General features: G+C 69.4%; 56 protein-coding genes. 16 read left to right on the forward strand and 40 right to left on the reverse strand.

Annotated elements, in window-relative coordinates:
* Positions 1 to 326: 326 nt before the first annotated feature.
* The 11 genes from FPZ12_RS30255 to FPZ12_RS30305 all read right to left on the reverse strand — a co-directional run bounded on the left by FPZ12_RS30255 (position 327) and on the right by FPZ12_RS30305 (position 14,420).
* Positions 327 to 995 carry a sirohydrochlorin chelatase gene (locus tag FPZ12_RS30255; RefSeq protein WP_144760694.1) on the reverse strand — a complete coding sequence of 223 codons (669 nt, stop codon included), beginning with the start codon at positions 993 to 995 and terminating at the stop codon, positions 327 to 329.
* Positions 992 to 2,095 (reverse strand): uroporphyrinogen-III synthase, encoded by a 1,104-nt coding sequence (locus FPZ12_RS30260; protein WP_144760691.1) that lies wholly within the window; start codon positions 2,093 to 2,095, stop codon positions 992 to 994. The genes FPZ12_RS30255 and FPZ12_RS30260 overlap by 4 nt, the downstream gene beginning before the upstream one ends.
* Before the next feature lie 88 nt (positions 2,096 to 2,183).
* Positions 2,184 to 2,519 carry a nitrite reductase small subunit NirD gene (gene nirD / locus FPZ12_RS30265; RefSeq protein WP_144760688.1) on the reverse strand — a complete coding sequence of 112 codons (336 nt, stop codon included), beginning with the start codon at positions 2,517 to 2,519 and terminating at the stop codon, positions 2,184 to 2,186.
* Positions 2,516 to 5,044, reverse strand: coding sequence for a nitrite reductase large subunit NirB (gene nirB, locus FPZ12_RS30270; protein WP_144760684.1), 2,529 nt, complete (start codon positions 5,042 to 5,044; stop codon positions 2,516 to 2,518). Before nirB ends, nirD begins: the two co-directional genes overlap by 4 nt.
* Before the next feature lie 26 nt (positions 5,045 to 5,070).
* Positions 5,071 to 6,435 (reverse strand): nitrate/nitrite transporter, encoded by a 1,365-nt coding sequence (locus FPZ12_RS30275; RefSeq protein WP_144760681.1) that lies wholly within the window; start codon positions 6,433 to 6,435, stop codon positions 5,071 to 5,073.
* A 14-nt stretch (positions 6,436 to 6,449) separates the two neighbouring features.
* Positions 6,450 to 7,895, reverse strand: coding sequence for an FAD-dependent oxidoreductase (locus tag FPZ12_RS30280; protein ID WP_144760678.1), 1,446 nt, complete (start codon positions 7,893 to 7,895; stop codon positions 6,450 to 6,452).
* Positions 7,892 to 9,964: a molybdopterin oxidoreductase family protein gene (locus FPZ12_RS30285; protein ID WP_144760675.1), complete on the reverse strand. Its 2,073-nt coding sequence runs from the start codon at positions 9,962 to 9,964 to the stop codon at positions 7,892 to 7,894. Before FPZ12_RS30285 ends, FPZ12_RS30280 begins: the two co-directional genes overlap by 4 nt.
* A 124-nt stretch (positions 9,965 to 10,088) precedes the next feature.
* Entirely contained in the window at positions 10,089 to 10,880 is a 792-nt protein-coding gene (locus tag FPZ12_RS30290; RefSeq protein WP_166462960.1) for a TIGR02569 family protein, read from the reverse strand.
* 82 nt (positions 10,881 to 10,962) lie between these two features.
* Positions 10,963 to 12,141, reverse strand: a complete 1,179-nt coding sequence (gene moeZ, locus FPZ12_RS30295; protein WP_150980562.1) for an adenylyltransferase/sulfurtransferase MoeZ — start codon at positions 12,139 to 12,141, stop codon at positions 10,963 to 10,965.
* 107 nt (positions 12,142 to 12,248) lie between these two features.
* Positions 12,249 to 13,325: a DUF3152 domain-containing protein gene (locus FPZ12_RS30300; RefSeq protein ID WP_243770103.1), complete on the reverse strand. Its 1,077-nt coding sequence runs from the start codon at positions 13,323 to 13,325 to the stop codon at positions 12,249 to 12,251.
* Between the two features lie 90 nt (positions 13,326 to 13,415).
* Positions 13,416 to 14,420 (reverse strand): alpha/beta fold hydrolase, encoded by a 1,005-nt coding sequence (locus tag FPZ12_RS30305; protein ID WP_144759933.1) that lies wholly within the window; start codon positions 14,418 to 14,420, stop codon positions 13,416 to 13,418.
* Between the two features lie 88 nt (positions 14,421 to 14,508).
* Here FPZ12_RS30305 and FPZ12_RS30310 point away from each other — a divergent pair, with 88 nt between their 5' ends.
* Positions 14,509 to 15,141 (forward strand): TetR/AcrR family transcriptional regulator, encoded by a 633-nt coding sequence (locus FPZ12_RS30310; protein ID WP_144759930.1) that lies wholly within the window; start codon positions 14,509 to 14,511, stop codon positions 15,139 to 15,141.
* 508 nt (positions 15,142 to 15,649) lie between these two features.
* Here FPZ12_RS30310 and FPZ12_RS30315 read toward each other — a convergent pair.
* Together FPZ12_RS30315 and FPZ12_RS30320 are read right to left on the reverse strand one after the other, a co-directional pair.
* Positions 15,650 to 16,531 carry an alpha/beta fold hydrolase gene (locus tag FPZ12_RS30315; RefSeq protein ID WP_144759927.1) on the reverse strand — a complete coding sequence of 294 codons (882 nt, stop codon included), beginning with the start codon at positions 16,529 to 16,531 and terminating at the stop codon, positions 15,650 to 15,652.
* A complete protein-coding gene (locus FPZ12_RS30320; protein ID WP_144759924.1) occupies positions 16,528 to 17,427 on the reverse strand; it encodes an AurF N-oxygenase family protein in 900 nt (299 codons plus the stop codon). Before FPZ12_RS30320 ends, FPZ12_RS30315 begins: the two co-directional genes overlap by 4 nt.
* Positions 17,428 to 17,475: 48 nt before the next feature.
* Here FPZ12_RS30320 and FPZ12_RS30325 point away from each other — a divergent pair, with 48 nt between their 5' ends.
* Positions 17,476 to 18,243: a TetR/AcrR family transcriptional regulator gene (locus FPZ12_RS30325; protein WP_144759921.1), complete on the forward strand. Its 768-nt coding sequence runs from the start codon at positions 17,476 to 17,478 to the stop codon at positions 18,241 to 18,243.
* Positions 18,233 to 18,550: a DUF4873 domain-containing protein gene (locus tag FPZ12_RS30330; RefSeq protein ID WP_144759919.1), complete on the forward strand. Its 318-nt coding sequence runs from the start codon at positions 18,233 to 18,235 to the stop codon at positions 18,548 to 18,550. The genes FPZ12_RS30325 and FPZ12_RS30330 overlap by 11 nt, the downstream gene beginning before the upstream one ends.
* Positions 18,551 to 18,657: 107 nt before the next feature.
* On the opposite strand, the gene FPZ12_RS30335 is transcribed toward FPZ12_RS30330, so the two are convergent.
* Together FPZ12_RS30335 and FPZ12_RS30340 are read right to left on the reverse strand one after the other, a co-directional pair.
* A complete protein-coding gene (locus FPZ12_RS30335) occupies positions 18,658 to 18,888 on the reverse strand; it encodes a DUF3107 domain-containing protein (protein ID WP_144759917.1) in 231 nt (76 codons plus the stop codon).
* Positions 18,889 to 18,934: 46 nt separating this feature from the next.
* Entirely contained in the window at positions 18,935 to 19,582 is a 648-nt protein-coding gene (locus tag FPZ12_RS30340) for a ferritin-like fold-containing protein (protein ID WP_144759914.1), read from the reverse strand.
* A gap of 368 nt (positions 19,583 to 19,950) precedes the next feature.
* Here FPZ12_RS30340 and FPZ12_RS30345 point away from each other — a divergent pair, with 368 nt between their 5' ends.
* From FPZ12_RS30345 to FPZ12_RS30355, 3 genes are read left to right on the forward strand one after another with little or no spacing between them, the layout of a single operon-like run.
* Positions 19,951 to 21,567: a DEAD/DEAH box helicase gene (locus FPZ12_RS30345; RefSeq protein ID WP_243770100.1), complete on the forward strand. Its 1,617-nt coding sequence runs from the start codon at positions 19,951 to 19,953 to the stop codon at positions 21,565 to 21,567.
* A 36-nt stretch (positions 21,568 to 21,603) separates the two neighbouring features.
* The gene (locus FPZ12_RS30350; RefSeq protein ID WP_144759911.1) at positions 21,604 to 23,007 is read left to right on the forward strand and encodes an Rv3212 family protein; all 1,404 of its coding nucleotides are present in this window, start codon (positions 21,604 to 21,606) and stop codon (positions 23,005 to 23,007) included.
* Positions 23,004 to 23,846, forward strand: coding sequence for an alpha/beta fold hydrolase (locus tag FPZ12_RS30355; RefSeq protein ID WP_144759908.1), 843 nt, complete (start codon positions 23,004 to 23,006; stop codon positions 23,844 to 23,846). The genes FPZ12_RS30350 and FPZ12_RS30355 overlap by 4 nt, the downstream gene beginning before the upstream one ends.
* Before the next feature lie 329 nt (positions 23,847 to 24,175).
* On the opposite strand, the gene FPZ12_RS30360 is transcribed toward FPZ12_RS30355, so the two are convergent.
* The 6 genes from FPZ12_RS30360 to FPZ12_RS30385 form a co-directional block, all read right to left on the reverse strand.
* Positions 24,176 to 24,502 carry a hypothetical protein gene (locus tag FPZ12_RS30360; protein ID WP_144754733.1) on the reverse strand — a complete coding sequence of 109 codons (327 nt, stop codon included), beginning with the start codon at positions 24,500 to 24,502 and terminating at the stop codon, positions 24,176 to 24,178.
* On the reverse strand, positions 24,499 to 25,356 hold the full coding sequence (locus FPZ12_RS30365; RefSeq protein WP_166462963.1) for a RecB family exonuclease: 858 nt from the start codon (positions 25,354 to 25,356) through the stop codon (positions 24,499 to 24,501). The genes FPZ12_RS30360 and FPZ12_RS30365 overlap by 4 nt, the downstream gene beginning before the upstream one ends.
* 17 nt (positions 25,357 to 25,373) lie before the next feature.
* Entirely contained in the window at positions 25,374 to 25,994 is a 621-nt protein-coding gene (locus tag FPZ12_RS30370) for a MarC family protein (protein ID WP_144754739.1), read from the reverse strand.
* A gap of 5 nt (positions 25,995 to 25,999) precedes the next feature.
* A complete protein-coding gene (locus tag FPZ12_RS30375) occupies positions 26,000 to 26,869 on the reverse strand; it encodes a PHP domain-containing protein (protein ID WP_144754742.1) in 870 nt (289 codons plus the stop codon).
* A gap of 73 nt (positions 26,870 to 26,942) precedes the next feature.
* Positions 26,943 to 27,503, reverse strand: coding sequence for a PH domain-containing protein (locus FPZ12_RS30380; RefSeq protein ID WP_144754745.1), 561 nt, complete (start codon positions 27,501 to 27,503; stop codon positions 26,943 to 26,945).
* 10 nt (positions 27,504 to 27,513) lie between these two features.
* The gene (locus FPZ12_RS30385) at positions 27,514 to 27,708 is read right to left on the reverse strand and encodes a hypothetical protein (RefSeq protein ID WP_166462959.1); all 195 of its coding nucleotides are present in this window, start codon (positions 27,706 to 27,708) and stop codon (positions 27,514 to 27,516) included.
* A 138-nt stretch (positions 27,709 to 27,846) separates the two neighbouring features.
* Here FPZ12_RS30385 and FPZ12_RS30390 point away from each other — a divergent pair, with 138 nt between their 5' ends.
* Both FPZ12_RS30390 and FPZ12_RS30395 read left to right on the forward strand, forming a co-directional pair.
* Positions 27,847 to 28,233 carry an NUDIX hydrolase gene (locus FPZ12_RS30390; protein WP_144754748.1) on the forward strand — a complete coding sequence of 129 codons (387 nt, stop codon included), beginning with the start codon at positions 27,847 to 27,849 and terminating at the stop codon, positions 28,231 to 28,233.
* An 87-nt stretch (positions 28,234 to 28,320) separates the two neighbouring features.
* Positions 28,321 to 28,704 carry a DUF8021 domain-containing protein gene (locus tag FPZ12_RS30395; RefSeq protein WP_208026079.1) on the forward strand — a complete coding sequence of 128 codons (384 nt, stop codon included), beginning with the start codon at positions 28,321 to 28,323 and terminating at the stop codon, positions 28,702 to 28,704.
* Positions 28,705 to 28,848: 144 nt separating this feature from the next.
* Here FPZ12_RS30395 and FPZ12_RS30400 read toward each other — a convergent pair whose 3' ends face one another.
* Genes FPZ12_RS30400 through FPZ12_RS30410 form a run of 3 tightly spaced genes read right to left on the reverse strand, consistent with a single transcriptional unit; the run spans position 28,849 to position 32,117 of the window.
* Positions 28,849 to 30,459 (reverse strand): acyl--CoA ligase family protein, encoded by a 1,611-nt coding sequence (locus FPZ12_RS30400; RefSeq protein ID WP_144754751.1) that lies wholly within the window; start codon positions 30,457 to 30,459, stop codon positions 28,849 to 28,851.
* Positions 30,460 to 30,497: 38 nt separating this feature from the next.
* Positions 30,498 to 31,604 (reverse strand): DUF2332 domain-containing protein, encoded by a 1,107-nt coding sequence (locus FPZ12_RS30405; RefSeq protein WP_144754755.1) that lies wholly within the window; start codon positions 31,602 to 31,604, stop codon positions 30,498 to 30,500.
* 9 nt (positions 31,605 to 31,613) lie between these two features.
* Positions 31,614 to 32,117, reverse strand: coding sequence for a MaoC family dehydratase (locus tag FPZ12_RS30410; RefSeq protein WP_144754757.1), 504 nt, complete (start codon positions 32,115 to 32,117; stop codon positions 31,614 to 31,616).
* A gap of 308 nt (positions 32,118 to 32,425) precedes the next feature.
* Here FPZ12_RS30410 and corA point away from each other — a divergent pair, with 308 nt between their 5' ends.
* The 3 genes from corA (at position 32,426) to FPZ12_RS30425 (ending at position 35,488) form a co-directional block, all read left to right on the forward strand.
* Positions 32,426 to 33,508: a magnesium/cobalt transporter CorA gene (gene corA / locus FPZ12_RS30415; protein ID WP_144754760.1), complete on the forward strand. Its 1,083-nt coding sequence runs from the start codon at positions 32,426 to 32,428 to the stop codon at positions 33,506 to 33,508.
* Positions 33,509 to 33,992: 484 nt separating this feature from the next.
* Positions 33,993 to 34,649: a metallophosphoesterase family protein gene (locus tag FPZ12_RS30420; RefSeq protein ID WP_144754763.1), complete on the forward strand. Its 657-nt coding sequence runs from the start codon at positions 33,993 to 33,995 to the stop codon at positions 34,647 to 34,649.
* Positions 34,646 to 35,488 carry a ParB N-terminal domain-containing protein gene (locus FPZ12_RS30425; protein WP_144754766.1) on the forward strand — a complete coding sequence of 281 codons (843 nt, stop codon included), beginning with the start codon at positions 34,646 to 34,648 and terminating at the stop codon, positions 35,486 to 35,488. Before FPZ12_RS30420 ends, FPZ12_RS30425 begins: the two co-directional genes overlap by 4 nt.
* A gap of 3 nt (positions 35,489 to 35,491) precedes the next feature.
* Here FPZ12_RS30425 and FPZ12_RS30430 read toward each other — a convergent pair whose 3' ends face one another.
* Positions 35,492 to 36,991 carry an MFS transporter gene (locus FPZ12_RS30430; protein ID WP_144754769.1) on the reverse strand — a complete coding sequence of 500 codons (1,500 nt, stop codon included), beginning with the start codon at positions 36,989 to 36,991 and terminating at the stop codon, positions 35,492 to 35,494.
* Positions 36,992 to 37,095: 104 nt separating this feature from the next.
* On the opposite strand from FPZ12_RS30430, the gene FPZ12_RS30435 reads away from it, so the two are divergent.
* Positions 37,096 to 37,761, forward strand: a complete 666-nt coding sequence (locus tag FPZ12_RS30435; RefSeq protein WP_144754772.1) for a TetR/AcrR family transcriptional regulator — start codon at positions 37,096 to 37,098, stop codon at positions 37,759 to 37,761.
* Here FPZ12_RS30435 and FPZ12_RS30440 read toward each other — a convergent pair.
* From FPZ12_RS30440 to FPZ12_RS30450, 3 genes are read right to left on the reverse strand one after another with little or no spacing between them, the layout of a single operon-like run.
* Positions 37,644 to 38,588, reverse strand: a complete 945-nt coding sequence (locus tag FPZ12_RS30440) for a hypothetical protein (protein WP_144754775.1) — start codon at positions 38,586 to 38,588, stop codon at positions 37,644 to 37,646. The genes FPZ12_RS30435 and FPZ12_RS30440 overlap by 118 nt on opposite strands.
* Before the next feature lie 53 nt (positions 38,589 to 38,641).
* Positions 38,642 to 39,520: an alpha/beta fold hydrolase gene (locus FPZ12_RS30445; protein WP_144754778.1), complete on the reverse strand. Its 879-nt coding sequence runs from the start codon at positions 39,518 to 39,520 to the stop codon at positions 38,642 to 38,644.
* A 35-nt stretch (positions 39,521 to 39,555) separates the two neighbouring features.
* On the reverse strand, positions 39,556 to 40,980 hold the full coding sequence (locus tag FPZ12_RS30450; protein ID WP_243770102.1) for a DHA2 family efflux MFS transporter permease subunit: 1,425 nt from the start codon (positions 40,978 to 40,980) through the stop codon (positions 39,556 to 39,558).
* An 86-nt stretch (positions 40,981 to 41,066) separates the two neighbouring features.
* On the opposite strand from FPZ12_RS30450, the gene FPZ12_RS30455 reads away from it, so the two are divergent.
* Entirely contained in the window at positions 41,067 to 41,816 is a 750-nt protein-coding gene (locus FPZ12_RS30455; protein ID WP_144754781.1) for a TetR/AcrR family transcriptional regulator, read from the forward strand.
* On the opposite strand, the gene FPZ12_RS30460 is transcribed toward FPZ12_RS30455, so the two are convergent.
* The 12 genes from FPZ12_RS30460 to FPZ12_RS30515 form a co-directional block, all read right to left on the reverse strand.
* Positions 41,804 to 42,973 carry an ABC transporter ATP-binding protein gene (locus tag FPZ12_RS30460; RefSeq protein ID WP_144754784.1) on the reverse strand — a complete coding sequence of 390 codons (1,170 nt, stop codon included), beginning with the start codon at positions 42,971 to 42,973 and terminating at the stop codon, positions 41,804 to 41,806. The genes FPZ12_RS30455 and FPZ12_RS30460 overlap by 13 nt on opposite strands.
* A 4-nt stretch (positions 42,974 to 42,977) precedes the next feature.
* On the reverse strand, positions 42,978 to 43,820 hold the full coding sequence (locus FPZ12_RS30465; protein WP_144754787.1) for a carbohydrate ABC transporter permease: 843 nt from the start codon (positions 43,818 to 43,820) through the stop codon (positions 42,978 to 42,980).
* Positions 43,820 to 44,770: a carbohydrate ABC transporter permease gene (locus FPZ12_RS30470; RefSeq protein WP_144754790.1), complete on the reverse strand. Its 951-nt coding sequence runs from the start codon at positions 44,768 to 44,770 to the stop codon at positions 43,820 to 43,822. The genes FPZ12_RS30465 and FPZ12_RS30470 overlap by 1 nt, the downstream gene beginning before the upstream one ends.
* A complete protein-coding gene (locus FPZ12_RS30475) occupies positions 44,767 to 46,068 on the reverse strand; it encodes an ABC transporter substrate-binding protein (RefSeq protein WP_144754793.1) in 1,302 nt (433 codons plus the stop codon). Before FPZ12_RS30475 ends, FPZ12_RS30470 begins: the two co-directional genes overlap by 4 nt.
* A 125-nt stretch (positions 46,069 to 46,193) precedes the next feature.
* Positions 46,194 to 46,727: a general stress protein gene (locus FPZ12_RS30480; protein ID WP_144754796.1), complete on the reverse strand. Its 534-nt coding sequence runs from the start codon at positions 46,725 to 46,727 to the stop codon at positions 46,194 to 46,196.
* Positions 46,728 to 46,827: 100 nt separating this feature from the next.
* Positions 46,828 to 48,024 (reverse strand): acyl-CoA dehydrogenase family protein, encoded by a 1,197-nt coding sequence (locus tag FPZ12_RS30485; RefSeq protein WP_144754799.1) that lies wholly within the window; start codon positions 48,022 to 48,024, stop codon positions 46,828 to 46,830.
* A gap of 78 nt (positions 48,025 to 48,102) precedes the next feature.
* Positions 48,103 to 48,609 carry a hypothetical protein gene (locus FPZ12_RS30490; protein WP_144754803.1) on the reverse strand — a complete coding sequence of 169 codons (507 nt, stop codon included), beginning with the start codon at positions 48,607 to 48,609 and terminating at the stop codon, positions 48,103 to 48,105.
* 1 nt (position 48,610) lies between these two features.
* Entirely contained in the window at positions 48,611 to 49,099 is a 489-nt protein-coding gene (locus FPZ12_RS30495; protein WP_144754806.1) for a DUF3558 family protein, read from the reverse strand.
* Entirely contained in the window at positions 49,099 to 49,578 is a 480-nt protein-coding gene (locus FPZ12_RS30500; protein ID WP_144754809.1) for a hypothetical protein, read from the reverse strand. The genes FPZ12_RS30495 and FPZ12_RS30500 overlap by 1 nt, the downstream gene beginning before the upstream one ends.
* Positions 49,568 to 50,425: a hypothetical protein gene (locus FPZ12_RS30505; RefSeq protein ID WP_144754812.1), complete on the reverse strand. Its 858-nt coding sequence runs from the start codon at positions 50,423 to 50,425 to the stop codon at positions 49,568 to 49,570. The genes FPZ12_RS30500 and FPZ12_RS30505 overlap by 11 nt, the downstream gene beginning before the upstream one ends.
* 11 nt (positions 50,426 to 50,436) lie before the next feature.
* Positions 50,437 to 50,754, reverse strand: a complete 318-nt coding sequence (locus tag FPZ12_RS30510) for a hypothetical protein (protein WP_144754815.1) — start codon at positions 50,752 to 50,754, stop codon at positions 50,437 to 50,439.
* Between the two features lie 107 nt (positions 50,755 to 50,861).
* The gene (locus FPZ12_RS30515; protein WP_144754818.1) at positions 50,862 to 51,728 is read right to left on the reverse strand and encodes an SPFH domain-containing protein; all 867 of its coding nucleotides are present in this window, start codon (positions 51,726 to 51,728) and stop codon (positions 50,862 to 50,864) included.
* A gap of 150 nt (positions 51,729 to 51,878) precedes the next feature.
* Here FPZ12_RS30515 and FPZ12_RS30520 point away from each other — a divergent pair, with 150 nt between their 5' ends.
* From FPZ12_RS30520 to FPZ12_RS30530, 3 genes are read left to right on the forward strand one after another with little or no spacing between them, the layout of a single operon-like run.
* The gene (locus FPZ12_RS30520) at positions 51,879 to 53,171 is read left to right on the forward strand and encodes a magnesium transporter MgtE N-terminal domain-containing protein (protein WP_144754821.1); all 1,293 of its coding nucleotides are present in this window, start codon (positions 51,879 to 51,881) and stop codon (positions 53,169 to 53,171) included.
* Positions 53,164 to 53,685 carry a DUF1003 domain-containing protein gene (locus FPZ12_RS30525; protein ID WP_144754824.1) on the forward strand — a complete coding sequence of 174 codons (522 nt, stop codon included), beginning with the start codon at positions 53,164 to 53,166 and terminating at the stop codon, positions 53,683 to 53,685. The genes FPZ12_RS30520 and FPZ12_RS30525 overlap by 8 nt, the downstream gene beginning before the upstream one ends.
* A 9-nt stretch (positions 53,686 to 53,694) precedes the next feature.
* Positions 53,695 to 54,840, forward strand: a complete 1,146-nt coding sequence (locus FPZ12_RS30530; protein WP_144754828.1) for an Mrp/NBP35 family ATP-binding protein — start codon at positions 53,695 to 53,697, stop codon at positions 54,838 to 54,840.
* The last annotated feature ends 108 nt before the right edge of the window (positions 54,841 to 54,948 follow it).

A 54,948-nucleotide genomic window follows, 5' to 3' on the forward strand; every position in this document is an offset into this window, starting at 1 on the left:
GGCGGGCGGCGCCGTGGGGGCTGCGGTGGCCGTGGCCGCCCCACCCTGCCCGGCCGGCTGCTGGGTAGCCGGCCCGCTGGGGGTCACGAAACTCTCGGTCGGTGCATTCGCTTCACGCGGATCGCGCTGCGCCGGTTCGAACGTCATCGGGATCTTCCTCTGGGCGTCTGAGTCGCTGACGTCTACGACTTTCGTCCCGCTGCCTGGGAAGCCCGTGTGGGGAACCTACGAGCCAGCTGTGAGTCGTGAAGATCGGGTGAGGAACGGGCGTCTCCAGCCTCCGGCAAGAGGCTGAGGCACCGCGCCGACTCGTCCGGGGCTTAGGGCTAAGCCGCCACCAGCTGAGCCAGCGCTTCCTGGTATCGCCGCAGCACCAGGTCCACCACGCCGGGGTGCATGCCCAGCGGCTCCGCGACGACGTCGGCTCCCGCGTCGTCCAGTCGGCGCTGGAAGAGGCCTGGCGCGAGCAGCCAAGAAGCGACGGCCACGCGTCCGCGCGTTCCCGCCACTGCCTCGGCCACCGAAGGCCGGGCCGTGGCGGCGTACCCGATGCGCACGGGGCTGCCCACGCGCGTCGCCAAGGCGTGGGCCGCCGCGCGGACCTCCGCCAGGGCGCGCGGGTCGCTCGAGCCCGCCGCGGCCAGGACCACCGAGTCACCATCGCGGTAACCCGCCGATCGAAGCCTGTCCCACATCGCGTCCACCAGCTCCGGCGCCGGGCCGAACGCGCGGGCGAGCACGACGTCCGGGTGCCCGGCGGCCGCGATCTGCGCCGGGATGTCCGTGCGCACGTGGTACCCCGACGCCAGGAACGCCGGAATGACCACGGCCTGGCGCCCCGGCACCGAACGAAGCACGCTCGTCAGATCCGGCTGCCGCACATCGGCATACGCGACCCGCACGGGCACGCCCGAAGCGCGGACAAGCGAGGCCAGCCCCTCGATCACCCGCGGACCCGCCGGATCGCGGGTGCCGTGCGCGGTCAGGATGATCATCGTTCCACCGCCAGCCGGTACCCGCGCTTCACCACGGTCTGCACGAACTTCCCTTCCCCCAGGGAAGTCCGCAGCCGCCCGATCGCCGTCTCCACCGCGTGCTCCTCCCCTCCGCTCGGCAGCGCCGCCCTCAGCTCACGCCGCGACACCACGCGCCCCGGCTCGACCGCGAGCGCGCGCAGCACCGCCATCGGCGCGGGCGCGACCTCGCACAGCTGACCGTCCACAATGGCCGCTTGGCCGCGCAGCTCGACCTCCCGCCCGGCCACCCGCAACCGTGGTGAGCGCTCCATCAGCTCCTCCGCCACCGTCCGCGCCAGCGCCCCGATCCGCGCCCGGGCGGGCTGCACCGTGGGAATGCCGAGCGCGGCGAGGGGGGCCGCCGTGATCGGACCGACGCAGGCCACCAGCACGCGCCGAGTGAGCGCGTCGACGAGCGCCGCCTGCCGTCCGGTTCGCCTCGCCATCGCGAGCATGCTCGCCGCCGCGGGCGCGCTGGTGAACGGCAACGCGTCGATCGCCCCGTCCAGTACCGCGTCCACCAGCTTGTCCAGCGGCCCCGGATCGGCGGGACCGACCCAGCGGTACACCGGCACCTCGATCACCTCGGCACCGGCGTCCCGCAACGAATCCACGAAGTACGGCAGCGGTTCGCCGTGCAGTTGCACCGCGATCCGCTGCCCCTCCACTCCGGACTCCAGCAGATGCTGCAACAGCTCCGCGTTGGACTCCGAGGCAGGCGAGTACCGTTCCGCCAGCCCGGCCGCGCGGATCGCGCCGCGTGCCTTCGGGCCACGGGCGAGCAGGGTCGCTTTTTCCAGTCCTGTCAGGAGTTCCTCGCCAAGGCCCCACCCCTCGGCCGCTTCGATCCAGCCACGGAAGCCGATGCCGGTGGTGGCCACCACGGCATCCACCGGTTCCTCGAGCAGTCTCGCGGTGGCGGCATGCAGCTCCGTGTCGTCGGACAGCGGCACGATCCGGATCGCCGGACCGTACCGCACCGTCGCACCCTTGCGCACCAGCAGCGCGCCGAGCTCGTCGGCGCGCCGGGCGGCGGTGATGCCGACAGCGAAGCCGGCCAGGGGCGGGATGTCTGTCATGCGGCCTCCTCAACGGACGCGGCAAGCCGCGACAGCGCCCCCACGTCGGCCGACATGGTGCTGGATGATTCGGACCTGCAAGCAGTCCTCATGGGCGAACGTGCACCACACCGTCGATAACCGTGACCTCATAGGTGCGGATGCGCACCGACTCGTCGTCGAGGCAGATGCCCGTGCGCAGGTCGAACCGCTGTTTGAGCAACGGCGAAGCCACGGTGGGCACACCGCCGCTGTCCCCGACGATTCCCCGCGACAGCACCGCCGCGCGCGCGAACGGATCCACATTGGACAACCCGTAGTACTCGTCGTCCGTGGTCCGGAACACCGCCACCTGCCTGCCGTCCGGCAACAGCACCGCGACCCCGCGGCCGGGGATGAGCCGGTCCGCCGCGCACACCATCAGCTGCTCCTCCACCGTCGTCATCGCGCAACCACCTCCGGAACACCCAGCAGGACGGGCACTTTCTGCTCCCGCTCCGTCCGGAACGAGATCGTCGGGTCGGGCGCGCCGGGAGCGTTCACGAAGGACGTGAACCGCGCCAGCTTCTCCGGGTCCTCCAGCACGCCGCGCCATTCGTCGGCGTAGTTCTCCACGTGCTTGGCCATCGCGGCGTCCAGTTCGTCGCAGATGCCGAGCTTGTCCTCCACGACAACCGCACGCAAATGGTCGAGCCCGCCTTCCATCTCCTCGATCCACGGCGCCGTGCGCTGCAGCCGGTCGGCCGTGCGCACGTAGAACATCAGGAACCGGTCGATGTAACGGATCAGCGTTTCGGAGTCCACATCGGACGCCAGCAGCTCCGCGTGCCGCGGCAGCGCGCCACCGTTCCCGCCGACGTAGAGGTTCCAGCCCTTTTCGGTCGCGATCACGCCGAAGTCCTTGCTGCGCGCCTCGGCGCATTCCCTGGCACAGCCGGAAACCCCGGACTTGAGCTTGTGCGGCGACCGCAGCCCGCGGTACCGCAGCTCCAGTTCGACGGCCATCCCGACGCTGTCCTGCACCCCGTAACGGCACCACGTGGAACCGACGCACGACTTGACCGTGCGCAACGCCTTCCCGTACGCGTGCCCGGATTCCATCCCCGCATCCACCAGCCGCTTCCAGATGAACGGCAGCTGGTCGACCGTGGCGCCGAACATGTCGATCCGCTGCGCGCCGGTGATCTTGGTGTACAGGCCGAACTCGTCGGCCACCTCCGCGATCACCTTCAGCTTCGCCGGGGTGATCTCCCCGCCCGGCACGCGCGGCACGATCGAGTAGGTCCCGTTGCGCTGCATGTTCGCCAGGAAGTGGTCGTTGGTGTCCTGCAGCGAAGCCTGCTCGCCGTCGAGGATGTGCCCGCCCTCGCCGTCCGTGGTGCCGATCGTGGCCAGGATCGACGCGACCGCCGGTTTGCACAGCGCGCAGCCGGATCCGGTGCCGTGCTTGGCGATCAGCTCGCCGAACGTGGTGATCCGGGTCGCCTTGATGATCTGGAACAACTCCGCCCGCGAGTACGAGAAGTGCTCGCAGACCGCCTTCGACTGCTCCACGCCGCACGCGTCGAGCAGCTTCGACAGCATCGGCACGCAGGACCCGCACGTGGTGCCCGCCTTGGTGCAGCCCTTGATCGCCGCCACGCTGTCGCAGCCCTGTTCGGTGATCGCGCAGGTGATCGCGCCCTTGGTGACGTTGTTGCAGGAACACACCTGCGCCTCGTCGGGCAGCGCGTCGACGCCCACCGACGCGCCGCCTTCGGGCGCCAGCATCGCCGCCGGGTCGGCGGGCAGCTTGCTGCCGACCAAGGGCCGCAACAGGTTGTAGGCGCTGGCATCCCCGACCAGGATCCCGCCGAGCAGCGTGCCGTCGTCGGAGACCACGAGCTTCTTGTAGTACCCCGAAACCGCGTCGGCGAGCACGACCTCCAGCGAACCCTCGGTCGCGGCGTGCGCGTCGCCGAAGCTGGCCACGTCCACGCCCATCAGCTTGAGCTTCGTGGACATGTCGGCGCCGGGGAACTCGCCCGCCTTGCCGAGCAGCTGCGCGGCCACGATCTCGGCCATCGTGTAGCCCGGGGCGACGAGCCCGTAGCAGCGGCCTTCCACCGCCGCGCACTCACCGATCGCGTACACGTCGGGATCGCTGGTACGGCAGGAAAGATCGACCAAGATCCCGCCGCGCTCGCCGACGTCCAAACCGGACTGGCGCGCCAGATCGTCGCGCGGCCGGACTCCGGCGGAGAACACGATCAGGTCCAGGTCCAGCTCGGTGCCGTTGGTGAGCTTCGTGAACAGCCGCCCGCGATCCCGCTCGATCTTCTCCGAGGACGTTCCCGTGTGGACGGTCAGATCCAGCTCGGTCACCAGCTTGCGCAACAGGTTGCCACCGCCGTCGTCCACCTGGATCGGCATCAGCCGCGGGGCCATCTCGACCACGTGCGGCGAGAGCCCCATGTCCCGCAACGCCTTCGCGGCTTCCAGCCCGAGCAGGCCACCACCGACGACCATGGCGGCGGCACGCCCCCGCTTGGTCTCCTTCGCGTGTTCGACGGCTGCGCGGATCGCGTCCAGGTCCTCGATCGTGCGGTAGACGAAGCAGCCCGGCAGGTCGTGCCCCGGAACGGGAGGAACGAAGGGCCGCGAGCCGGTCGCGAGCACCAGCGCGTCGTAGGACACGCTGTGCCCGGACGCAGTGGTCACCTTCTTGGCGGCGCGGTCGATGCCGGTGACCGGGTCGTTCAACCGGAGTTCCACCTGCGGGTCACCGGTGTACGCCGAGCCTTCCAGCGAAAGCGCGTCCGCGTCCCATCCGTCCACATAGGACGTCAGGGCGACGCGGTCGTACGCGGCGCGGGGTTCCTCGCCGAGGACGACCACCCGCCAGGTGTTCCCGCTGTCCTCGGCCCGCAGTGCCTCCACGAGCCGGTGGCCCACCATGCCGTGCCCGACGACGACCAGCGTGCGCGTCATCTTCGTTCCTCCTCGGGGTTTTACACTCAGACCTGGGCGCCGGCCAGCGCGAGCCCGCGTTCGCTCACCGGAGCGGCGGACTTGCGCAGGTACACGGCCCAGGTGACGACGAAGCACAGCCCGTAGAAGACGAGGAAGCCGACGAACGCCGGAACCCCGCTCTTCGCGACGCTGAACGCCTGCCGGAAGGCGATGTTGATCAGCACACCGCCGAACGCGCCGATCGCACCGGCCAGCCCGATCAGCGCGCCGGAGAGCTTGCGGGCCCGCAGCAGCTCGGTCGCCTCGTCCGCGCCGCTCGCGATCGCGGCCTTCGCCTTGGCCTTGAAGATCGCCGGGATCATCTTGTACGTCGAGCCGTTGCCGATCCCGGTGAGCACGAACAGCACCACGAACGCGGCGGTGAACAAGCCCAGGGACTTCACGTTCGACGCCACGATCAGCAGGACGGTCAGCGCCGCCATGCCGAAGAAGTTCCAGAACGTCACGCGGCCGCCGCCGAGCCGGTCGGCGAGCCACCCGCCCACCGGCCGCGAAAGCGAACCCAGCAGCGGGCCGAGGAACGTGACCGCGGCCGCCTGCAGCGGGGTGCGGCCGAACTGGTTCTGCAGCACCAGCCCGAAGGCGAAGCTGTAGCCGATGAACGAGCCGAAGGTGCCGATGTAGAGGAACGACATGACCCAGCAGTGCGCGTCCTTCATCACCTCGCGCATGCCCTTGCGGTCGTTGCGCACCGAGGACAGGTTGTCCATGAACAGCGCGGCGCAGACGGCGGCGATCACGATCAGCGGGATGTAGACGGCGAGGATGAGGCGCGGCGCCGAAGTGCCAGCCGTCGCGATGATCAGCAGGCCGACCAGCTGGATCACGGCGACGCCGAGGTTCCCGCCGCCGGCGTTGAGGCCGAGCGCCATCCCCTTCGCCTTCTCCGGGAAGAACGTGTTGATGTTCGTCATCGAGGACGCGAAGTTCCCGCCGCCGAACCCGCACAGCACGGCCAGCAGCAGGAACACCCCGAACGACGTGCCGGGTTTCATCACGAACGCGGCGGTCACGGTCGGGATCAGCAACAGCAAGGCGCTGATGACCGTCCAGTTGCGGCCGCCGAACTTGGCCACCGCGAAGTTGTAGGGGATCCGCGCGAACGAGCCGACGAGCGTCGCGGCGGAGGTGAGCAGGAACTTGTCCCCTGCCGAGATGCCGTACGGGGTGCCCATGAACAGCACCAGCACGGACATCAGGGACCACATGGAGAACCCGATGTGCTCGGTGAGGATCGAGAACCACAGGTTGCGGTTCGCGATCTTCTTCCCGGTCGAAGCCCAGAAGGACTCGTCCTCGGGATCCCAGTGCTCGATCCAGTGTCGGCGTGCGGTCGTGGTCGTGGTCATCAGCTGCTCCTCGTTCAGGCAGTCGTCGCGAGCCAGTCCGCGATGCCGCAAACGGCATCACGGCAGCTGCCACAGCCGGTCGTCGCTCTGGTCACGGAGGCCAGTTCGGTCACCTCGGTCGCCCCGGCCCGGAACGCCTCGACCAGCCGCCCCTTGGTGACGGAGTTGCACCGGCACACGACGGTGGCGGCGGGCAGGTCGGCCGGGCTGGCAGCGGTGGGCGCCCCGCCGGGCATCGACCGTCCCAAGAGGACGGCCAGCCGGTCGGTGGGTACGGGGACGCCACGGTCGTAGAGCTGGGTGATGGTCGCGGCCGCGTCGGGTGCGCCGAGGAGGATCGCTCCGGTGACGCGGTCTTCGCGGATGACGAGCTTCGTGTAGCGGCCGCGGGTCGGGTCGGTCAGGCACAGGACTTCGGCGTCCGGGTCGTTCACTTCGGTGTGCGCCTCGCCCAGCGCGGTGAGGTCGATCCCGCGCGCCTTGAGCTTGGTCACCACCTGGGTGCCGTGGTAGCGCGCCGACACGTCGGTGCCGGTGAGCAGGTCGGCGAGCACGGCGGCCTGCTGCCACGCGGGTTCGACGAGCCCGGACACGGTGCCGGGGTGCTGCGCGCAGTCGCCGATCGCGTGGATGCGGCCGTCGCTGGTGCGCAGCTTGTCGTCGATCAGCACGCCGCGGTCGGTCTCCAGCCCGGCACCGGCGGCGAGCGCCGTTTCCGCGCGCACCCCGGCGGACACCACGACGAGGTCGGCGTGCACGTGGCTGCCGTCGTCCAGCTTCAGCCCGTCACCGGGCAGGTAGCGGGCGGCGCTGGTGCCGAGCCGGAAGTCGATCCCGTGCGTGCCAAGGGCTTTCGCGAGCACGCCACCGGCGCCGGGGTCGAGCTGGCGCTCCATGACGTGCGTCCCGGGGTGCACGACGGTGACCAGGTTTCCGCGCCCGGCAAGGCCTCGCGCGGCTTCCAGGCCGAGGAGACCACCACCGACAACGGCGACGGGCGCGCCCACCTTCGCGGCGTCGAGGATGCGGTCGCAGTCGTCGAGCGTGCGGAAGGTGACGACCCCTTCGGCGGGGGTGCCGTCGTCGCGGGTGAGTCCTTCGATCGGCGGGAGCCAAGGCTTGCTGCCGGTGGCCAGCACGAGCGCGTCATAGTCCACAGTGGACCCGTCGCTCAGCCCGACGCACCGCTTCGCGCGGTCGATGGAGACCGCCGTGACACCGGCGCGCAGGTCGATGCCGCGTTGCGCGGCCCAGTCTTCTTCGTGCAGGCGCACCATTTCCGGCGACATCGTGCCCGCCACGACCGCGGACAGCAGCACGCGGTTGTAGGCGTGGTGCGGTTCCTCGCCGACGATGGTCAGCTTCACCCTGGCGGATCCGGGATCCCGCCGGTGGATCTCGTCGGCGAGCCGCGCGCCGGCCATGCCATAGCCGAGCACGACCACTTCGCGGGCGCTCATGACTGTTCCTTCGCGAGGTTGACGGCACAGACCTTGAACTCGGGCATCCGGCTGGACGGGTCCAGCGCGGGATTCGTGAGCAGGTTGGCGCGCTGCTTGCCGCCGAAATGGAAGGGCAGGAACACGACGTCGGGCCGCATCGAAGCCAGGCAGCGGACGCGCACGCTCGCACTCCCCCGGCGTGAGCTCACCCGCGCCCAATCCCCTTCCGCCAGGCCGTATCGCGCCGCGGTGTCCGGGTGGACTTCGACGTACGCCTCCGGCACGACGTCGTTCAGCTCCTTGACCCGCCGGGTCTGCGCCCCGGATTGGTAGTGCTGGAGCACGCGGCCCGTGGTGGCCTGCAAGGGAAACTCGGCGTCGGTCGGCTCGGCCGGGCCCCGGTGGTCGACCGGCATGAAGCGGGCGCGGCCGTCGGCGTGCGCGAAGCGGTCCAGGAAAACCCTTGGCGTACCGGGGTGATCGGCTTCGGGCACCGGCCAGTACAGCGCCTCGCCCGCGCGCAGCCGGTCGTAGCTGATCCCGGAGTAGTCGGCGAGGCCGCCCTTCGACGCCGCCCGCAGTTCGGCGAACACGGTCTCGGCGTCGTCCGGGAACCGGTGCGCGGGCTGCCCGAGCCGCGTCGCCAGTCCATTGAGGACGAACAGGTCGGTGCGCACCCCGGCCGGCGGGTCGACCGCGCGGCGGCGCAGCAGCACCCGGCCTTCGAGGTTGGTCATCGTGCCGTCCTCCTCGGCCCACTGCGTGACCGGCAGCACGACGTCCGCCATCGCCGCGGTCTCCGACAGCACGAGGTCCGCGACCACCAGAAAGTCCAGCGCCGCCAAGCGATCCGCGATGTGCCCGGCGCGCGGCGCCGAGACGACCACGTTGCTGCCGAACACCATCAGCGCCTTCGGGCCTTCCTCGGTGCCGAGCGCGTCGAGCAGCTCGTACGCGGAGCGGCCGGGCCCCGGCAACGATTCGGCGGGCACGCCCCAAACACCGGCGACGTACTCGCGCGCGGCCGGGTCGTCGATCTTGCGGTAGCCCGGCAGCTGGTCGGCCTTCTGCCCGTGCTCGCGACCGCCCTGGCCGTTGCCCTGCCCGGTGAGGCAGCCGTAGCCCGAGCCCGCGCGGCCCGGAAGTCCCAGCGCCAGCGCCAGGTTGATCCACGCGCTGACCGTGTCCGAACCGCTGGCGTGCTGTTCACTGCCACGCGCGGTGAGGATGTAGGCGTTGCGCGCGTTGGCCAGCATCCCGGCCACCCGGCGCTGGTCGGCGGCGGACACCCCGGTCACGCGCTCGACGCGCTCCGGCCACCACTGCGCCACGATCCGCCACACCGCGTCGAAACCACGGGTTCGTTCGTCCACATAGGACTTATCGAGCAGCCCGTCGGCCACGACGGCGTGCAGGATTCCCAGTGCCAGTGCGAGATCCGTGCCCGGGGCAGGCGCGAGGTGCAGGCTGCCCTGCTCGGCGGTCGGGGTGCGGCGCGGGTCGACGACGACCAGCCCGTTCGCGTCGGCGGCCCGGCGCAGATGCTGCATGAACGGCGGCATGGTCTCGGCGGGATTCGACCCCACCAGCAGGATCACGTCCGCGTCCGCCAGATCCGTGAGCGGGAACGGCATCCCGCGATCCAGCCCGAAAGCCTTGTTCCCAGCCGCGGCGGCCGAGGACATGCAGAACCGGCCGTTGTAGTCCACCTGCGAGGTGCCCAGCGCGATCCGCGCGAACTTCCCGAGCAGGTAAGCCTTTTCGTTGGTGAGCCCGCCGCCGCCGAAGATCGCGGCCGCGTCAGGACCGTGCTGTGCCTGGATTTCGGTCAGCCGTCGCGCGATCAGGTCCAGCGCGTCGTCCCAGCTCGCCGGGACGAGCTCGTCGTCGACCCGGATCAGCGGGGTGGTCAGGCGTGCGGGAGAACCCAGCAGACTTCCCGAGGTCCAGCCCTTCTGGCAGAGACCGCCGCCATTGGTGGGGAATTCGCGCGGCTCCACTGTGTGACCCGTCACAGTCATCGCGCACTGCAACGCACAGTAGGGACAGTGTGTGGCCGTTCCGAGCTTCGGCTCCGCCAGCGTCATTCCGCATTCCTCCTTCCCGCACCGGCTTTTGACGGTAAGGAGGGCGTGTTACCTGAAAACGCCGGAATGTTTCAGGCGTTTGACATTGCTCGGGAATCCGCTGGCGAGCGTGGTGAGGCGGCGCTCAGAGCAGTTCGCTCACCCAGGCGGCGGCCGCGCGCAGTCCGTCCAGGGCGGACGCGGTGGCACGGGGGTCCAGCGCGTTGCCCGCGAGCCGGAACAGCACGGCCCGCAACAGCAACTGGCGCCACTCCGGCAGATGTGACCAGCGCCGCAGGAACTCCAGATCGGCGTCGCCCCAGGCGACGGCGTCGACCGCGGCGATCGCGACACCCCATTCGGCGGGGCGGTAGTACGGCTCGAAGTCGACGATCCCGGGTGGGGACGGTCCGTCGAACAGCACGGTGCCGAAGAGGTCTCCGGGGACGACCTGGTCCGGCAGCCGCACGGGTCTTCGCGCCACGGCGAGCACTTCGAACCAGCGGCCGCCCTTGGCCTCGTCCACCGGCACGTCGGCCTCGCCCCAGGCGATCCGGTCCGCCAGCGCGTCACTGTCCGTGCGGCCGGACAGGAACGGCGGCCGCGGCACGTCCGCCAGCGCGTGCGCGAGCTTCAACGCGGCCAGCATGATCTCGTCGTGCCGGTGCTCGGGCTGGCCTGGCAGGAAGCGGCTGGCCGACCAGCCACCGATCACCCAGCGCCCGTCCGTCGTGCGCACCGGGCGGGCCAGCTGCAGATCCGGGACGTCCAGCTTGGCCAGCGTGTTCGCCAGCCACACCGCGCGGGCCCTGTCCCGTACCGGCTTCAGCACGAGCTCGCCGACACGCCACGCGGAACTGCCGCGCAGGCGCTCGGGCTCCCCCGCCGCACCGAACGCCCCCAGCACCCGCTGCGGAACGCTCACCTCGGTGGACACGTTGGCGAGGCTACCGCTCCCGGGAACGAGAATGGCCGATTTTCCAGGCTGCGCCCGGAAAATCGGCCATCTCGGCAGAAAATCAGTACGTCGGCAGCGACTTGTCGATCTGGTTCGCCCAGGCCAGCACGCCGCCACCGAGGTGGGTGGCGTCCTTGAACCCGGCACGGTGCAGCGCCGCCAGCGCCTCCGCGGAGCGGGCACCGGACTTGCAGTGCAGCACGATCGGCTTGTCCTGCGGCAGCTCGGAGAGCGCCTCGCCGGAGAGGATCCGGTCCTTCGGGATCAGCTTGGCGCCCTTGATGTTCACGATCTCGTACTCGTGCGGCTCGCGGACGTCGATGAGCTCGAAGTTCTCACCGGCGTCGAACTTGGCCTTCAGCTCGGCCGGGGTGATCGTGTGGCCGGCCGCGGCGTCCTGCGCGTCGTCCGAAACGACCCCGCAGAAGGCCTCGTAGTCGATCAGCTCGGTGATCTTCGGGGTCTCCGGGTCCTTGCGGATCTTGACCTCGCGGTACTTCATCTCGAGCGCGTCGTAGCTGATCAGGCGGCCGAGCAGCGGCTCACCGATCCCGGTGATCAGCTTGATCGCCTCGGTCACCATGATCGAACCGATGGACGCGCAGAGCACGCCCAGCACGCCACCCTCGGCGCACGAGGGCACCATCCCGGGCGGCGGGGCCTCCGGGTACAGGTCGCGGTAGTTGAGGCCACGGCCGTTGGGCGCGTTCTCCCAGAACACGCTGACCTGGCCCTCGAACCGGAAGATCGAGCCCCACACGTACGGCTTGTCCAGCAGCACGGCGGCGTCGTTGACCAGGTACCGGGTGGCGAAGTTGTCCGTGCCGTCCAGGATCAGGTCGTAGCCGCGGAAGACGTCCAGCGCGTTCGCCGTGGTCAGCTGCTCGGTGTGCAGCACGACGTCGACGAACGGGTTGATCTCGGCGATCGACTCCTTCGCCGACACCGCCTTCGGCTTGCCGACGTCGGACACGCCGTGGATCACCTGGCGCTGCAGGTTCGACTCGTCCACCACGTCGAAGTCGATCACGCCGAGCGTGCCGACCCCGGCGGCGGCCAGGTAGAGCAGCGCGGGGCTGCCGAGCCCGCCGGCACCGATGACCAGCACCTTCGCGTTCTTGAGCCGTTTCTGCCCGTCCATCCCGACATCCGGGATGATCAGGTGCCGGCTGTACCGGGCCACCTCTTCCTTGGTGAGCTCGGCGGCCGGCTCCACGAGCGGCGGCAGCGTGCCTGACATCGGCTCCTCCATAGTCCAGCGGTCCGCGTTGTCGCGAGGTCCAGTATCCACAACGCGCGCCGGACGCGGAGTCTTCCCCGTGTCCCAATACGTGGACAGGGGTTGCGCTAGCCGCCTGGTGGGGTGTCGCCCTGGTTCAGCACCGGCCAGGCGTTCGGCTTGCACACCTTGTGGTCCGCGGCGACCGCGTTCTTGTTGTACTGGTCCACCGAGTTCAGCTGCGCCACGTAGTCGTTGTTCACGCCGAAGGTCTGCTGCATCATGACCGGCGCCAGCGCGCCGTTCTCCTGGCAGCCGACGTGCCCGTTGCCCAGCGCGTGCCCGACCTCGTGGTTGATCGCGTACTGGCGGTACGTCACCATGTCCGACCCGAACGCCAGCGCCCCGCGCACCCAGCGGGCCAGGTTGATCACCACGCGATGGTCGAAGCTGCGGGTGTAGCAGGACGTCGGGAACTCGATGTCGAACCCGCACACGTCGGCCCGCTTGTCGGTGTCCGGGGTGGTCAGGCTCACCCGGAAATCCGGGTCCGGGTAGCTCGCGTCCACGCGCTGCAGCGAAACCTTGCCGGTGCCGATCCAGCTCTGCGGGCTGGACAGGGTGGCCTCGACGGTGGCGGCCCAGGCGTCGTCACCCGCGTAGCTGGACGGGTCGATGCCGTTCTCCACCTCGACGGTGTAGTGGTACATCTTCGGGCCGTTGCCGACCTTCTTGCCGCTCGTGCCGTCCTTGGCCAGCGGCACCACGTGGTAGGTGCCGGTGCCGCTCTGGGTGAAGGCGATCCCGTCCGGCAGCGGCGCGGTCGGGATGTTCAGGTTCACCGGCGCCGCCGGCTGCTCCGCGGGGCCGCTGTCGCTGCCGTCCTCGGACTGCGAAGACGCGTTCGTCGCTTGCTGCGGGCCGGAGTTCACGGTGTTGAACAACACGAGCGCGGTGATCACCACGAGGATAGGCAGCGCGTAGACGCGCCAGCCGTACGCCTTCGTGATGCGCTTGACCTTCCCGCGCGAACGGCGGGCTTCCCTCGCCTGCTTCGCGTCCTGCTCCAGCTGCCCCGGGCGCGCGGGCTTCCAGGAAGCACTGAGCGGCTCGGCACTCGTGCGACGGCGGCCGGGCCGGTAACGCTCTTCGCCGGGGTCGGCGGAACGGCGAGGCCGGGCCTCGTTTTCCGCACCGTTCGTCACCCGATTCACGCGCCCAGGGTGCCATAGGTGCCTGGCCGGGCGCCTGGCGACCACCGGGTCCGGAAGTGAAATCCGTTCACCCCGCGAAGGTCACCACGCATTCGCCGCAACCCGCTCCCACATGCCCAAAACCGCCTTCGCGACGGCAACCGGACGCTCCATCTGGGCCACATGGCCGGTGCGCGGCAGCACGAGCAAACGACCCTTTTGAAGGACCTTCGCGGTGCGCCCCGCGCGGCGGACGGAGATCACCCTGTCCTCGGTGCCCCACACGACGAGCGAAGGCGCCGAGACCTTCGGCGCGATCGCCCACAGTGACGCCGCGCCGCGCGCGAACCAGGTGCGGAAGATCCCCATCGTGCTCTCGGCCATCGCCTTGTTGGCCCACCGCATGCCGATCCGCGCGGAGTGCTCCTCGGTCAGCTCTTCGAGCCGGTGCTCCGGGAACGCGCCCGGGTCGGCGAAACAGAGCTTGATCACCTGCTCGGCGCGCTCACGCGGCCCGTAGGACGCCAGCTTGCGGCGCGCGCGGCGGCCGATCAGCGGCAGGTACGCCAGCGCCATCAGCGGGTCGGACAGGCGGCGCGGGTCCGGCCTGCGGTCGGGCATCGCGGGCGAGATGACCGTGAGGCTGCGCACAAGTTCCGGCCGGCGCGCGGCGATCAGCAGGGCGATCGCGCCGCCCATCGAGTTGCCCACCAGGTGCACCGGGCCCTCGCCGAGGCCCTCGACGAAGGCGGCGAGCTGGCCGGCGTGCGCGTCGAGGCTGAAATCGAAGTCCGGCAAGGGTTCGGACATCCCGAACCCGGGCAGGTCGACGGAGATCCCGTTGGCGAACGGCGCCAGCAAGGCCGCCAGGTCGGTCCAGTTCGTCGAGGAACCGCCGAGGCCGTGCACGTAGACGGCGGTCGCGTCGTCCGCGCCGGGCGTGCGGCGGACGTGCAGGCTGACGCCACCGGCGGTTTCCACCGCGCCCGGCCACGGTGGGAGCGCGGGGTCCAGTTCGGGCAGCGGGGTGTCGGAAAGCGGGACGTGCGTGACCGGCGCTCTGGTGTCCGGGGCCGGTGCGCCGGTGTCGGGGATGGTGTCCGTCATCAATCCAGAATGCACATCGTCCCCGGGGCTTGGCGACTTCTCGGTACCGGCGAGTAATCTCGAACGGGTTGAACCGGGAGGAACCAGCATGACTGAGACCGCGCACGCACAACAGCGAGGTGTGCGCCTGCCGCGCACCGAACGCCGAGCCCAGTTGCTCGCGGCTGCGCAGCGCGTTTTCTCGGCGAACGGGTACCACGCCGCCGCGATGGACGAGATCGCCGAGCAGGCCGGCGTGTCCAAGCCCGTGCTGTACCAGCACTTCCCCGGCAAGCTGGACCTCTACATCGCGCTGCTGGAGAGCCACGTCGACGGGCTCGTCGGGCGGGTGCAGGAGGCGCTGGCCTCCACCACCGACAACAAGCTCCGCGTGCAGGCGGCGGTCGGCGCGTTCTTCGACTTCGTGAACAACGACGCCGGCGCCTTCCGGATGGTGTTCGAGTCCGATCTGCGTGGCGAGCCCGCGGTGCAGGACGCCGTGGACAGGGCCACCTCGTCGAGTGTGGACGCGATCACCGAGACGATCACCTCGGACGCCGGTCTCGACGAGGCGAAGGCGCGGCTGCTGGCGGTCGGTTTGGTCGGGCTGAGCCAGGTGAGCGCCCGGTTCTGGCTGGCGCACCACAGCACCATGAGCCGCGAAGAAGCCGTCGCCCTCGTGGCGACGCTCGCGTGGCGCGGCATCGGCGCCGGCTTCCCCTTGCAGCAGCCCGGAAAGTAACGGCGCCCGCTCGCTCGCCCCCGGGTTCACCGCTACGCGCCGCGCGCATGTTGGCCGCTCCCGTTGGCGTCTTGGCCGCTCCCGTCGGCATGTTGGCCACCCCGGCCAGCGAGTTCGCCACTCCCGCTGGCATGTTCGCCACTCCAGTCGGCGAGGTCGGCCCCGCCGCGCGCGTGTTGGCCGCTCCCGCAGGCGTGTTGGCATCCCCAAGCCCGCGCACGCGTTCGCCCGTGCCGTGCGCGTGTCGCCGCCTCCCGCGCGTCTTGGCCGCTCCCGTTGGCGTCTTGGCCACCGAGGCGGCAAACACGCGCCCGGGAGGGGCCAACACGCCCGCAGGAAGGGCCAACACGCCGACGGGAGGGGCCAACACGCCAACACGCGAGTTCCCGCGGGCAAAACGGCCGCGTGCCCTCCCGCCCCCTCCGGCGGAAAGGCACGCGGCCGTCCCCCTGCCCGAACGCTCGCTACCGGTCTGCGAACGTCCCGCCCCCAGCGTCTTCACGCCACCTCACTCCAGCAGCTTCCGCAGCCTCGCGGCCACGGCCTCGCTCCGTTCGTACGTCAGTTCGTGCCCGGCGCCGGGGAACAGCACGAACTCCGCTTCCGGCAGCTCCTGCGCGATCACCTTCGCGTGCGACACCGGCGTGAGCCGGTCCCGGTCGCCGACCAGCACCACGCTTCGCTTGTCCTTCAACGTCGCCAGCGCCGCCCGCCGGTCATGCCTGGACATCGAGTCCCGGAAACCGCCGACACTGCCCGGATGCGCGCGCAGGAACTGCGCCGTCATCGCCCGCACGTCGGCACGCCGCACCTTCCGCCCGAACGCCAGCCATTTCGTCGCGGGCCTGGCGAGCACCGCCGGAATCGGCAAATACTCCTTGCCGTAGCGGGAAAGCGTCACTCCGAGCCGCTTGTCCACCCGGATGGCCGCACGCCCGGCCGCCCCACGCAAACCCAGCGTGAGCTTGTCCATGTTGGAACAGGAGGTGGAGATGAACGCGACCGCGTCGACCCGCTCCCCGACCAACTCCGGGTGACGTTCGGCGAGCGCCATCAACGTCATCCCGCCCATGGAATGCCCGACCAGCACGAGCCTGCCCTCCGGCGCGCGCGCCGCGATCAGTTCGGCGAGGTCATCCGCCAGCTGCGCGAGAGTGGCCGTGCCCGGCGCCGCGGGCATGGAACCGCCGTGCCCGCGGTGGTCGTAGCGCAGCACCGCGACGTCCGGCGGCAGCAGCGGCAGGATCGGGTCCCATTCCGTCAGATCCTGGGTCCACGCGTGCACCAGCACCATCGTGGTTTCCGCCTGCGCCGGCCCCGATGTACGCACATGCAACGCCGTGCCGTCGGTGGTCACGAAGCGCCCGCCCGGCGCGATGGTGCTCGTCATTTCGCGAGCAGGAAAGACTTGCGCCACAACCGCATCCCCGGCGCGCCGACGAGTCCCGCTTCGTCGAGGAAGGCCATGATCCGCTCCCCGGACCAGCGGATCGTCTCCTGCCAGTGCGGGTTGTGCATCGCGGCTTCCCACGCCTCACGCGGGCGCAGGCCGACGGCCTTGTAGACGGCCGGGTTGATCAGGCTGCGGGTGATCGCGAAGCTGACCACGGCGAGCAGCCAGCGCTGGTAAGGCAGTTCGGCCTTCGACAGCTTCGCCATGCCGCGGGTGACCTCTTCGCGGGCGAAGGTGACGTGCCGGGCCTCCTCGAGCACGTGGATCCGGTTGACCATCCGCACCAGCGGCTGGATCGTGTCGTCGGCCATGCTCTCGCGCTGGATGCGGTCGAGGATCTCCTCCGCCACCAGGATCGAGCCGTAGAGCGCGGGGCCGTAGCCGATGGTCGGCAGCAGCTTGCCCAGCCGGTGCACGATGCTGACCGGACCGTACGCCGGCGCGCCGACCGCCTCGACGGAACGCGCGAACATGGTGGAGTGACGGCATTCGTCGGCGATCTCGGTCAGCGCGTACTGCGCGTGCCGTGACGTCGGGTCCGAGTTGTAGACCTCCTTGAGCAGCAGCTGCATCAGGAGGACCTCGAAGAAGATGCCGTTGCTGGCGATACTCGCGAGCTCGTGCTTGCCGAGTTCCAGCCGCTGCTCCTGGGACATCCGGCCCCACAGGCGCGTCCCGTAGAGGGAGCTGCGTTGTTCCAGCTGGAACGGCATGTTCTCCGGCAGCGGAGCCGCCCAGTCGATGTCGACCTCGGGGTCGTAGAACTTGTTCGCCGAGGACTTCAGCAGCCGGTCGGCGGTCTTCTCCCGCCCCGGATCGAGTGCCCGCGTCATCGCGCCTCCCGGTTTGTGTAACTTCGGGTAACAGTTACCTTTGGTAGCATGAGCGCCGTGACGGATCGTGTCAAGCGTGGTGCCAAGACCCCCAAGGCCGGCGAGGCCGCGACCGGCGACGCACGGCGGGACCGATGGCGCAAGCACCGGGTGGCCCGCCGGGCGGAGTTCGTCGAGGCCGCGCTCAAGGCGCTCGACGAGAACGGGCCCGACCTCGCGATGGAGGACGTCGCGGTGGCGGCCGGGGTGACGAAACCCGTGCTGTACCGCCATTTCGCGGACAAAGCCGATCTGTACGTCGCGCTCGGCCAGCGCGGCACGGAGCTGTTGTTCTCGCGGCTGGTCCCGGCGATCAACGCCGAACTGGCGCCGGTGCCGCGGATCCGGATGGCGCTCGACGCGTTCTTCGGCGTGATCGAGGAACACCCCAACCTCTACCGCCTGCTCGCCCGCGGCTCGTTCGAAAAGCCGGTCGACGCGGACGTGGTGGCCGAGGACAAGGAACTGATCGCGACCGCGCTTTCCGCGCTGCTGGGCGATTACATGCGGATGTTCGAGATGGACTCCGGCGCGGCCGAGCCGTGGGCGTACGGCATCGTCGGGATGGTCCAGAACACCGGTGAATGGTGGCTGGAACGCCGGTCGATGAGCCGGGACAGCGTGGTGGAGTACCTGACCCAGATCATCTGGGCCGCGATAGACGGGTTGTGCCGGCAGCGGGGCGTGGTCATCGACCCGAACCTGCCGCTGGAGGAGAACAAGGTCGTCCTGTTGTCGGCGGCCCCGGACCACACGGAGGGCAAAGATGCCGGCTGAAGACGAAGACGGCTACACCGGTTCCGCGACGCTGCTCGTCGAGGGCAGCGAGTTCGAGGTCGAAGTCGAACTGCGGGGCCATTTCCAGCCGATCGACGGCTACTACCGCTGGTACGGCCGCATCCAAAAGCACGACGGGCTGCACGAGCTGGCTGGCGGGCGGAAGAAGAAGGCCGAACTGCGCACGCCGGAGGGCTCCGCGCACGGCGAGATCTCCGACCCGGACCCGTGGGGCCGCTACCGGATCCTCGGCAGCAGCACGCCGCCCTTCACAGTGCCGACTTCGCTGGCGGAGCTTGCGGGCTGAGCGGGGCGCGTGGAAATGGCTTGGCGAAGCCATTTCCACGCACGCCCCCGGAAACGCCGCGAGGGGTGTCCGCCCGTGGCGAACACCCCTCGTGAAACTCCCCGGAGCTACGCCCCGACGGCGAACCCGACCTTGCGCACGTCCGTCGGCGCGATCTCCACGTAGGCGATCCGGTCGGACGGGACGAGGAACTTGCGCCCCTTCTCGTCGGTCAGGCGGAACACGCCGTCGGTGGCCTTCAGCGCGTCGGCGACCAGCGCCTCGACCTCGTCGGCCGACTGGCCACTGGACACCACCAGCTCACGAGGGGTGTCCTTGATGCCGATCTTGACCTCCACGTGCGACCTCCGCCTAGTCCTGTTGCCAAGTCCTGCGTGCTCCAGGCTAACCGAGCCCGAGCTTCTGCATCCGTTTGGTGTGCCCCTGTTGCAACCGGCGGAACAGGCCGGCGATTCCCGAGAGATCCCCCGAACCGGACACGATCAGCTCGGCCAGCCCGTCACGCTCGGCGACGACGTACTGCGCCTGGGTCAGCGCCTCCCCCAGCAGCCGCCTGCCCCACAGCGCGAGCCGGTCCTTGCTCTTCGGGTCCGCCTGGATCCCGGCCGCGACCTCGCGCTCCGCGAACGCCGAATGCCCGGTGTCGGCGAGCACGGTGAGCACGAGGTCCTTCGTCTCCTCGTCCAGCCAGCTGCCCACCTCGCGGTAGAGATCGGCGGCCAGCCCGTCCCCCACATAGGCCTTGACCAGCGATTCCAGCCAGGTCTTCGGCGCCGTGGACGCGTGCCAGGCGTCGATGTGGTCGACGAACGGCGACATCGCGTCCTCGACCATGACCCCGTGCTCGGCGAGATGCCGGGCGAGCTGGTCGTAGTGCCCGATCTCGGCGGCGGCCATCGACGCGAGCGCCGCCCGGCCGGACAGGGTCGGCGCGGTGCGCGCGTCCTCGGCCATCCGGTCGAACGCGGACAGCTCGCCGTAGGCGATCACGCCGAGGAGGTCGACCACGCCTTCACTGATCTCTTCGCTCACAGGCCTGAAGCCTAGTCACAGCTGGAAGAGACCAATCCCACGTGGACACGCCGGACCGAAATGCCGAGGCCAGGGTGGGTGCCGCTACACTCGATGCTGTATAGACGAGAGCTTCCGCTCCAGAGCTATCGCGTCCCCTCTGAGGCACAGCGCCTCTCACCTGGGAAAACACGCGGAGCGGACTACGAGCCGCAGGAGTTGCGGCTCACGAACAACACAGTGTGCGTGCACGCCTCTTGTTCGGCATTCCCGCGAATCCCAGATCCCGCGGTCGAGTGCCAGGACCCGACCAGGCCGTGTGCGCTGGTACGAGAGAGGCGATCACACTGACCGCGAGCACTTCCGACAACCGAACAGAAACCGATCCGGTGGCGCTGGAGCACAGCGAAAGCGGCCTGCCGGAGTCCGACACCTCGCATCCGCTGCAGGCGGGTGCCGAGGTCGAGGACGAGAACCCGACCTTCGCCGAGTTCGGCGTCCGCCCGGAGATCGTCCGCGCGCTGAACGAGGCCGGCATCGAGCGCACCTTCGCGATCCAGGCGCTGACCCTGCCGCTCGCGCTGGCAGGCGACGATCTCATCGGCCAGGCCCGCACCGGCATGGGCAAGACGCTGGGCTTCGGCGTCCCGCTCCTGCAGCGCATCACCACCCCGGGCGACGGCACGCCGCAGGCGCTCGTCGTGGTGCCCACCCGTGAGCTGTGCCTGCAGGTGGCGCACGACCTGACCGACGCCGCGAAGCACCTCGGCGTGCGCACGCTGGCGATCTACGGCGGCCGCCCGTACGAGCAGCAGATCGACGCGCTCCGCAAGGGCGTCGACCTGGTGATCGGCACCCCCGGCAGGCTCCTCGACCTGGCCGAGCAGCGCCATCTGGTGCTGGGCAAGGTCGGCGCGCTGGTGCTGGACGAGGCCGACGAGATGCTCGACCTCGGCTTCCTCCCCGACATCGAGCGCATCCTCGGGATGGTCCCCGAGCAGCGGCAGACCATGCTGTTCTCGGCCACCATGCCGGGCCCGATCATCACGCTGGCCCGCACCTTCCTGAACCGCCCGACACACATCCGCGCCGAGGAGAACGACGCCGGCGCGGTGCACGAGCGCACCACCCAGTTCGTCTACCGGGCGCACTCGCTCGACAAGCCCGAACTGGTCGCGCGCGTGCTCCAGGCCGCGGACCGCGGGCTGACCATGGTGTTCACCCGCACCAAGCGCACCGCGCAGAAGGTGGCCGACGACCTCGCCGAGCGCGGGTTCGCCGCCGCCGCGGTGCACGGTGACCTCGGCCAGGGCGCCCGCGAGCAGGCGTTGCGTGCCTTCCGGTCCGGCAAGATCGACGTGCTGGTCGCCACCGACGTCGCCGCCCGCGGCATCGACGTGGACGACGTCACGCACGTGATCAACTACCAGACCCCGGAGGACGAGAAGACGTACGTGCACCGCATCGGCCGCACCGGCCGCGCGGGCAAGACGGGCGTCGCGATCACCCTCGTCGACTGGGACGAGGAAACGCGCTGGAAGCTGATCTCCGACACGCTGAACCTCGGCATCCCCGAGCCGGTCGAGACGTACTCCACGTCGAAGCACCTGTTCAGCGACCTCGGCATCCCCGAGGACGCCACCGGCAGGCTCCCGCTGGGCAAGCGCACGCGCGCCGGCCTCGCCGCCGAGCCGGAGGAGAAGCTGGGCGGCGGCCGCAACAAGCAGCGCCGCTCCTCGGACACCCCCGCGAGCCGCAACCGCAAGCGCCGTCGCACCCGTGGTGGTGCCGCGTCGGCCGAGGCCATCGAGGCCGCGGACAAGGCCGCGCAGGAAGGCACGGACGAGGACAAGCCGCGTCGTCGCCGCTCACGCGGCGGTGAGAACGCGCCGTCGGCCGAGCGTGGCGAGGCGGGCGAGAACCCGGAGCGTCCGGCGCGCCGGCGTCGCCGCCGCCGCGCGGGCGTCCAGGTAAACGCAGCTGATACACCGGCTTCGGCAGACTGAGCGGGAAGCAGCCGAACCCCCGGGAGACGAAGTCAGGTGAGCGAGCCCGAGGAACCGTCCGAGAACGGTGCGGGACCGGAGTCGTCCGCGCGTGGGCGGCATCGCCGTCCGAGCGACGATTCCGAGGCCACCCAGATCATCGGCGTGGAAGACGTGCTGGCCGGCGCGACCATCTCGGCCGGCCCGCCGCAGCGTCACGTCGCGCCCAAACGCGACAGGCGCTCGCCGTGGAACAGGCCGCGGGACAGGGCGATCACGGCGGTCATCGCGGTGGTCGTGGTGCTGGGCGGTGTGCTGATCTGGGCCGGCAGCGAAAGCCGGGCCACGGTGTCCGAAACGGCCCAGCCCGGTCCGGCGCTGCCCGCTTCGCCCGCGGCTGTGCCCGCCACGCTCAGCGAGCTGTGGCAGGCGCCAAGCGGCGCCACGCCGTCCCCGGTCGCCGACAGCACGGCGGTGATCACCGCGTCCGGCGGCGAGGTCGACGGGCGGGATCCGCTCACCGGTCAGGTCCGCTGGCGCTACAGCCGTGACCTGCCGCTGTGCACGGTGGGCGAAGCCTGGTCGGGCGCGCTGGCGTTGTACCGCAAGGACGGCGTGAACAACGAGAGCGGCTGCAGTGAGGTCGTCGCGTTGGACGCGGACACCGGGCATCGCACGGCGCAGCGCACGGGCAGCGCGCAGCTGGGCACCCGCCTGGCCACCGACGGCACGTACGTCACGGCTTTCGGGCCGACGCTGCTGAACACCTGGCGGGACGATCTCGTCGAGACGGCCGAGTACGGCAAGGTCCCGGCGCTGGTGAATCCGGACAAGCAGCCGCGCGTCGGCTGCACGTATGGCTCGATGACGATGGCCTCCAGCCGCGTCGGCGTGATCGAGCGCTGCCCGGGAGACCCCGGCGACAGGCTCACGGTCTACCGCGCGGTGCCGAAGGAATCCGATTCCCCGCAGGTCAGCTACAGCCAGCTGCTGCCGGGCACCACCGGCCGCATCGTCGCGATGTCCGGCGACTACACCGCCGTGGCCATGGCGAAGGAGCGGCAGCTGGTGCTGTTCGGCTCGGACGGCAATCAGGTCGCCACCTACCCGCTGGACGTGCCCGCCGAGGATCTGGCGCACGACCCGGTGGGCGGCGTGCCGGTCACCTCCAGCACGGCGGCGAACGTCTACTGGTTCACCGGTTCCAAGGTCGTGGCGCTGGCCAGGGACAACCTCACTCCTAAGTGGACACTCAGCTCGGCGCTCGGGCCCGGCGTGCTGTTCGACCACCAGCTCGTGGTGCCGATCCAGGGTGGGCTGGCCGTGCTGAACGAGTCGGACGGCTCGACGATCCGCACGATCGGCGTGGACAGGCACGGCTACACCGGCCCGGTCCGGTTGTCCTCGCTCGGCCCGGTCCTGCTCGAGCAGCGCGGGGACACGCTGGTCGCGCTGCGATGACCGGTCAGCTCTTCGCACACGGCGCGGAACGTGTCGAGCTGCCGGGAAAACTGGCCGCGCTGCGCACCGCGGAGGCGGCCGCGATCGTCCTGCTGGTGCCGGGCTACACCGGGTCCAAAGAGGACTTCGCGCCGGTACTCGGCGGGATCGCGGAGGCCGGTTTTCAAGCGGTGGCAGTGGATCTGCCCGGACAGTATGAATCGCCGGGCCCGGAGGACGAGGCGGAGTACCGGCCCGCTCCCTTGGGCAAGGTGGTGGCCGGGCTGGTGGAGTTCCTTGCGCGGCAAGGAAAGCCAGTCATCTTGCTGGGCCACTCCTACGGCGGCCTCGTCGCGCGGGCCGCGGTGCTCGCGGGCGCGCCGATCGCGGGGCTGACCTTGATGGACAGCGGCCCGGCCGCACTGCCCGACGGTCCACGCCGCGTGGCGCTCGGAGTCGGCGAGCCGCTCCTGCGTAACCAGGGCGTGGCCCCCGCGTACGCGGTGCGCGAGGAGATGAGCGCGCGTTTTCCTTCGTGGGTAAGCCTTCCCACGGAGCTGAAGGACTTCTTCCGGCGCAGGTTCACGTCGTCGAGCCCGTTCGGCCTGCTCGGCATGGCCGAAGGCCTGCGCGACGAGCCCGACCTGGTGCCAGAACTGGCCGCCGCACTGGCCGACCGCCCGCGCCTGGTGGTCGCGGGCGCAGGCGATGACGCGTGGAGCGTCGAGACGCAACAGGACATGGCCGCCCGGCTGACCGCCCCGTTCGCCCTCGTCCCGAACGCCGCCCACTCCCCCAACACCGAAAACCCGTTGGGGCTGCTGGAAGTTCTCCTACCCGCGTGGCAATCCTGGCGCTAGGCGCGGCCCTGGCCCGGCAGGTCCATCACCGGCACACCCGACCGCGCCCCGAGCGGCGCCCGGACGTGCCGGGCCCGCGAAATACACCCCGCCCACACAAGCCCCCATGGCGCGCGCATCCGTCCCTCAACACCGAAAACCCGGCGGGGCTACCGCAAGCTCTCCTACCCGCATGGCAATCCTGGCGCTAAGCACAGCCCCGGCCGATCCACACCACCGGCACACCCGAGCCCCTTGACGCGCGCATCCGCCCCCAACACCGAAAACCCGGCGGGGCTACCGCAAGTTCTCCTACCCGCGTGCCAATCCTGGCGCTAGGCGCGAAACCCTCAGAACCACCAGAACAGCGACAAAGCGGCCGCCGCGATCAACACCACCACGAAACCGGCGGCACCGGCCACGCGTCCCTGGCGCCGATCGGCGACGCGTTGCGCCACCATCGCCAGCACGGCCGCCACCGGGTGCCCGATCAGGTAAGCCGCGCCCGGCCCGGGCGCGGCCAGTGGCAGGCAGATCAGCCCGGCGCCCAGCACGATCACCGCCAGCAGCACGAGACCCGCGGCGAGCGAGCCCGTGAACCCACGCCACAGCCGGCCCGCGCGCGTGTGCTCCGGGCGTTCGGTCGCGATGGCCGGCTCCTCCGTCTCCGTACTCACGGCGCCAGTAGCTCCCAGGGTTTCTTCGCCGGCCCCGCCTGCTGCCCGGCCGGGCAGCTCGGCCGGAAGTCGCACCAGGAACAGCGGATGCCGGGCTCCGCCGGGAACAACACCTCGCCATCCCCGCCGGCGGTCAGCGTATCCGTTGCGACGCGGAGATCCTCGGCCGTTTCCTCCGCGCGGGTGAGATGGCGCCGCAGCGACTCGCCGGTGTGCTCGGCCGCCGCGATGGCGCCCGTCGGCAGGTGGTGCAGCTCGACGCGATGACACGGGCGGCGCAGGGTCCGCGCGGCGGCCACGGCGTACATCGCCAGCGCCTGCGAGCTACGCGCCTCGTACTCGTCGGGCTCGCGCTTGCCGGTCTTGTAGTCGATGATCACCAGCTCGCCGTCGCGCTCGTCGATCCGGTCCGCCCTGCCCTCGATGATCATCGACGGCGGCCGGCCCGGCTCCGGGTTGACCGGCGCGGAAACCCAGCGCTCCAGCCCGATCGGCGTCGGCGAGACGTCGTTGTGCTCGACGTATTCCATGACCCACGCCTTCGCCCGCGCCCGGTACCGCGCGGCCTGCTCGGCGTTCTCGAACCCCGCGTCCTGCCAGTGCTCGCTCACCAGCGCGGCGGCCCGCTCCGGGGTACGGCGCTCCGGCTCGAGATCGAACAGCGCGCGCAAAGCGTTGTGCACCACCGCGCCCAGCGTGCTGTGCGCCCACGGGCCGGTGCGCACGGGCGTCGGCCGGTCCACGTAGTTGAGCCGGTAACGCCGCGGGCAGTCCGCGAAAGTGGCCAGCCGCGCCGGGCTGACCTTCGTCAGCCTGCGCGGTTCGACGGCGAATTCGAACCCCAGTTGTTCCACCACGCGCACCACCGTACTCAGCCGCCCGCGATGAACCCGCGCACGGAGTTGGCGACGAGCTCGACCGCGATCGCGGCCAGCAGCAGACCGGCGATCTTGGCCAGCAACAGGATCCCGCTCTCCCTGATGAGCCGGATGACGAGCCCCGAATACCGCATGCACAGATAGAGCACGAGGTGCACGGCCACGATCGCCAGAGCCAGCGCCACGTAGGCGCTCAGATGCCCGGACGCCTGCTTGACGAACACGATGGTCGCCGCGATCGCGCCCGGCCCGGCGAGCAGCGGGGTGCCCAGCGGCACCAGCGCCACGTTGACGTCCTCGACGGCCTCGGGTTGGGTGCCGCCCTTGCCGGTGAGCAGATCCAGCGCGATGAGCAGCAGGAGCAACCCGCCGGCGCCCTGCAACGCGGGGATCCCGATGCCGAGGTAGCTCAGGATCGCCTGCCCTGCCACGGCGAACAGCGAAATGACCAGCAACGAGACCAGCACCGCCTGGCGCGCGGCCTTGGCCCGCACCGCCGGCGGTTTGCGCCCGACCAGGCTCAGGAACACCGGGACCGTCCCCGGCGGGTCCATGATCACGATGAGCGTGATGAACCCTTCCAGGAAGACGGTGGCGTCGAAGAAGCCGGACAACGCTTTCAGCCGACCACTACCTGCGCGCCGGACGCCTTGTCCAGCAACGCTTCCAGCTGTTCCGGGGCGGTGTTCTCGGCGCCGATCGGGATCGTCTTGTTGGTCCCGTGGTAGTCGCTGGACCCGGTCTGCACGAGCCCGTACTGGCGGGCGAGGTCGCGCAGGATCTCGCGGTCCTCCTCGTCGTGGTTGGGGTGATCCACTTCGATCCCGGTCAGCCCGTGCTCGGCGAGCTTGACGATGGTCTCAATGGAGACGACCCGGCCGCGGCTGCGGGCGAGCGGATGCGCGAACACTGTCACCCCACCGGCCGCGGCGATCATGTCTATCGCGTCCTCGACCGGCGTGTCCCGCCGCGGCAGGTAGTACCCGCGCCCGGGGCCGAGGTAACTCGCGAAGGCCTCGTCGACCGTGCGCACCAGGCCCGCCCGGACCAGCGCCTGCGCGAGGTGCGGGCGACCGGCCGGGGAGTCCTCGGGCAGCAGCCCGAACAGCTCGTCCGCGTCGATGGGCAGGCCGTCCTCGGCCATCCGCTCGGCCATCGCGCGCAGCCGGGTCCGGCGTTCGATCCGCAGCCGCCGCTGTTCGGTGACGACCACTTCCGCCAGCGGGTCGAACAGGTAGCCGAGCAGGTGCACGCTGATCCCGCGCCCGGGGTCGTGCTCGCTCACGCAGGACAGCTCGGCGCCCGGCACCAGGGTGAGCCCCGGTGGCAGCGCCGCGGTGGCCTCGGCCCAGCCGGCGGTGGTGTCGTGATCGGTGAGCGCGACGACGTCCAGCCCGGCCTTGGCCGCTACGGCGACCAGCTCGGCGGGGGTGTCGGTGCCGTCGGACACCGTCGAATGGGTGTGCAGATCTATGCGCATCGAACCCATTCTGACGTATGCGGCGAACCGACCAGCCGGGAAGCCCGGCGGCGGCGTGTCCGCGGGGCGCGGAAGCGCTTTCTCAGCCGACCATCTTCTTGCCGCGCGCCAGGCGCTGGGCCTTGATCATCGAGAAGCGTTCGCTCTGCTTCTGTTTGTCACCGAAGACCAGCTCGGAGATCGTGTCGTAGAACTCCTCGGGCTTGGGCAGGAAGTCGATCCGGTTCAGCGCCTGGATCTGGCCCGCGGACTCGACGACCACGGTGCCGTAGCCGAACATCCGGCCCCACGCCGTGCGCTCGTAGGTCAGGTCGGTCACCTTGCTGATCGGCATCATCGCGACCTTGGTGGTGAACACCCCGCTGGTCAGCACGAACCGTTTGTCCGTGACCACGAGGCGCTCGACCCACCACTCCATCACCTTGAAGGCGAAGATCAGCACGACGACCAGCGCCGCGTACCAGAGGATGTTCTGCACGACGTAGAGCGAGGGCGGGAGGAGGTACGAGACCATCACGCAGATCGCGAGCAGCGCGACGGCCTCGAACACGTCCCAGGCCAGCACGGCCCAGTGCCTGCGGACCCTGACCACCCGCCGCTCGGTGTCGAGCAGGTACTCGTCTGGGTCCCGGGGGGCGAACATGCCCTCAAGCCTAGGAGTTGAACACGTTGCTGACGAAGGTGATCACCGCTTCGGCCGAACTGCGCAGCCAGTCGATGATGTTGCCGACCAGGCTCGCCGCGTTACCCGGCTGGGCAATCACGAAGAACAGGACCAACGCGATACCCACCAGCCCGGCTATCTTCTTCGCGTTCACTACGATCAATCCCGTCTCTTGCTCCGGCATCGGTCAAGCTCACCAGTTAACGTTGTACCGCACTGCGCACCGTTACGGGAGGAAAGTCCCGCGCTTGGGTCAGTGTCCGGACGTGATCGTACCGCACGGCTACTCTCCGTGTACACCTCGGCGGGATACGCTCCGCGAATGGCACTCGTGCGCTGCGTCGGCGGCGTTCTCCACGACCAGGCGGGCAGGCTGCTGCTGATCCAGCGGGGCCACGAACCGGGCGCCGGCCTGTGGTCGCTGCCCGGTGGCCGGGTCGAGCGCGGCGAGACCGACGCGGAGGCCGTGGTCCGCGAGTTACGTGAGGAAACCGGCCTTGACGTGCGGCCGGAGGAGCTCGTCGGGATGGTCACGCGCGGGTCGTACGAGATCTACGACTACGCCTGCGAGGTGCTCGGCGGCACGCTGCGTGCCGGGGACGACGCGGCCGACGCGCGCTGGGTGGATTCCACGGATTTCGCGACGCTGCCGCTCACCGACGGGTTGGCCGACACGCTCCGCAACTGGAACCGGTTACCGCGATGCTGAGGTGACCTTGCCCTCACCCTGGCCCTGGTTCCCGTGATCCGGGACTGGAACGGGTTGCCACTCTGCCAATAGGGTGCCGGGGTGCTGATGCGAATCCTGCTCGCAACCGCGCTGGCCGCCGGCCCCGTGCCTGCCGCCGACGCCGCCCACGCCTACATCGACGCCCTGCTCAGTCACGACGCCTCGGCCGTGCCGCTGGCCGCCGACGCCCACCGAGTCGAGAACGGCCTGCCGACGGGCAGCTCGGGCGCCGACATCCGGTGGCAGCTGGAGAACGGCCCGCAGTACCGCGTCATCGACGCCATCCGCGACGTGACGGTCACGACCGACGGGGACCAGGCCGACGCACACTACCTGCTCGACGCCGGGGTGCTCGGGGTGGACCTGGCGACCACCGAGATCACCGAGCACTTCGACGTGCGGGGCGGCGAAATCCACTACATCGAGGCGACCATCACGCCGGTGTTCTAGGCGTAACCGGCGTCGTGCGGGTTGAGGGTGGTGCGGGGCGGACCTGGCGGCAGGGGAAGCCGGTTTCCTCGTCGGCCACGAAAGCCGGTCGCAGTTCAGCCGCGCGTTCGGCCTGCCGCCCGGGCGTGACTCGGCGCGCGCTTCCTAGCCCTGGATCCGGCTTTCCCGGCCGCCCCAATCGCGTTCGCGGAGCTGGAACTTCTGGATCTTGCCGGTGGACGTCTTCGGCAGCTCGGGCACGAACTCGATCGCGTCGGGCACCTTGTACCGGGCGATCTGCGAACGCACGTGCTCCAGCAGCTCCGCCGCCTCCAGCGATTTCCCTTGCCGCAGCACGACATACGCCTTCGGCCGCTCGCCCCACTTCTCGTCCGGCACGCCGACGACCGCGACCTCCAGCACGGCGGGATGCGAGTCCACGGCGGCTTCCACCTCGATGGTGGAGATGTTCTCGCCGCCGGACACGATGATGTCCTTCGCCCTGTCCCGCAGCTGGATGTAGCCGTCGGGATGCCACACCCCGAGGTCGCCGGAGTGGAACCAGCCGCCGCGGAAAGCGTTTTCCGTCGCCTCCGCGTCGGCGAAGTACCCGGACATCACGTTGTTCCCGCGCATCACGACCTCGCCCATCGTGACGCCGTCACGCGGGACGTCCCGCATCTGCTCGTCCACGACACGCACGCCGTCGGTGACGATCATGCCGACGCCCTGACGCGACATCACCTTGCTGCGCTCGCCGATGCCCAGCTTCAGCCACGACTCCTGCGGCTCGCACACCGTGTACGGCCCGTACGTCTCCGTCAGGCCGTACACGTGCGTCAGCCGCGCGCCCAGCTCGGACATCCGGCGGATCACGGTCGGCGACGGCGGTGCGCCCGCCGTGGTCACCACGACCTCGTGCTCCAGCGGGTGCGCGCCGTCGTACCCGGCGATGGTCACCAGCACCGTGGGCGCGCCGTTGAGATGCGTGACGCCCTCGGAGTCCAGCAGGCGCCAGATCTCCCCGGCGTCCACCGCCCGCAGGCACACGTGCGTGCCACCGATCGCGGTCACCGCCCAGGTGGTGCACCAGCCGTTGCAGTGGAACATCGGCAGAGTCCACAGATACCGGGAATCCGGCGTGTGTCGCGAGTGGACGATCTCGGCGAGGGAGTTCAGGTACGCGCCGCGGTGGTGGTACATCACGCCTTTCGGGCGGCCGGTGGTGCCCGAGGTGTAGTTGATCGAGATCGTGCCGCGCTCGTCGGAAACGGTCCACGGCAAGGGATCGTCACTGCCGCGCGCCAAAAGGTCCGAATAGGACAGTCCGCCGACGGCGGGGTCGGGGCTCGCGCCGGAGGCCGGGTCGGTCACCGTGACGATGCCTGCCAGGTCGAGCCCCGGCGGGACGGAGCCGTGCAGCGCGGCGTCGACGACGAGGACCTTCGCCCCGGAATGGTCCAGGATGTAGCGGATTTCGGCGGGCGCCAGCCGCGTGTTGATGGCGACGAGCACCGCGCCCGCGAGCGGGACGGCGAAGTGCGCGACGAGCATTTCGGGGATGTTCGGCAGCAGATAAGCCACCCTGTCCCCCGCCTCGACCCCGAGCGAGCGCAGGCCGTGCGCCACCCTCGTGGCCTCCGCGGCGAACTCGCGGTACGTCGTCCGCCGGTCCCCGTAGACGATCGCGTCCTTGTCCGGGAAGACTTCGGCGGACCGTTCGAGGAACGCGAGCGGCGTCAGCGGGGTGTACCAGGTGTCTTCGGTGACGGCCATGCGCACATCCTCACCGGAAGGCGCTTGGCCGCACAAGTTCAGCCGGCGATCCAGGTCATCCGCTGGTTGTAGCGGGACGTCTGCGCCAGCGCCTTCGCCTCCGCCTTGCCGTCACGCCACGTGGTGAACCCGAGCGTGCAGTGGCCGGTGTCGGCGAACGACAACTCGTCGCGGCCCGGCAGTACGTGCTCGAGGCCGGCTTCGTACGGTTCGTCGGAGACCCACCACACGGGCCTGTCCGCGGCCAGTTTCCCCAGCGCGGCAGTGAATTCCGCACGGCGGCCGGGCTCCAGGTGCCGCAGTACCCGGCAGGTCAGCACGATCAGCGGCAGCTCGCCCGCGCGCGCGGCGGCGCTGTCCAGGTCGTCCACCGCGTCCCCGGTGACCAGTTCGGGTTTGTCCTTGTGCTGGGCCGCGGCCGCCGCGCGCAGCAGGCGGATCCGGTCCAGCTGGTCGGCCCAGACGCAGGCCTCCATCCAGGCCAGCTCGTCCTCGTCGGAGACGTCGACCACCTCGCGGTCCAGCCCGGTTTTCGCGCCCACCGCGACCTTTTTCGGCACTTTCGGCAGCGCCGCGCCGGTACCGAGGTCGAGCGCGCAGTGCAGGCCGACCGCCGATTTGGCGGGCCCGGCGAGGATCTGCTCGCCGCCGTCGCACTGGTAGCGGTAGCCGAACTTGTCCAGCCCCAGCAACAGGCCGGCGCTGCAGCCGACCTCCAGCAGCGCGACCTTGCCCCCGGCTTGTTTCGCCGCCAGCGCCACCGCCGGGTACAGCCCGGCGGCACGGCTGACCTCGTTGGTCTCGGTGTGCCGGGTCGCGATGATCTCGCGGGCCTTCTCCGCGCGCTCGAGCAGGAACCCGCGGAACAGCGGCCACGTCTCGTCGTCAACGCCGTCGGACCCGCCCAGCGACGGGTAGTAGCGGAACAGGGGGTGGATCGGGTCGGCCTGGATGAGCCGGTGCGCGGCGGCGAGCAGGAGCGCGCCGCCTGCCGTTTCGGCTGGGGCGGCGGTCAGCAGGCCCGCCACCTCGTCGTCCTCCGCCGCCTTCGCCGCGAGGTGCTCGTACAGCGGGGAGACCTCCGCCGCCTCGGCGGCCGCGAACGTCCGCAGCCGCCGCTTGACCTCGTCCAGACCGACCGTCACGCACGCCTCCTATTCGTGGGGCACGGGCCGCGCGGGCTGCTCGCCGCCGCGGGCTTCACCGTAGGAACGCTTGGGCACCATCACCTTACGGCGGAACGTGCACACGATGAGGCCGTCCTGCTTGTATCCGCGGGTCTCCACGTAGACCACGCCGCGGTCGTCCTTGGACTTCGACGGCGTCTTGTCCAGCACCTCGGTCTCGCCGTAGATGGTGTCGCCGTGGAAGGTCGGTTTCACGTGTTTGAGGGACTCGACCTCGAGGTTGGCGATGGCCTTCCCCGACACGTCGGGCACCGACATGCCCAGCAGCAGCGAGTAGATGTAGTTGCCGACCACGACGTTCTTGCCGAAGTCCGTGGTCTCCCCCGCGTAGTGCGCATCCAGGTGCAGCGGGTGGTGGTTCATGGTGAGCAGGCAGAACAGGTGGTCGTCGTATTCCGTCACCGTCTTGCCGGGCCAGTGCTTGTAGACCGCCCCCACCTCGAACTCCTCGAAGTACCGCCCGAACTGCACTGGTCTCTACCTCCAGGGAGTAACGCCACATCGACCGAATACGACGTGACTGATGTTGAGGAGTACCCTCGACTAGCGGAGGCGTCGCGTCAACGCGACCACCGGCACATCTGTCCCCGGCCCGAGGAGGTGAGGAACGCAAGATGAGTAGTGGCGATAGTCCGCTCCCTAGTAGCTCCAGCGTTCCCCCGCGGGCACGGGTGCCCTTCACCCGCTGACGCGCTTTTCACGGGAAACGCTGGTCACGACCGGGCGGAGAAGCCGTACCGGTCGTCGTGGCACGTTCTGCGACAGCCAGGAGATCCCCAATGCCTGCGATTCCCTCCCTCGGTGGCCTGCGCGGCCGGGGCAACGGCCGGAACCGGGTGCAACCACCCATTCCCGTGCCGCTGTCCGCCTATGTGGTCGACTGCGCCGTGTACGTCGACGGCAAGCGGCTGCCCGGGCGCTGGACGCATGCCGAGGCCATCAAGGAGGTCCGGCACCGCAGGGAGGGGTTCGTCTGGATCGGGTTGCACGAACCCGACGAGGAGCAGATCCAGGGCATCGCGGACATGTACGGGCTGCACGAGCTGGCGGTGGAAGACGCCGTGCAGGCGCATCAGCGGCCCAAGCTCGAGCGCTACGACGACACGCTGTTCATGGTGCTCAAGACGCTGCGGTACGTGGAGCACGAGTCGCCCGACACGGCCAACGAGATCGTCGAGACCGGCGAGCTGATGGCGTTCCTCGGGCTGGACTTCATCATCACCGTCCGGCACGGGGCGCATTCCGGGCTGGCCCGGCTCCGCCAGGACCTGGACGAGGACCCGGAGCGGCTCATGGCCGGCCCGGCCGCGGTGCTGCACGCGATCACCGACCACGTCGTCGACCACTACCTCGAGGTCACCAGCGCGGTCGAGGACGACATCGAGGAGATGGAGACCCGCGTCTTCGCTCCCCGCACGATGGTCAGCGCCGAGCAGATCTACCTGATGAAGCGCGAGGTGCTGGAGCTGCGCCGCGCGGTGATGCCGCTGGCCACGCCGGTGCGCCGGCTGGCCGAAGGCTTCACCCGGCTGGTGCCGGACGACGTGCGCTCCTACTTCCGTGACGTCGACGACCACCTCACCACGGTGTCCGAGCGGGTGGCGGGGTTCGACGAACTGCTGACCACACTGGTCGACGCCACGGTCGCGAAGATCTCGCTGCAGCAGAACACCGACATGCGCAAGATCACCGCCTGGGCGGCGATGATCACGGTGCCGACGATGATCGCCGGCGTCTACGGCATGAACTTCGACTACATGCCCGAGCTGCACTGGAAGTTCGGGTATCCACTGGCGCTCGTCGTGATTCTCGCCGTGTGCCTGCTCCTCTACCGAATATTCAGGAAGAACAAGTGGCTCTGAGTCCCGCTCTTCCTGTTCTCGTGAAAGGAGTTTCCTCATGTCCCGGTTGCTCACCAACCTGAAGTTCTGGGCGCTCACGCTCTGCGTGGTCTGGATCGCGACGGTCGCGTTCTTCATCGCCGACCATCCGGACCTCGCACGCGCCGCCCACTGACACGCGCCGAACGCGGCGCCGATGCGGGTCGGGGTCGCCGCCGCGCAAGGCCAGGAACCGCTATCGTTGCTGGTGACTGCGGTCCAGCGCGGCGACAGCTGCCTCGGTGCTGCTGGTGTGCAAGTTCCTTTGCCAGGGCGCCATCGCGCGTTACCGGCTCGTCGGGTGCGAACCCGAGATCGTGGCGGCTCCACGAAGGGGATCGCGGCGGCTCCACGAAAAGTTGCGGACTGCCGCGGGGAATGGCCGTTCGTCCTGGACGGGCGGGAAGGGTGGCGGCGTCAGCTGTCCGCACGCGGATGACCGCCGAAGGCAGTATTCTCCTCAGGCATGCGCGTCCTCGTAGTCGCGGATGAGGTCGACCAGCGGTTGTGGGCCCACGGGGCCGGTGACCTCGCGGTCGATCTCGTCCTCGGTGCGGGCGATCTTCCTTTCGACTACCTCGAATTCCTCGCCGACGCGGTGAACCGGCCGGCGGTTTTCGTGCCCGGCAACCACGATCCCGATCTCGGCGGCCGGTCCCATCGTGGACTGTTCCTCCGTTCCGGGTTCCCGCAACGGTGGCCCGGCCCGCCGGGTTGGACGAACGCGGACGGCCGCGTGGTCGACGTCGCCGGGCTCCGCATCGCCGGGTTGGGCGGTTCGGTGCGCTACAACCTCGGCCCGAACCAGTGGACGCAGGCGCAGCAAACCCGGCGTGCCAGGCGGCTGGTGCGCGAGGCCGAGCGCAAACGGCGCAAGGACAGCCGCGGGGTGGACATCCTGCTGACGCACGCGCCGCCGCGCGGGCTCGGCGACCGTGAGGACCCGCCGCACCACGGCTTCGAGTGTCTACAGTGGACCATCGAACGACTCGGGCCGGAGTGGTTGCTGCACGGGCACATCCACCCCTATGGCGAGCGGACGCCCGATCGCCGCGTCGGCGGCACGCGCATCCGCAACGTCGTCGGGCGGCAGATCCTCGAACTGGACGGGGTGCGCGCGTGAGCAGCACGGGATTTCCGAGGGCCGACGCCGAACACGACTTCCTGCGCGCCCGCCGTCGTCAGGTGCTCTCGCGGCTGGCGAACTGGCTGCGCCGCGAACCCGACGACGTCAACATCATGCTGCCCTTCGACGAAGTGGTCGAAGCGCTCGGGTACGAGGGCGAGCAGCGGCTGGGGTTACGCGTGATCCGGCTGGACAGCATCGTCGGCAGCGTGGACCGCGGCCGCGACTTCGACCGCCGGTTCCGGCCGACGTCCGGGCGGGTGCGGGAACGCTGGGAAAGGCTCGCGCTGGCCGCGCGCCGCGGCGAGAGCATCCCGCCGATCGAGGTGTACCGGGTCGGCGAGCTGCACTTCATCATCGACGGGCACCACCGGGTCTCTGTCGCGCACGCGCTTCGTCTGTCCACAATAGACGCCTACGTGACCGTCGTGCGGACGAAGCTGAACCCGGCCGGGATCCGGTACCGGGGCGATCTGATCGTGAAGGACTACCGGCGGCTCTTCCTCGACAGGGTGCCGCTGGCCGGTGGCGCGAGGGCCGAGGTGGTGCTCCGGGAGCACTGGCACTACGCGATGCTCGGCGAGCACGTGGAGGCCTGGGGCTTCCGGCTGATGCAGGACGAGGGCATCTTCCTCGACCGCGTCGCGGTGGCGAACCGGTGGTACGAACAGGAATACCGCCCGGTGGTGGAAATGCTGCGGCAGGCGGACCTCGTCGGCGACCGCACCGAGGCCGAGGCCTACATGTGGGTCGCAGCCGAACGGTACCGCCTGATCCGCACGCACCGGTGGGACGACGAGGTCATCGAGACCCTGCGGTCGTCCCACCGGCGCTGAGTGTCACATGTGGACAGCGGCGGGTTCGCCACTGGACGGGGCGGGCGCGCCCGGCTTGAGCAGTAGCCCGCAGACCACCGCGCCGGCGATGAAGATGCCCGCGCCCCAGGCGAACGCCGTGGTGTAGCTGTGCACGGCGGCCTCCGCCACGACCTGTCCGGTCATCTGCTTGCCCGCCAGGAACGAGGTCGCCGCGTTCGCCGCGACCGAGCTCAGCAGCGCGGTCCCGATCGAACCGCCGACCTGCTGCGAGGTGTTCACGGTGGCCGAAGCGACACCGGCGTCGTGCCGGTCCACCCCGGCGGTGGCGACGTTCATCGACGGCGCCATCGCGAGGCCGATGCCGAGGCCGATCACGATCAGCGGGCCCAGCACACCGTTGAGGTAGGTGCTGCTGGTGTCGATCATGCTGAGCCAGAACATCCCGGCAGCGGCGGCGGCCATGCCGATGGCCACCAGCGGCTTGGCCCCGAACCGCGGCAGCAGCGTGGCCGTCGAGGTGGTGGCGGTGAGCATCAGCGCGGCCACCATCGGCAGGTACGCGACGCCGGAGATCACCGGCGAGAAGCCGAGGTTCTGCTGCAGGTAGTAGGTCAGGAACAGGAAGATCCCGAACATCCCGATGCTGACGATGAACACCGCAAGGTACGCGCCACCGCGATCCCGGTCCAGGATCACGCGCAGCGGCAGGAGCGGGTTCCCGACCCGCTGCTGGATGGCGACGAACACGCCCAGCAGCACGACACCCGCGACGAGGAAGCCCCAGACCAGGACGTCGGACCAGTCGTGGGTCTCGGCGTTGGCGAACCCGTAGACCAACATGAACAGACCGGCCGAAGCCGTGATCGTGCCCGGGAGGTCCAGCTTCGGCCGGTGCTCCGACGGGCGGTGCTTCAGCAGCGTGAGCCCGCCGACGAAAGCGATCACGGCGAAGACGATGTTCACGAACATGCACCAGCGCCAGTCGAGGTACTGGGTCAGCACGCCACCGAGCAACAGGCCGAGCGCGGCTCCCCCACCGGCGATCGCCCCGAACACACCGAAGGCCCGGCCCCGCTCCTTGACGTCGGTGAACGTCGTGGTCAGCAGGGACAGCGCGGCCGGCGCGAGCAGCGCACCGAACACACCCTGCGCGGCGCGGGCGATGAGCAGCATCTCGATGCCGTTCGCCGCGCCACCGACCGCGGACGCGGCGGCGAACCCGGCGAGCCCGATCAGGAAGGCGTACTTGCGGCCGAACAGGTCCGCGACGCGGCCACCGAGGAGCAGCAGGCTGCCGAAGGCGAGCGCGTATGCGGTGACGACCCACTGGCGTGCGTCACTGGAGAAGCCCAGCTCCTGCTGCGCCGTGGGCAGTGCGATGTTCACGATCGTCGCGTCCAGCACCACCATGAGCTGGGCAAAGGCGATCATCACCAGGATCAGCCAGCGCCTGGCGTGATGCGGGTCTTCTTGCTGCGCCGAGCTCACCGGCTCGGCGGCGACAGTGGGTGAATCAGTCATTCGCGGTTTCCCCTGACGTACTATGTGGAGTAGAGACCTCCCCTTCGAGGTCCACCGTACAGGAAGTGGAGGAGTCACCTCGACTTCAACGGAGATGGGAACGCATGATTCGGGACACACCGCGGACCGCAACGACGCGGCCGCTCCGGCGGGACGCCGAACGCAACCGCCAGCGCATGATCGCCGCCGCACGCGAGGTTTTCCGCGAGCGCGGGTTCGAAACCACGCTGGACGACGTCGCCGCCAAGGCCGGGCTCGGCGTGGGCACTGTCTACCGCCGCTTCCCGAACAAGGAACACCTCGTGGAAGCGATGTTCGCCGAGCGGCTGGACGAGATCGGTGAGCTGGCGCAGGAGGCGCTGAAGCGAGGCGACGCGTGGCAGGCGTTCACCGATTTCCTTTGGCACGCCGCGGAATCCATCGCCGCGGACCGGGGCCTGCACGACGTGATGGTCAGCAAGGCGTTCGGGCACGAGCGCGTGGCCGAAGCGCGCGACAGGCTGGTGCCGCTGGTGCAGGAACTGGTGGACCGTGCCCAGCGCAGCGGCTGCCTGCGCAAGGATTTCGAGCCGCAGGACATGATCGTGCTGTTCAAGATGCTCGGTGCCGCGGCGCAGTACACCCACCCCATCTCGGACGATCTGTGGAAGCGCTACTTCGCATTGGTGCTCGACAGTTTGCGGGGACGGCCGGAGCCGCCGTCGCGGTTGCCGGTGAAGGCGCCGGACATCGAGATCCTCGACAACGCGATGAACCATTGGTGCAAGTGAGCTTTCTCACCCTGTGACGAAGGCCCCCGCCGGGAGAGCACCGCGATCCCGGCGATCGCGACGACGCCGCACACCGCGAAGGCGGCGAGCGTGCCCGGCGCGAGTGCGCGCGCTTCGCCGAGAACGGTCATGCCCAGTGCCGTCGCGGAGATCGGGTTCGCCACCGTCTGGCAGCCCACGACGACATCCGGCGGTCCGCTCGCGTGCCCGAGCTGCACCAGCCACGCGGCAACGGCGAACGCCACCACCGCGCCGAGCAAGGACAACCACGGCAGCTCCGCGAAACCCAGCGTCCGCAGCGAGTAGGCCACGTCGCGCATGAGCACGGACACCAGGCCGTAGCCCACCCCGGCCGCGGTGGAAAGCGCGACGCAGCGCGTGACCCCGCGGCTCAGGAATGCCGCCACACCAAGCAGAACCATCACGACGGCGATCAGCTGCACGGACTCGGGCACCGCGGCGGGCGGGATGTCCGCGTCCTGTGCCGCGTCCGCCGAAAACGCGACGAAAGCGCCCACGGACAACGAAATCGCGCCGATCCCGAAGGCCGCCGCGCGACTGACCTCCCCGCCCAGGAGCGCCACTACCGGCAACGCGAGCACGACGAGCGGCGCCACGACGATCACCGGCGCGAGCATCAGTGCGACGATCTGGAGCACCGAACACGTCGTCAGCACGACGAGCCCGAGCTGCCAGTCACGGTTCCGGGCCAGCGCGCCGAGCCGGAGCCCGTGGGCCTGCGCGCGTACGCCGTTGTGCTGCAGTTTCGCGCCCACTGCGGCGCACACGGCGGCCAACGCGGCGCAGAGCACCGCCACGGCGGTCATCGGAGGAGGATCTCCACGGGCGCGAGCATGCCCACGCCCGGCTGAGAACTCGTTCAGGTGGGCGGGTTCTCGCATTCCGCCGCTACCCGCTCCGGCGCCTCACGCGGCGGAAAGTGGCCAACGCCGTCGAGCACGACCCGCCGGTAACCGGCAGTGAAGAGCTTTTCCTTGCCCGCACTCGTTTCCGGGAGGTTGTCGGCGTCCTCCCCTCCGTGCAGCACCAGCGTCGGCCGCTGAACAGGGACCGGTTCCGCCAGCTGCCGCTCGATGTCGGCGTAAGCGCTGTCACCCTCGGCTTCGCCCCAGCGATGCATGTACGCGTGCACGGTGATCGGCGCCCAGTCCTCGTTGTCCCAGGCCGCAGCCGCCTCGTCGAACTCGGCGGCGTCGAACTTCCACGACGGCGCCCAGACGCGCCACAGGTACCGGCAGAACTCCCGGCGGTCTTCGGTCACCGCGCGACGGCCGCGTCCTGTCGCCACCAGCCACTCGTACCAGTACGCGTGGTGCAGCGGCCAGCTCAACGGGATGTCGGCGCGGCTCGAGGCGTAGCCCGCCGACATCGCCACGATGTCCCGGACCCGGTCGGGGAACAGCGCCCCGACCACGTAAGCCGCGCGGGCGCCCCAGTCGTGCCCGATCAGCCGCACGTCCGAAAGTTCTTTCACGGCAAGGAAATCGGCGAGATCGCGGCCGAGTGCGCCGATCTGCCCGCTGCGCGGTTTGTCCGCGCGCCGGAACCGGGTCGGCCCGAACCCGCGCAGGTAAGGCCGGAATACCCGGTACCCGTCGCGGTGCCAGTGCGGCAGCAGCCCGTCCCAGCAGTGCGGGTCGTCCGGCCAGCCGTGCACGGCCACGAGCGGCCGACCGCCGGCCGGACCGCTGACCTCGTAGGCGATCTCCAGATCCGCGGTGAGCACTGTCTCGGTCATCTCACTGGCCTTGCCGGACAGGCCGGGCCCCAAACTCAGCCGTGCGCCTGCTGCGCGTGCTTGGGCAGCAGGCCGACCAACAGCAGCACCACCAGGTTCAGCCCCGCGACGATGCCGAAAACCAGTTCGGCGGCGGTGAAGTACGAGTGCTGTCCGGCCGAGGCGAAGAACACCGTGCCGAGCGCGGCGACGCCGATGGCGCCCGCGAACTGCTGGGCCGCGTTGAGCAGCCCCGCGCCGGTGCCGACCTCTTCTGCGGTGGCGTTGCCGAGGATGAAATCGACCAGCGGGACGAACACCAGCCCGGAGCCGAAACCGGTCACCAGCAACGCGGGCGCGAGCTTCCAGACCGTGACGTCGGTGCCCCAGTGGGCAACGGACCACCACAGCGACAGCAGCCCGACGACGGCGATGCCCAGCCCGAGGTGCAGGCTCGCGCGCCCCAGTTTCTCGGCGAGCACGGCACCCGCGAGGAGCACGGCGACGGCGGTGCCGAGCGCCCACGGGATCAGCGTGAGCCCGGTCCGCAGCGGCGTCCAGCCGAGGCCCGATTGCAGCAGCAGGTTGATGACCAGGACGAACGCGCTCAGCGCCGCGTAGAACCCGGCCACGATCACCAGCCCGACGACGAAACTGCGCTTGCGGAACAACGACGGCGTGATCACCGGATGCCGGCTTCGCCGTTCGGACACGACGAACAGGCCGAGCAACGCGACCCCGGCGGCCATCATCAGATACGTCCACACCGGCCAGCCGAGGTCGCGCCCCTGGATGAGCGGGATGATCAACAGCGCCGAAGCCGCGGTGAGCAGGCCGACGCCGGTCAGGTCGAGGCGGGCGGCGGGGTCCTCGCCGCCGCGGCGCGGCAGGACGCGCCACGCGAGCACGAGCGCGAGGACGCCGAACGGGACGTTGATCAGGAAGATCGACCGCCACTGGCTGCCGAACAGGTCGAGGTGCAGCAGCCAGCCGGCCAGGATCGGGCCTGCCACGGTGGCCAGCCCCATCAGCGGGCCGATCGGCATCAGCGCCTTCCTCAGCCGCCGCGGCGGGAAGACGATCTTCACCAGGGCCAGCCCCTGCGGGATCATGACCGACCCGAACAGGCCCTGCAGCGTGCGGGCCACGATCAGGAAGACCACGCCCGGGGCCAGCCCGCAGGCCAGCGACGCCAGCGTGAAACCGGTCATGCCCAGCAGGAACAACCGCCGTCTGCCGAACAGATCGCCCAGCCGTCCGGAGGTCACGAGGCCGAGGGCGAAGGCCGCCGTGTAGGCGCTGAGCACCCACTGCACCGTCACCTCACTGCCACCGAGGTCCGCGCGGATGGACGGGCCGGCGAGGTTGGCGACGCTGGAGTCGATCAGGTCCATGACGTCGGCAAGGAACACGACGACCAGGACGAGCCACGCGGTGCGCGGCGGCAGCGTGGTGGCGGCGGGCGCCGCGAAAGTAGTCACGAACACCGTTCTACACACGAACACCGTTCGTGGCAAGTCGAGCAGTGTTCCCAGTAATGCAGAACACTGTTCGCTAGACTGGCCGCATGTCACCGTCTCCCCAGCAACGACGTGCAGCGCGCCACCAGCTCGGTACCGATCCGGACGCGCCCGCGGGCCGGCGCGGGGGGCGCAAGCAGCCGATCACGGTCGACGCCATCATCGCCACCGCGTTCGGCATCGTGGAGAAGGAAGGCTACGAAGCGCTGACGATGCGGCGCGTGGCTACAGCGCTGGAGACGGGCCCGTCGTCGCTGTACGCGCACGTGGTCAACAAAGAGGACCTCGACGAGCTGCTCATCGGGCGGCTGTGCGCCGAAATCGACCTACCCGAGCCGGATCCCGCGCACTGGCGGGCGCAGCTCCTCGACGTCTGCGCCCAGCTGCGCGACCAATATCTGCGCTACCCGGGAATTTCGCGCGCCGCCTTCGCCTCCGCTCCGTCCAATTTGGACACGCTTCGGGTCAGCGAGGGCGTGCTCGGCATTCTGCTCGCCGGAGGCGTCGCACCGCAGACAGCGGCTTGGGCGGCCGACTCCCTGATGCTCTACGTGAACGCCTACAGCCTCGAAGTCTCCTTGGTGCGCGGCAGGGTCGGCCGCGGCGACGACACGTGGGTGGTCAGCCGTGACGAACTGATGCGCCGGTTCGAGAAGCTGCCCGACACCTTCCCGCACACCAAGCGTTACGCCGCCGAGCTAACGGCGGGCACCGGGCACGACCGCTTCGACTTCACGGTCGGCCTGATGCTCGACGGCCTGCCCGGTGCGCGGAAAGGCCGCGCTCACTCCTCGTAGGTCAGGTTCCGCCCGTCGGACGGGTCGAACAGCTGCACCTTGTCCGGGTCGAACCACACCTCGGCCGATGTGCCGTCGGCGATCCGTGACGCCGCCGACAACCGGGCCACGATCTGCGCTCCCCCACCCGGCACGTCGTCCGCCCCGGTGTCGGCGGCCAGCTCCGCCAGCTCGGCCGTGCTCGCCAGCTCGCCTTCCACGGTGAAGTACGCGTACTTCTCCGAGCCCATCGACTCCAGCACGTCCACGTGCGCGGTGAAGGTGACGCCGGGCCGCTCGACCAGCGCTGCGTCCTCGAAGTGCTCCGGCCGCACACCGGCGATCACGTCCCGCGGGGCGTTCGCCGCTTCGGCGAGGCGGCGCACCCTGTCCGGCAACGCGAACGTGCCCAGCGGGCTCTTGAGCTGCCCCTCCTCCAGCGTCCCCGGCACGAAGTTCATCGACGGCGAGCCGATGAACCCGGCCACGAACAGGTTCGCCGGGTGCTCGTAGAGGAACTGCGGGGTCCCGATCTGCTGCACGTACCCGGCCCGGAGCACCACCACCCTGTCCCCGAGCGTCATCGCCTCCGTCTGGTCGTGCGTGACGTACAGCGTGGTGGTGCCGAGCTGCTTCTGCAGCTTCGACACCGAGGTGCGCATCTGGCCGCGCAGTTTGGCGTCCAGATTGGACAGTGGCTCGTCCATCAGGAACGCCTTGGGGCTGCGCACGATCGCCCGTCCCATCGCCACCCGCTGCCGCTGCCCGCCGGAGAGGTTCGCCGGTTTGCGGTCCAGATGCGGGGTCAGATCCAGCGTCCGCGCCGCCTCCTCCACCTTCTGCCGCACCGTCGTGTCGTCCACTTTGGCCAGTCGCAGCGGGAAGGCCATGTTCTCCCGCACGCTCATGTGCGGGTACAGCGCGTAGGACTGGAACACCATCGCGATGTCCCGGTCCTTCGGCGCCTTCTCGTTCATCCGCTGCCCGTCGATGCGCAGCTCGCCCGAGGAGATGTCCTCCAGGCCCGCCACCATGTTCAGCGTGGTCGACTTCCCGCAGCCGGACGGGCCGACGAGGATGATGAACTCGCCGTCGGCCACCCGCAGGTCCACTTCGGACACCGCGAGCGCGCCGTCGGGGTAGCGCTTGCTCACCTTGTCGAGGACGATTTCAGCCATGTGACTACCCCTTCACGGCACCGGAGGTCAGCCCCGCCACGATGCGGCGCTGGAAGAACAACACGAACAGGATGATCGGGATGGTGATCACCACGGCCGCCGCGGAGATCGTCCCGGTCGGGTCCTCGAACTGGGAGGCCCCGGTGAAGAACGACAACGCGGCCGGCACCGTGCGCGACGCGTTGGTCGACGTCAGCGAGATCGCGAACAGGAAGTCGTTCCAGCAGAAGATGAACACCAGGATGGCCGTGGTGAACACGCCCGGCGCGGCCAGCGGCGCGATCACCCGCCGGAACGCCTGCCCCGGCGTCGCCCCGTCCATCTTCGCCGCTTTTTCCAGCTCCCACGGGATTTCGCGGAAGAACGCCGAGAGCGTGTAGATCGCCAGCGGCAGCCCGAAGGTGATGTAGGGCAGGATCAGGCCGAGCCAGGTGTCGAACAGCCCGAGCGTGCGTTCGATGTTGAACAGCGGGGTGACCAGCGAGACCTGCGGGAACATCGCGATGAGCAACGAGATCCCGACCAGCAGGCCCTTCCCGGGGAAGTCCAGCCGCGCGATCGCGTAGGCCGCCATCGTGCCCAGCGCCACCGCGATCACGGTGGCGATCAGCGAGATGCCGATCGAGTTGACCAGCGCCCGGATGAAATCGCTGGTCTGGAAGATGTCGGCGTAGTTCTGGAAAGTCCACGCCCGCGGGATGAACTTGCCGTCGTCGAGGGTGTCCTTGGTCTTGAACGACAACGACACGATCCACAGCACCGGCACCAGCGCGTAGACCACCACGACGATGTCGATCAGCGTCCAGTTGAGTCTGCGCCTGCCGGTGATCGCGCCCTGCATGGCCATCAGCGCTTCCCCCCGTTGTCACTGCCCGGCGCCGCGGTGCCGAACACCTTGATGAAGATGAACGCGATGATCGCGACCGTGATGAAGATCAGCACCGACATGGTCGAGCCGATCCCGAGGTTGAGTCCCTTCAACAGGTTGTTGTAGGTCTGCATGGACACCGACGACGTGTCGTTCGCACCGTTGGTGAGCACGTAGATGTTGTCGAAGATGCGGAACGCGTCGAGCGTGCGGAACAACAGCGCCACCAGGATCGCCGGTTTCATCACCGGCACCATCACCTTCGTGAACCGCTGCCACGCGTTCGCCCCGTCCACCGCCGCCGCCTTGAGCAGGTCGTCCGGCACCAGCGCCAGTCCCGCCATCAGCAGCAGCGCCATGAACGGCGTCGTCTTCCACACCTCGGCCAGGATGATGATCGCCAGCGACGGCAGGTACTGCGTCAGCGGCGCCGAGTCCGGGGCGACCAGGTTGGCCAGGTACCCGGTGTCCGGGGTCCAGGCGTAGTACCACGAGAACGCCGCCACCACGGTCACGATCCCGTACGGGATCAGGGAAACCGTGCGCACCAGCCCGCGCCCGACGATCGTGCGGTGCATGATCAGCGCCAGCAGCATGCCCAGCGCCAGCTCGATCACCACGGACACGACGGTGATCAGCATCGTGGTGCCGAACGCCGTCCACCAGTAGGAGTTCGTCAGCACGGTCGCGTAGTTCGCCAGCCCGATGAACTCCCGCTGCGCGGGGAACCTCAGGTCGTAGCGCTGCAGCGAAAGCCAGATCGAGTAGACGATCGGGTACCCGGTGACCGCGACCATCACGATCGCCGCCGGGGCGCACAGCAGCAGCCCGAGCCTGCGCTCCGCCCGCTTGCCCTCGCTCAGCGGGGGTTTGCCCTTCTTCGCCGGCGCCGCCGTGGCAGCCGGGGTTTCCGTCGCGGCGTGACTCACGGGATCACTCCTTTCGACTGGAGCGCATCGGAAAGCCTGCTGCGCAACTCATCGGCGGTGGACTGCGGATCGATCTTCGACGGTGGCGAGAGCACCTTCGAGATCACCGTGGAGAGGCTCTGGTACGCCGGGGTCAGCGGGCGCACCGCGGCGTCCTTCAGCGCGGCGAGAATGGTGTCACGCATGGGATAGGCCGTGTCCATACTCGGGTTGTTCTTGGCGTCCACCGGTTTGCCCGGGTCGAGCGGCGTGGTGTCGCTGTAGATCGACTCGATACTCGGCGGCACGCCGTCCTTGACCGCGGAGAACTTCTGGTTTTCCTTGTTGCGCAAGCACAACGCGGCTTCGAAAGCCTCCGGCTTGTGCGGCGAGTACGCGCTGACGGCGAGGTCGTAGCCGCCGATCGTGGTCTTCGCCGCGGTGCCGGCGTTCACCGCCGGGTAGGTGGCCCATTTGAAATGCGCCAGGTCGTCGGCCGACTTTTCCTTGGCGTAGGAGGCATAGACGAACGGCCAGTTGAGTTCGAAGGCGCCGTTGCCGCGCTCGAACGCCTGCCGCGTCTCGTCCTCCTTCGAGTTCGTCAGCGACGGGTCGGTGATTCCGTTCGACGTGACGTCCTTGAGCACCTGCAACGCCTGCACCGCGCCGGCGTCCATCACGACGGACTTCCCGTCGTCGGACAGGATGTGCCCGCCCGCGGATTCGACGAGGGTGTTGTAGACGACCACGAGACCCTCGTACTGGGCGCCGGTGAACAGGATGTTGTGCGGTTTGCCCTGCGCCTTGAGCTGCTCGGCCTCGCTGATCATGTCCGACCACGTCGCAGGCGGCGACGGGGTGATCCGGTCGTCGTACCAGAGGAGCTGGACGTTGGTGTTCTTCGTCGCCGCGTAGAGTTTTCCGTTCCACTCGGCGGTTTCCAGCGGCCCCGGGAGCACGCCTTCGGTCGCGGCGGACTTGTCGGCGCCCGTCCATTCCTCGACCCAGCCCGCTTCGGCGAACTCCGGCACCCAGGTCACGTCGAGGCCGAGAATGTCCATCCCGCTGTCACCGGCGGCCAGCCTGCGCACCATCTGCTGGCGCTGGTCGTCCGCGCCGCGCTGCAGTTTGTTGTAGACGATGTGATAGCGGCCTGCCGCCTGCGCGTTGCAGTTGTCCACCACGGTCTGGAAGGTGTCTTCCGGCGCGTAGTAGAGGTTGATCGTGGTCCCGCTCTGCGAGCTGCACGCGGTGAGCAGGCCGGCGGCGAAGACTCCGGCCCCCAGCACCGCCACGCCCCGCCGCCTCGGGCTCCCCATCCAAGTCCTCCTTCACCCGACGCACGCCAGGCGAGAACCGCAATGCACGCCGGTGTGCTTGTGGATCGGTGGGGACCAAACTTATTCCGGCGGGTGATCGCCCGCAAGCGAATGCGGCGCCCGGTTCAGCCGGTTGACCCGGATGGCCGCATCGCGAGCTTGGCGAGCAGATCGCGGCCCTGCTCGGCGTTGCGCGGCTGGCACAGCACGTCGTACCGGCCGGCGACGAGCTGGCTCGCGGAGGAGAAGTCGTGGCGGCCGCGCGTCATCGCGTAGGCGCCGGCGGCGAGCACCACGCCGAACACCATGCCGGCGACCAGACCGACCAGCGCCGGCTGGTAGGTGACGCCGTTGCTCGGGTTGAAGAAGCTCAGCAGGATGCCGACCAGCAGCCCGAACCAGCCGCCGGAAACCGCGCCGCTGCCCAGCGCCTTGCCCCAGGACAGCCTGCCGATGACGCGTTCCACGAGCATCAGGTCCACCCCGACGATCGTGACGTCCTCGACCGTGAAGTCCTGCTTGGCCAGATGCTCCACCGCGCCCTGCGCCTCGGCGTAGGTCGAATACGAGCCGATCGGCCAGCCGCTGGGCGGGGTCGGCATCCGCGGCAGTCCCTGCTGGGATCGTCCTGCTGAGGAAAACGGGCCGGTCACGGTCATCACCTGTGCTGTTCGCTCGGTCGGGCTTGCTCGCTGTCAAGCACTAGGAAACCACGCGAACCCGGCAGCCGGTCACCCCATCCGGGACTGTTTTCGAGGATCAGCCCTTGGAGCGATATTCGCGCAGGAGGCCGCGGCTGATGATGGTCTTCTGGATCTCGCTGGTGCCCTCGCCGATCAGCAGGAACGGGGCCTCGCGCATCAGGCGCTCGATCTCGTATTCCTTGCTGTAGCCGTAACCGCCGTGAATGCGGAACGCCTCCTGCGTGACCTCCGCGCAATACTCCGACGCGATCAGCTTCGCCATCCCCGCCGCCACGTCATTGCGCTCACCGGTGTCCTTCAACCGCGCCGCGTTGACCATCATCAGATGCGCGGCCTCGACCTTCGTGGCCATCTCCGCCAGCTTGAACGCGATCGCCTGATGCTCCGCGATCGCCTTGCCGAAGGTCTTGCGCTGCTGGGCGTACTCGATCGCCAGCTCGAACGAGCGGATCGCGATCCCGCACGCCCGCGCCGACACGTTCACCCGGCCGACCTCGATCCCGTCCATCATGAACGAAAATCCCTTACCCGGGGCCTCGCCGAGCACCTGGGCGGCCGGGATACGGAAACCGTCGAACACCGCCTCCGTGGTGTCCACGCCCTTGTAGCCCATCTTGTCGATCTTGCCGGGGATGGTCAGGCCCGGCAGCACCTCACCGAACCCCTCGGGCTTCTCCACCAGGAACGTGGTCAGGTTCTGGTGCGCCTTGTCCGCGCCCTCGTCGGTCTTCACCAGCAACGCGATCAGGTTCGACGAACCACCGTTGGTCAGCCACATCTTCGACCCGTCGATCACATAATCGTCACCGTCACGCTTCGCGCGGGTCTTGATCGCCGCCACGTCCGAGCCCAGATCCGGCTCCGACATCGAGAACGAACCGCGGATCTCCCCCGCCGCCATCTTCGGCAGGTACTTGCGCTTCTGCTCCTCGGTGCCGTGCCGGGAAATCATGTGCGCCACGATGAAATGCGTGTTGATCACACCCGACACGCTCATCCACCCACGCGCGATCTCCTCCACCACCAGCGCGTAGGTCAGCAGCGACTCCCCCAGCCCGCCGTACTCCTCCGGGATGGTGATCCCGAACAGGCCCATCTCCTTCATGCCCTCGACGATCTCCGCCGGATAGGCGTCGGCATGCTCCAGCTCCTGGGCGTGCGGGATGATCTCCTTGTCCACGAACGAACGGACCGTGGAGAGGATCTCGGACTGCACGTCGGTGAGACCGTGCGTCTGGGCCAGGCGGGCCATGCATGACTCCTGTGTCGTGGCGCGGATCGGTTACCGAGGAGTATGACTCCTGCCAGGGCTCTCCCGCTATGAGAACCCTCACGAGGCGCGCTGACGCCGCCTACCGGCCCCGATCAGGAACGCGGCCACGATCGGCACGACGACGAGGGCCCCGCCGACCACCCGGAAGGTCCACGAGTTGGAGAACTTGAACACCGACGCCGTCGTGCCGGTGCGCGCGTTGAAGTAGGTGTTGTCGCCGCCGGAGCACGTGACCTTGCCGGAGCCCGGCCCGACCTCGGCGTAACGGTGCACCGAGAGGGTGCGCTTCGACTGGTTCGGCACCGGCACCCGCTGCCCGTTCACGTCGCAGAAGCCGGTGTGCGTGGTCGACGGGTTGTCGATGACGAGCGTGCCACCGGTCCACTGGTAGGTGGCCGCGGGCGAGGTCCGCTGGCTGCCCGTGGAGCTCTGGATGCGCGTCGAGCCGAACGAACCCCACGCGTACAGCGCGATGTTCACGATCAGGAAGAACACCGCGATGCCGACCAGGACCTTGCCGTAGCCGGGCAGTTTGCCGAACCGGTTGCCGAGATTTTCCGTCATGTCACTTCCCCGCGCGTTCGATGATCGTCGTGGCCAGCGGCTGGACGGCCGCGCAGCCGGCGTCGGAGTACGACTGCCGCGTGATGCCGAGCAGGTAGCCGCCCATGTCGGCGTCGAGCTCGCAGCGGGAGCCGGACTCCCGCGCGACGTAGACCTGACGGCCTGCCAGCGAAAGCGTCCGTTGCGCCGTGCCCGCGATCGCCGCCGTCGACGCCGGCTGCCACACCCGCACGTCGATGTTCTCGTAGTCGAGGCCCTGCGGATGCCAGGTGCATTCCCGCTTGGCCGAATCACTGGATTCCTTGTGCTCCACCGGTTTTCCGGGGAACAGCTGCGCCGCCTCGGCTTCCGTGACGAGCGAGCAGATGTCGATCGCCTGCCAGTTCGCCGTCGCGCTCGAAGGGGCCGCCGCTTGCTGCTCCTGTCCGCCACCGCAAGCGGTGACCGCGAACAGGAGCAGCCCGCCTGCCAGAACCGCCGTCCTGCCCATCAGCGGAACCGGTTTTCGAAGACGCTGAACCCGCCGTCCTCACCGTCGTCGTCGCCACGGGAGGCGGCCGACCGGGACGCGACGATGTCCTCCGGCGTGGCGCCCTCCTCCAGATCCGCGACGATCTGGCGCACCACGGTCGGGTCCACGCGCGCGCCGGCGTCCACATAGGCCTGCACGACGTCGGGGTTCGAAAACGCCCGCCCCTCGGCGATGTCGCGCCAGCTGAACCGGCCGCGGTCGACGAGTTCTTTCAACTGCCGCAACGATTCCGGGGCCCGCGGATGCTCCGCGGCCTGCCGCAGCCGGTCGACTTCCTCGTCCGAGGGCCTGCGCTCGGTCACGCGAACCTTGTTGGCGCGGGCGATGGCGGAGTCGGCCAGCGACTTGATCCCGTCCAGCTCGCTTTCCAGGCGCCGCATGGTCGGCGTCTTCCAGTTCGCCGGATCGCGCGGCGCCGTCTTCCTGTCACTGTCCATTCGGAACCTTCGCCTTGGAGATCGTGTCCAGGTCGCCCTGCAGCTGCTTCGTGCCGTCCTTGAAGTCCTGCTTGGCCTGGTTGACGTCCTGGGTGCCCTGGTGGAACTGGCGCCCGACGGCGACCGCGTCGTTCCCGCTCTGGATGCTCGGGATCTGCTTGATCGCCTCCCCGATCTCCTTGCAGCCCTCGAAGAACGCCTTGGCCGAGTCGACGATCTTCGTGATCGTGTCCTGCAGGTCGAGTATCGCCTGCACGAGCTTGACGACCTCCTCGATCTCGCTGACGATCGGCACCTTGCCCTGGAAGACGTCGATCACCGCGTCGGCGCCCGCCTTCGCCCAGCCACCACCGGGAATCAGCTTGGTCGCCAGGTTCTCCAGCTTGTGGATCAGGCTCTGCAGGAGTTTGACCGCGGCCTGCGCGACGCGGATCGACTGGTCCGCGAGTACGTCGAAACCCTTCTTCACGAACCGGCAGGCTTCCGCCGTCGCGTAGCAGCCGGCGAACCAGTCACCCTTGATGTAGACGATCTCGAACGCGTCCGCGGCGCGGCCGTGTGTCCAATGTGTCCGGAGGTCGTCCGCGTTGTGCGTCAGGTTGTCCGAGATGTTCTCGATCGCGGTGGCGACCGTGTTCCACGCTTCCCCGTTGGCGCGGATGCGGTTGAAGTCGCCGGTCAGCGGTTCGATCAGCTCGGTGAACATGTCCTTGCCGCGGACCTGTTCGTAGACCCAGTTGATCGCCTGGACGTCCGGGGCGAGGTTGTCGAGCTGGTCGGCGAGGCTGTCGGTCCCGACCTCGGGCGGCTCGAGCTTGAGCTCGGTCTTGTCGGCGTAAGTCGTCATCCCGGGGCCCGTCAGAAGCTTCCCTTGAGATCGAGCAGGTTCTTCTTGTGGTGCTGCTCGATGTCGTCGTAAGCCTTGGCGGTGGCGTCCAGTCCGTCGGCGCCGGCCCGCAGCCTGTCCTCACCGAACTGCGCGACCTGGTCGAAGATCCCGGACAGCACGTCCATCGACCCGGACAGCAGCGAGAACAGGCCGGTGAAGCCCTTCTTGCTGCAGCCCTCGTCGTGGACGTACTTCTTGATCTTGCCGAAATCCGCGACCGCCCCGCCCCGCATGTAGCCCGCGTAGTCGCGCAGCTCCTGGGTGTTGTCCACGGCGATGTCAGTCACCGTCAGCCCTCCCCCGAATACTCGTGAACTCGTCCGTTGGGGAGGACCGTACTGCCTATACCGGACTAGTGAGTAATAAACCGTCAGGCGTTTTCATCTGAAAACGGTCAACTATGTGAATCGTCTTCAGGTACCCGCGGGAGCGGGGCCTTCCCGTTTTCCACGGCGCTCGCGTCCTCGCCGGGTTTCTCGGGTTCTTCCACCGCCTTCGGCTCCGCGTCGACCTTGCCCAGCCTGTCCACGAAACGCAGCAGCTCCACCGGGAACGGCAGCACCAGCGTGGAGTTCTTTTCCGCCGAAACCTGCACCACGGTCTCCAGCAGCCGCAGCTGCAGCGCCGCCGGGGTGTCGGACATCCGGGCCGCGGCCTGGCTCAGCTTCTCCGAAGCCTGCAGCTCGCCGTCGGCGGAAATCACCCTCGCCCGGCGTTCCCGCTCCGCCTCGGCCTGCCGCGACATCGAGCGCTTCATCGTCTCGGGCAGGGCGACGTCCTTGATCTCCACGCGGTCGATGTGCACGCCCCAGTCCAGGGCCGGGCTGTCGATCATGATCTCCAGGCCCTGATTCAGCCGCTCCCGGTTGGAGAGCAGGTCGTCCAGGTCGCTCTTGCCGATGATCGAGCGCAGCGAGGTCTGCGCGACCTGCCCCATCGCGAACCGGTAGTCCTGCACGTTGATCGCCGCGGTCACCGGGTCGATCACGTTGAAATAGAGGACCGCGTCCACCCGCACCGTGACGTTGTCCCTGGTGATGCCCTCCTGCGCGGGCACGGGCAGCGTCACGATCTGCATGTTCACCTTCTGCATGCGGTCGGCCACCGGCACCAGCAGCGCCAGGCCGGGCTCGCGCACCTTCGGCCGCACCCGGCCGAACCGGAACACGAGGGCGCGTTCGTACTGCTTCACCACTCGCACGCTGGCGGCGAGCCAGGTGACTCCGGCGATCGCCACCACGGAGATCAGTTCCACGATCATCGCAGCTCCCGGGATCGAACCCCTGTGGGACAATGTTACCCCCGTCACACCGATCCGGTCTTTTCCGGCGGCCGGACCGTCCACTGTGGACATCCGGCCCCGCCATGGCCGCGGCGCGCGTCGGCGCGGTCGTGCGGATAGCCTGGCCCCATGCCACCCGTGAACAGGGTTTTCGCCGCCCAGCTGGCCGGCCTGCCGGTGTTCGGTCCGGATGGTGAGTCGATCGGCAAGGTGCGTGACCTGGTGATCGGGCTCCGGCTGGACCAGCAGCCGCCGAGGGTGCTCGGCCTCGTGGTGGAGCTGTCCACCCGGCGCCGCGTGTTCGTACCGACACTGCGCGTCACCGCGATCGAGCCCAACGCGGTCACCCTCGCCACCGGCTCGGTCAACATGCGCCAGTTCCACCAGCGCCCCAACGAAGTCCTCGTCCTCGGCCAGCTCACCGACGCGCACGCGACCATGCGCGAGACCGGCGCCCGGCTCACCGTCGTCGACGCGGCGATGGAGCCGACCCGCACCAGGGACTGGGTGCTCGCCAAGCTCGCGGTGCGCGAGCGCACCGGCAGGCTCGGGCTCACCCGCCGCCGCTCCGCGCTGCACGTCGTGCCGTGGTCGGAGGTGTCCGGGCTCGGGCTCACCGACCTGAGCGGGCAGACCCAGGGCGCCGGGCAGCTGCTGATGCTGTTCGACACCATGCGCGCGGTCGACGTCGCCGCCACGGTGCGGGACCTGCCGACCAAACGCAGGCACGAGGTGGCGGACTCGATGGACGACGAACGGCTCGCCGACGTCCTCGAAGAGCTGCCGGAAGACGACCAGAAGGAACTGCTGGAGCATCTGTCCGAGGAGCGCGCGGCCGACATCCTCGAGGCGATGAACCCCGACGACGCGGCCGACCTCCTCGCGGAACTGGCGCCGGCGGACCAGGACAGGCTGCTCGGCCTGATGCAGCCCGAGGAGTCCGAGCCGGTCAAACGGCTGCTCGCCTACTCCTCCGACACCGCGGGCGGGCTCATGACGCCGGAGCCCGTGGTGCTCACGCCGGACGCCACCGTGGCCGAGGCGCTCGCGCACATCCGCAACGCCGACCTGCCCTCCGCGCTGGCCACGATGGTCTTCGTCTGCCGCCCGCCGACGGCGACGCCCACCGGCCGCTACGTCGGCGTGGTGCACTTCCAGCGGTTGCTGCGGGAACCGCCGGCCGAACTGGTCGCCAGCGCCGTCGACAGCGACCTGTCCGCGCTCCGCCCGAGCGCCCCGCTGGCCGAGGTCACCCGCTACTTCGCCGCGTACAACCTGGCCTGCGGTCCGGTCGTGGACGAGGAGGACCACCTGCTCGGCGCGGTCACCGTCGACGACGTGCTGGACCACCTGCTGCCCGAGAACTGGCGCGAAACCGGCCTGAAGGACGTGGCCAATTCCGAGGAGGTCGAGAATGCCTGAACTGCTGTCCCGGCGCCGCCTTGACCAGCCGCGCGCGGCCCGGCGGCGCGTGATCAGCGTCGATCCGGACACGTTCGGCAGGCTCTCCGAACGGCTGGCCCGCTTCCTCGGCACGGGGAAGTACCTGTTCTGGCAGACGCTGATCGTGGTGGTGTGGATCGCGGTCAACCTGAGCGCGGCGACGTTGCGCTGGGACCCGTACCCGTTCATTCTGCTCAACCTGGCCTTCTCGACGCAGGCCGCGTATGCCGCACCGTTGATCCTGCTCGCGCAGAACCGGCAGGACGACCGGGACCGCGTCTCGCTGGACGAAGATCGAAACCGCGCGGCGCAGACGAAGGCGGACACCGAATACCTGGCGCGTGAGCTGGCCGCACTACGCCTGGCGATCGGAGAGGTCGCGACGCGTGACTACCTGCGGGGCGAGTTGGACAAGCTCCGCGAAGATCTGAATACCAAGCCCCGTAAACAGAAACAGAACCGCGCGAAGCCGGAGCCTGTTACCGGTACGTAGCATGGGGGCATGACCAGCACGCAGCAGATCCCCAGCGTCGAGGACGTTCGCGCCGCGCTCGGCAGCGTCTACGACCCGGAGATCAAGAAGCCGATCACCGACCTGGGCATGGTCAAGGACATCGTGGTCGGTGAGGACGGGCTCGTCACTGTCGGGGTCTACCTCACCGTGGCGGGCTGTCCGCTCAAGGACACCATCACGAAGGACACGACGACCGCGGTCGGCAAGCTCGACGGGGTGCGCGACGTGCGCGTCGAGCTCGACGTGATGAGCGACGAGCAACGCACCGAGCTGCGAAAATCCCTGCGTGGTGACGCCGAAGAGCCGGTCATCCCGTTCGCCCAGCCCGGTTCGCTGACCCGCGTCTACTGCGTGGCCTCGGGCAAGGGCGGCGTCGGCAAGTCGAGCGTGACGGTGAACCTCGCGGTGGCGATGGCCGAGCGCGGGCTGTCCGTCGGCGTGGTCGACGCCGATATCTACGGGCATTCGGTGCCGCGGATGCTGGGCGCCCGCGAGAAGCCCACCAAGGTCGAGAAAATGATCATGCCGCCGCAGGCGCACGGCGTGAAGGTCATCTCCATCGGCATGTTCACCCCCGGCAACACCCCGGTCGTCTGGCGCGGCCCGATGCTGCACCGCGCGCTGCAGCAGTTCCTGGCCGACGTGTTCTGGGGCGATCTGGATGTGCTGCTGCTCGACCTGCCGCCCGGCACCGGTGACATCGCGATCTCGGTGGCACAGCTGATCCCGAACGCGGAGATCCTCGTGGTCACCACGCCGCAGCAGGCCGCCGCCGAGGTCGCCGAGCGCGCGGGCGCGATCGCGATGCAGACACGGCAGCGGCTGGCCGGGGTCATCGAAAACATGTCGTGGCTGGAGACGCCGTCCGGGGAACGGATGGAGATCTTCGGCTCCGGCGGCGGGCAGACGGTGGCGGATTCGCTGTCGAAGTCCACGGGCTCGAAAGTGCCGCTGCTGGGCCAAGTCCCGCTCGACCCGCGCCTGCGCGAACAGGGCGACGAAGGCACGCCCCTCGTACTGGCCGAGCCGGAGGCACCGGCGTCCTCGGTGCTGAAAGACGTGGCGGAGAAGCTGTCCGTCCGGGCCCGCGGGCTCGCCGGGATGATGCTGAACGTCTCCCCCAAGGGACGCTGACCCTCTGTCTTTGCCGCTACCGTCGGCGTTTTGGCCGATGCCGCGCGTGTTGGCCGCTTCCGTGCGCGTGTTGGCCGCTCCCGTCGGCGTGTTGGCCCCTCCCGCCCG

Origin of the sequence: Amycolatopsis acidicola (genome assembly GCF_007713735.2) — a bacterium.
GTDB lineage: Bacteria > Actinomycetota > Actinomycetes > Mycobacteriales > Pseudonocardiaceae > Amycolatopsis_E > Amycolatopsis_E acidicola.

Coding starts and splice junctions, on each gene's coding strand:
- FPZ12_RS30465 (WP_144754787.1), bottom strand. CDS start 43,820: ATGGCCATGCAGGGCGCGATCACCGGCAGGCGCAGACTCAACTGGACG.
- FPZ12_RS30330 (WP_144759919.1), top strand. CDS start 18,233: ATGCCGGCTGAAGACGAAGACGGCTACACCGGTTCCGCGACGCTGCTC.
- FPZ12_RS30395 (WP_208026079.1), top strand. CDS start 28,321: ATGCGAATCCTGCTCGCAACCGCGCTGGCCGCCGGCCCCGTGCCTGCC.
- FPZ12_RS30325 (WP_144759921.1), top strand. CDS start 17,476: ATGAGCGCCGTGACGGATCGTGTCAAGCGTGGTGCCAAGACCCCCAAG.
- FPZ12_RS30305 (WP_144759933.1), bottom strand. CDS start 14,420: ATGACGGACACCATCCCCGACACCGGCGCACCGGCCCCGGACACCAGA.
- FPZ12_RS30485 (WP_144754799.1), bottom strand. CDS start 48,024: ATGGCCCGCCTGGCCCAGACGCACGGTCTCACCGACGTGCAGTCCGAG.
- FPZ12_RS30505 (WP_144754812.1), bottom strand. CDS start 50,425: ATGACGACTTACGCCGACAAGACCGAGCTCAAGCTCGAGCCGCCCGAG.
- FPZ12_RS30440 (WP_144754775.1), bottom strand. CDS start 38,588: ATGACCGCCGTGGCGGTGCTCTGCGCCGCGTTGGCCGCCGTGTGCGCC.
- nirB (WP_144760684.1), bottom strand. CDS start 5,044: ATGACGCGCACGCTGGTCGTCGTCGGGCACGGCATGGTGGGCCACCGG.
- FPZ12_RS30445 (WP_144754778.1), bottom strand. CDS start 39,520: ATGACCGAGACAGTGCTCACCGCGGATCTGGAGATCGCCTACGAGGTC.
- FPZ12_RS30420 (WP_144754763.1), top strand. CDS start 33,993: ATGCGCGTCCTCGTAGTCGCGGATGAGGTCGACCAGCGGTTGTGGGCC.
- FPZ12_RS30495 (WP_144754806.1), bottom strand. CDS start 49,099: ATGGGCAGGACGGCGGTTCTGGCAGGCGGGCTGCTCCTGTTCGCGGTC.
- FPZ12_RS30460 (WP_144754784.1), bottom strand. CDS start 42,973: ATGGCTGAAATCGTCCTCGACAAGGTGAGCAAGCGCTACCCCGACGGC.
- FPZ12_RS30480 (WP_144754796.1), bottom strand. CDS start 46,727: ATGACCGTGACCGGCCCGTTTTCCTCAGCAGGACGATCCCAGCAGGGA.
- FPZ12_RS30355 (WP_144759908.1), top strand. CDS start 23,004: ATGACCGGTCAGCTCTTCGCACACGGCGCGGAACGTGTCGAGCTGCCG.
- FPZ12_RS30315 (WP_144759927.1), bottom strand. CDS start 16,531: ATGACGAGCACCATCGCGCCGGGCGGGCGCTTCGTGACCACCGACGGC.
- FPZ12_RS30255 (WP_144760694.1), bottom strand. CDS start 995: ATGATCATCCTGACCGCGCACGGCACCCGCGATCCGGCGGGTCCGCGG.
- FPZ12_RS30500 (WP_144754809.1), bottom strand. CDS start 49,578: ATGGACAGTGACAGGAAGACGGCGCCGCGCGATCCGGCGAACTGGAAG.
- FPZ12_RS30390 (WP_144754748.1), top strand. CDS start 27,847: ATGGCACTCGTGCGCTGCGTCGGCGGCGTTCTCCACGACCAGGCGGGC.
- FPZ12_RS30435 (WP_144754772.1), top strand. CDS start 37,096: ATGATTCGGGACACACCGCGGACCGCAACGACGCGGCCGCTCCGGCGG.
- FPZ12_RS30490 (WP_144754803.1), bottom strand. CDS start 48,609: ATGACGGAAAATCTCGGCAACCGGTTCGGCAAACTGCCCGGCTACGGC.
- FPZ12_RS30280 (WP_144760678.1), bottom strand. CDS start 7,895: ATGAGCGCCCGCGAAGTGGTCGTGCTCGGCTATGGCATGGCCGGCGCG.
- FPZ12_RS30310 (WP_144759930.1), top strand. CDS start 14,509: ATGACTGAGACCGCGCACGCACAACAGCGAGGTGTGCGCCTGCCGCGC.
- FPZ12_RS30320 (WP_144759924.1), bottom strand. CDS start 17,427: ATGACGCGGGCACTCGATCCGGGGCGGGAGAAGACCGCCGACCGGCTG.
- FPZ12_RS30430 (WP_144754769.1), bottom strand. CDS start 36,991: ATGACTGATTCACCCACTGTCGCCGCCGAGCCGGTGAGCTCGGCGCAG.
- FPZ12_RS30525 (WP_144754824.1), top strand. CDS start 53,164: ATGCCTGAACTGCTGTCCCGGCGCCGCCTTGACCAGCCGCGCGCGGCC.
- FPZ12_RS30455 (WP_144754781.1), top strand. CDS start 41,067: ATGTCACCGTCTCCCCAGCAACGACGTGCAGCGCGCCACCAGCTCGGT.
- corA (WP_144754760.1), top strand. CDS start 32,426: ATGCCTGCGATTCCCTCCCTCGGTGGCCTGCGCGGCCGGGGCAACGGC.
- FPZ12_RS30375 (WP_144754742.1), bottom strand. CDS start 26,869: ATGGGTTCGATGCGCATAGATCTGCACACCCATTCGACGGTGTCCGAC.
- FPZ12_RS30260 (WP_144760691.1), bottom strand. CDS start 2,095: ATGACAGACATCCCGCCCCTGGCCGGCTTCGCTGTCGGCATCACCGCC.
- FPZ12_RS30385 (WP_166462959.1), bottom strand. CDS start 27,708: ATGCCGGAGCAAGAGACGGGATTGATCGTAGTGAACGCGAAGAAGATA.
- FPZ12_RS30515 (WP_144754818.1), bottom strand. CDS start 51,728: ATGATCGTGGAACTGATCTCCGTGGTGGCGATCGCCGGAGTCACCTGG.
- FPZ12_RS30285 (WP_144760675.1), bottom strand. CDS start 9,964: ATGACGCTGGCGGAGCCGAAGCTCGGAACGGCCACACACTGTCCCTAC.
- moeZ (WP_150980562.1), bottom strand. CDS start 12,141: ATGTCAGGCACGCTGCCGCCGCTCGTGGAGCCGGCCGCCGAGCTCACC.
- FPZ12_RS30475 (WP_144754793.1), bottom strand. CDS start 46,068: ATGGGGAGCCCGAGGCGGCGGGGCGTGGCGGTGCTGGGGGCCGGAGTC.
- FPZ12_RS30530 (WP_144754828.1), top strand. CDS start 53,695: ATGACCAGCACGCAGCAGATCCCCAGCGTCGAGGACGTTCGCGCCGCG.
- FPZ12_RS30520 (WP_144754821.1), top strand. CDS start 51,879: ATGCCACCCGTGAACAGGGTTTTCGCCGCCCAGCTGGCCGGCCTGCCG.
- nirD (WP_144760688.1), bottom strand. CDS start 2,519: ATGACGACGGTGGAGGAGCAGCTGATGGTGTGCGCGGCGGACCGGCTC.
- FPZ12_RS30400 (WP_144754751.1), bottom strand. CDS start 30,459: ATGGCCGTCACCGAAGACACCTGGTACACCCCGCTGACGCCGCTCGCG.
- FPZ12_RS30380 (WP_144754745.1), bottom strand. CDS start 27,503: ATGTTCGCCCCCCGGGACCCAGACGAGTACCTGCTCGACACCGAGCGG.
- FPZ12_RS30275 (WP_144760681.1), bottom strand. CDS start 6,435: ATGACCACGACCACGACCGCACGCCGACACTGGATCGAGCACTGGGAT.